Origin of the sequence: Shewanella colwelliana ATCC 39565 (genome assembly GCF_000518705.1) — a bacterium.
In the GTDB taxonomy this organism is placed as follows: Bacteria; Pseudomonadota; Gammaproteobacteria; order Enterobacterales; family Shewanellaceae; genus Shewanella; species Shewanella colwelliana.
In genome coordinates this window covers 1-57,671 of the sequence record NZ_JAEC01000032.1, presented here as the reverse complement: position 1 = coordinate 57,671, position 57,671 = coordinate 1, and the positions used below count along the sequence as shown (strand labels likewise).

At 45.6% G+C, this 57,671-nt stretch carries 49 protein-coding genes; 22 read left to right on the top strand and 27 right to left on the bottom strand.

Features of this window, described 5'->3' with window-relative positions:
- Positions 1-378 precede the first annotated feature (378 nt).
- Positions 379-864 carry a VOC family protein gene (locus L876_RS0113765; protein WP_028764337.1) on the top strand — a complete coding sequence of 162 codons (486 nt, stop codon included), beginning with the start codon at positions 379-381 and terminating at the stop codon, positions 862-864.
- A gap of 363 nt (positions 865-1,227) precedes the next feature.
- Positions 1,228-1,677, top strand: a complete 450-nt coding sequence (locus L876_RS0113760) for a hypothetical protein (RefSeq protein WP_156029432.1) — start codon at positions 1,228-1,230, stop codon at positions 1,675-1,677.
- Positions 1,678-1,799: 122 nt separating this feature from the next.
- Here the strand turns inward: L876_RS0113760 and L876_RS0113755 are convergent, their stop codons facing one another.
- The 3 genes from L876_RS0113755 to L876_RS22535 form a co-directional block, all read right to left on the bottom strand.
- A complete protein-coding gene (locus L876_RS0113755) occupies positions 1,800-2,249 on the bottom strand; it encodes a dCMP deaminase family protein (RefSeq protein WP_028764335.1) in 450 nt (149 codons plus the stop codon).
- Positions 2,250-2,391: 142 nt separating this feature from the next.
- Complete coding sequence (locus tag L876_RS0113750; protein ID WP_028764334.1) at positions 2,392-2,940, bottom strand: DUF2726 domain-containing protein; 549 nt, start codon at positions 2,938-2,940, stop codon at positions 2,392-2,394.
- A 261-nt stretch (positions 2,941-3,201) separates the two neighbouring features.
- On the bottom strand, positions 3,202-3,360 hold the full coding sequence (locus L876_RS22535) for an alkyl sulfatase C-terminal domain-containing protein (protein ID WP_139151895.1): 159 nt from the start codon (positions 3,358-3,360) through the stop codon (positions 3,202-3,204).
- 273 nt (positions 3,361-3,633) lie between these two features.
- On the opposite strand from L876_RS22535, the gene L876_RS0113740 reads away from it, so the two are divergent.
- The gene (locus L876_RS0113740; protein WP_037428771.1) at positions 3,634-4,005 is read left to right on the top strand and encodes a TM2 domain-containing protein; all 372 of its coding nucleotides are present in this window, start codon (positions 3,634-3,636) and stop codon (positions 4,003-4,005) included.
- Here L876_RS0113740 and L876_RS0113735 read toward each other — a convergent pair.
- A complete protein-coding gene (locus L876_RS0113735) occupies positions 4,002-5,027 on the bottom strand; it encodes a substrate-binding domain-containing protein (protein ID WP_028764332.1) in 1,026 nt (341 codons plus the stop codon). The genes L876_RS0113740 and L876_RS0113735 overlap by 4 nt on opposite strands.
- 286 nt (positions 5,028-5,313) lie before the next feature.
- Here L876_RS0113735 and L876_RS0113730 point away from each other — a divergent pair, with 286 nt between their 5' ends.
- Positions 5,314-6,408, top strand: coding sequence for an ABC transporter substrate-binding protein (locus L876_RS0113730; RefSeq protein WP_028764331.1), 1,095 nt, complete (start codon positions 5,314-5,316; stop codon positions 6,406-6,408).
- 86 nt (positions 6,409-6,494) lie between these two features.
- On the opposite strand, the gene L876_RS0113725 is transcribed toward L876_RS0113730, so the two are convergent.
- Positions 6,495-7,430 carry a LysR family transcriptional regulator gene (locus tag L876_RS0113725; RefSeq protein WP_028764330.1) on the bottom strand — a complete coding sequence of 312 codons (936 nt, stop codon included), beginning with the start codon at positions 7,428-7,430 and terminating at the stop codon, positions 6,495-6,497.
- Positions 7,431-7,527: 97 nt separating this feature from the next.
- On the opposite strand from L876_RS0113725, the gene L876_RS0113720 reads away from it, so the two are divergent.
- The gene (locus tag L876_RS0113720; RefSeq protein WP_028764329.1) at positions 7,528-8,592 is read left to right on the top strand and encodes an HlyD family secretion protein; all 1,065 of its coding nucleotides are present in this window, start codon (positions 7,528-7,530) and stop codon (positions 8,590-8,592) included.
- A 31-nt stretch (positions 8,593-8,623) separates the two neighbouring features.
- On the top strand, positions 8,624-10,219 hold the full coding sequence (locus L876_RS0113715) for a DHA2 family efflux MFS transporter permease subunit (RefSeq protein ID WP_028764328.1): 1,596 nt from the start codon (positions 8,624-8,626) through the stop codon (positions 10,217-10,219).
- A 60-nt stretch (positions 10,220-10,279) separates the two neighbouring features.
- On the opposite strand, the gene L876_RS0113710 is transcribed toward L876_RS0113715, so the two are convergent.
- Together L876_RS0113710 and L876_RS0113705 are read right to left on the bottom strand one after the other, a co-directional pair.
- A complete protein-coding gene (locus L876_RS0113710; protein WP_028764327.1) occupies positions 10,280-10,525 on the bottom strand; it encodes a DUF3297 family protein in 246 nt (81 codons plus the stop codon).
- A 143-nt stretch (positions 10,526-10,668) separates the two neighbouring features.
- Positions 10,669-11,331: a glutathione S-transferase gene (locus L876_RS0113705; RefSeq protein WP_028764326.1), complete on the bottom strand. Its 663-nt coding sequence runs from the start codon at positions 11,329-11,331 to the stop codon at positions 10,669-10,671.
- Between the two features lie 127 nt (positions 11,332-11,458).
- Here L876_RS0113705 and L876_RS0113700 point away from each other — a divergent pair, with 127 nt between their 5' ends.
- Positions 11,459-13,762 carry a peptidase U32 family protein gene (locus tag L876_RS0113700; RefSeq protein ID WP_028764325.1) on the top strand — a complete coding sequence of 768 codons (2,304 nt, stop codon included), beginning with the start codon at positions 11,459-11,461 and terminating at the stop codon, positions 13,760-13,762.
- A 213-nt stretch (positions 13,763-13,975) separates the two neighbouring features.
- On the opposite strand, the gene L876_RS0113695 is transcribed toward L876_RS0113700, so the two are convergent.
- The 3 genes from L876_RS0113695 to L876_RS0113685 form a co-directional block, all read right to left on the bottom strand.
- The gene (locus L876_RS0113695; RefSeq protein ID WP_028764324.1) at positions 13,976-14,500 is read right to left on the bottom strand and encodes a hypothetical protein; all 525 of its coding nucleotides are present in this window, start codon (positions 14,498-14,500) and stop codon (positions 13,976-13,978) included.
- A gap of 49 nt (positions 14,501-14,549) precedes the next feature.
- Positions 14,550-14,945 carry a hypothetical protein gene (locus L876_RS0113690; RefSeq protein WP_028764323.1) on the bottom strand — a complete coding sequence of 132 codons (396 nt, stop codon included), beginning with the start codon at positions 14,943-14,945 and terminating at the stop codon, positions 14,550-14,552.
- A gap of 217 nt (positions 14,946-15,162) precedes the next feature.
- On the bottom strand, positions 15,163-16,248 hold the full coding sequence (locus L876_RS0113685; RefSeq protein ID WP_028764322.1) for a DUF3083 family protein: 1,086 nt from the start codon (positions 16,246-16,248) through the stop codon (positions 15,163-15,165).
- Positions 16,249-16,545: 297 nt separating this feature from the next.
- Here L876_RS0113685 and L876_RS0113680 point away from each other — a divergent pair, with 297 nt between their 5' ends.
- Positions 16,546-16,935: a ribosome recycling factor family protein gene (locus L876_RS0113680; protein WP_028764321.1), complete on the top strand. Its 390-nt coding sequence runs from the start codon at positions 16,546-16,548 to the stop codon at positions 16,933-16,935.
- Positions 16,936-17,074: 139 nt separating this feature from the next.
- Here the strand turns inward: L876_RS0113680 and L876_RS0113675 are convergent, their stop codons facing one another.
- Positions 17,075-17,725 carry a LysE family translocator gene (locus tag L876_RS0113675; protein ID WP_028764320.1) on the bottom strand — a complete coding sequence of 217 codons (651 nt, stop codon included), beginning with the start codon at positions 17,723-17,725 and terminating at the stop codon, positions 17,075-17,077.
- Between the two features lie 387 nt (positions 17,726-18,112).
- Positions 18,113-19,003, bottom strand: a complete 891-nt coding sequence (locus L876_RS21800) for a substrate-binding periplasmic protein (RefSeq protein ID WP_051413138.1) — start codon at positions 19,001-19,003, stop codon at positions 18,113-18,115.
- Positions 19,004-19,376: 373 nt separating this feature from the next.
- On the opposite strand from L876_RS21800, the gene L876_RS0113660 reads away from it, so the two are divergent.
- The 3 genes from L876_RS0113660 to L876_RS0113650 all read left to right on the top strand — a co-directional run bounded on the left by L876_RS0113660 (position 19,377) and on the right by L876_RS0113650 (position 23,824).
- On the top strand, positions 19,377-19,610 hold the full coding sequence (locus tag L876_RS0113660; RefSeq protein WP_028764319.1) for a hypothetical protein: 234 nt from the start codon (positions 19,377-19,379) through the stop codon (positions 19,608-19,610).
- Between the two features lie 197 nt (positions 19,611-19,807).
- Entirely contained in the window at positions 19,808-21,370 is a 1,563-nt protein-coding gene (locus tag L876_RS0113655) for a sensor domain-containing diguanylate cyclase (protein ID WP_037428761.1), read from the top strand.
- A 267-nt stretch (positions 21,371-21,637) separates the two neighbouring features.
- Entirely contained in the window at positions 21,638-23,824 is a 2,187-nt protein-coding gene (locus L876_RS0113650; protein ID WP_028764317.1) for an OsmC domain/YcaO domain-containing protein, read from the top strand.
- Positions 23,825-23,939: 115 nt separating this feature from the next.
- Here the strand turns inward: L876_RS0113650 and L876_RS0113645 are convergent, their stop codons facing one another.
- Entirely contained in the window at positions 23,940-24,554 is a 615-nt protein-coding gene (locus tag L876_RS0113645) for a DsbA family protein (protein WP_028764316.1), read from the bottom strand.
- A 207-nt stretch (positions 24,555-24,761) separates the two neighbouring features.
- Between L876_RS0113645 and L876_RS0113640 the strand changes: the two genes are divergently transcribed.
- Together L876_RS0113640 and L876_RS0113635 are read left to right on the top strand one after the other, a co-directional pair.
- Positions 24,762-25,010, top strand: coding sequence for a hypothetical protein (locus tag L876_RS0113640; RefSeq protein ID WP_028764315.1), 249 nt, complete (start codon positions 24,762-24,764; stop codon positions 25,008-25,010).
- A gap of 29 nt (positions 25,011-25,039) precedes the next feature.
- Positions 25,040-25,522: a cupin domain-containing protein gene (locus L876_RS0113635; RefSeq protein ID WP_028764314.1), complete on the top strand. Its 483-nt coding sequence runs from the start codon at positions 25,040-25,042 to the stop codon at positions 25,520-25,522.
- 113 nt (positions 25,523-25,635) lie between these two features.
- Here L876_RS0113635 and yghU read toward each other — a convergent pair whose 3' ends face one another.
- Both yghU and L876_RS0113625 read right to left on the bottom strand, forming a co-directional pair.
- Positions 25,636-26,493: a glutathione-dependent disulfide-bond oxidoreductase gene (gene yghU, locus L876_RS0113630; protein WP_028764313.1), complete on the bottom strand. Its 858-nt coding sequence runs from the start codon at positions 26,491-26,493 to the stop codon at positions 25,636-25,638.
- Positions 26,494-26,686: 193 nt separating this feature from the next.
- The gene (locus L876_RS0113625) at positions 26,687-28,756 is read right to left on the bottom strand and encodes a M13 family metallopeptidase (protein ID WP_028764312.1); all 2,070 of its coding nucleotides are present in this window, start codon (positions 28,754-28,756) and stop codon (positions 26,687-26,689) included.
- A gap of 595 nt (positions 28,757-29,351) precedes the next feature.
- Between L876_RS0113625 and ptsP the strand changes: the two genes are divergently transcribed.
- Complete coding sequence (ptsP, locus tag L876_RS21795) at positions 29,352-31,940, top strand: phosphoenolpyruvate--protein phosphotransferase (RefSeq protein WP_051413137.1); 2,589 nt, start codon at positions 29,352-29,354, stop codon at positions 31,938-31,940.
- A gap of 37 nt (positions 31,941-31,977) precedes the next feature.
- The gene (gene ptsG, locus L876_RS21790) at positions 31,978-33,726 is read left to right on the top strand and encodes a PTS glucose transporter subunit IIBC (protein ID WP_051413136.1); all 1,749 of its coding nucleotides are present in this window, start codon (positions 31,978-31,980) and stop codon (positions 33,724-33,726) included.
- Between the two features lie 81 nt (positions 33,727-33,807).
- On the opposite strand, the gene L876_RS0113610 is transcribed toward ptsG, so the two are convergent.
- The 6 genes from L876_RS0113610 to L876_RS0113575 form a co-directional block, all read right to left on the bottom strand.
- Positions 33,808-34,464, bottom strand: coding sequence for a nitroreductase family protein (locus L876_RS0113610; RefSeq protein WP_028764311.1), 657 nt, complete (start codon positions 34,462-34,464; stop codon positions 33,808-33,810).
- Between the two features lie 55 nt (positions 34,465-34,519).
- The gene (locus L876_RS0113605) at positions 34,520-34,810 is read right to left on the bottom strand and encodes a putative quinol monooxygenase (RefSeq protein WP_028764310.1); all 291 of its coding nucleotides are present in this window, start codon (positions 34,808-34,810) and stop codon (positions 34,520-34,522) included.
- A 252-nt stretch (positions 34,811-35,062) separates the two neighbouring features.
- A complete protein-coding gene (locus tag L876_RS0113595; protein WP_028764309.1) occupies positions 35,063-35,368 on the bottom strand; it encodes a DUF1840 domain-containing protein in 306 nt (101 codons plus the stop codon).
- Positions 35,369-35,511: 143 nt separating this feature from the next.
- Positions 35,512-36,408 (bottom strand): prohibitin family protein, encoded by an 897-nt coding sequence (locus tag L876_RS0113585; RefSeq protein WP_028764308.1) that lies wholly within the window; start codon positions 36,406-36,408, stop codon positions 35,512-35,514.
- A gap of 135 nt (positions 36,409-36,543) precedes the next feature.
- Positions 36,544-36,783: an HP1242/YdcH family protein gene (locus L876_RS0113580; protein ID WP_028764307.1), complete on the bottom strand. Its 240-nt coding sequence runs from the start codon at positions 36,781-36,783 to the stop codon at positions 36,544-36,546.
- A gap of 219 nt (positions 36,784-37,002) precedes the next feature.
- Complete coding sequence (locus tag L876_RS0113575; protein WP_028764306.1) at positions 37,003-38,067, bottom strand: PepSY-associated TM helix domain-containing protein; 1,065 nt, start codon at positions 38,065-38,067, stop codon at positions 37,003-37,005.
- Positions 38,068-38,533: 466 nt separating this feature from the next.
- Here L876_RS0113575 and L876_RS23195 point away from each other — a divergent pair, with 466 nt between their 5' ends.
- Positions 38,534-38,656 (top strand): hypothetical protein, encoded by a 123-nt coding sequence (locus tag L876_RS23195; protein ID WP_259651027.1) that lies wholly within the window; start codon positions 38,534-38,536, stop codon positions 38,654-38,656.
- 155 nt (positions 38,657-38,811) lie between these two features.
- On the opposite strand, the gene L876_RS0113565 is transcribed toward L876_RS23195, so the two are convergent.
- From L876_RS0113565 to L876_RS21785, 3 genes are all read right to left on the bottom strand, one after another.
- Positions 38,812-40,482, bottom strand: coding sequence for an amidohydrolase (locus tag L876_RS0113565; RefSeq protein WP_028764305.1), 1,671 nt, complete (start codon positions 40,480-40,482; stop codon positions 38,812-38,814).
- Between the two features lie 158 nt (positions 40,483-40,640).
- Positions 40,641-41,504, bottom strand: coding sequence for a nuclear transport factor 2 family protein (locus L876_RS0113560; RefSeq protein WP_028764304.1), 864 nt, complete (start codon positions 41,502-41,504; stop codon positions 40,641-40,643).
- A gap of 62 nt (positions 41,505-41,566) precedes the next feature.
- Positions 41,567-42,472: a helix-turn-helix transcriptional regulator gene (locus L876_RS21785; RefSeq protein ID WP_051413135.1), complete on the bottom strand. Its 906-nt coding sequence runs from the start codon at positions 42,470-42,472 to the stop codon at positions 41,567-41,569.
- 182 nt (positions 42,473-42,654) lie between these two features.
- On the opposite strand from L876_RS21785, the gene L876_RS0113550 reads away from it, so the two are divergent.
- The 5 genes from L876_RS0113550 (at position 42,655) to L876_RS0113530 (ending at position 48,588) form a co-directional block, all read left to right on the top strand.
- The gene (locus L876_RS0113550) at positions 42,655-43,335 is read left to right on the top strand and encodes an energy-coupling factor ABC transporter permease (protein ID WP_028764303.1); all 681 of its coding nucleotides are present in this window, start codon (positions 42,655-42,657) and stop codon (positions 43,333-43,335) included.
- Between the two features lie 266 nt (positions 43,336-43,601).
- Positions 43,602-45,248 carry an endonuclease gene (locus L876_RS0113545; RefSeq protein ID WP_028764302.1) on the top strand — a complete coding sequence of 549 codons (1,647 nt, stop codon included), beginning with the start codon at positions 43,602-43,604 and terminating at the stop codon, positions 45,246-45,248.
- 320 nt (positions 45,249-45,568) lie between these two features.
- On the top strand, positions 45,569-46,066 hold the full coding sequence (locus L876_RS0113540; protein ID WP_028764301.1) for a VF530 family protein: 498 nt from the start codon (positions 45,569-45,571) through the stop codon (positions 46,064-46,066).
- A 269-nt stretch (positions 46,067-46,335) separates the two neighbouring features.
- Positions 46,336-47,601 carry a polysaccharide biosynthesis protein gene (locus L876_RS0113535; protein WP_028764300.1) on the top strand — a complete coding sequence of 422 codons (1,266 nt, stop codon included), beginning with the start codon at positions 46,336-46,338 and terminating at the stop codon, positions 47,599-47,601.
- Positions 47,602-47,706: 105 nt separating this feature from the next.
- Positions 47,707-48,588 (top strand): mechanosensitive ion channel family protein, encoded by an 882-nt coding sequence (locus L876_RS0113530; RefSeq protein WP_028764299.1) that lies wholly within the window; start codon positions 47,707-47,709, stop codon positions 48,586-48,588.
- A 454-nt stretch (positions 48,589-49,042) separates the two neighbouring features.
- Here the strand turns inward: L876_RS0113530 and glnD are convergent, their stop codons facing one another.
- The 3 genes from glnD to L876_RS0113515 all read right to left on the bottom strand — a co-directional run bounded on the left by glnD (position 49,043) and on the right by L876_RS0113515 (position 54,295).
- Positions 49,043-51,658 carry a [protein-PII] uridylyltransferase gene (gene glnD, locus L876_RS0113525; RefSeq protein WP_028764298.1) on the bottom strand — a complete coding sequence of 872 codons (2,616 nt, stop codon included), beginning with the start codon at positions 51,656-51,658 and terminating at the stop codon, positions 49,043-49,045.
- Positions 51,659-51,813: 155 nt separating this feature from the next.
- Positions 51,814-53,169, bottom strand: a complete 1,356-nt coding sequence (gene mgtE / locus L876_RS0113520; protein WP_028764297.1) for a magnesium transporter — start codon at positions 53,167-53,169, stop codon at positions 51,814-51,816.
- 208 nt (positions 53,170-53,377) lie between these two features.
- On the bottom strand, positions 53,378-54,295 hold the full coding sequence (locus L876_RS0113515; RefSeq protein WP_028764296.1) for a LysR family transcriptional regulator: 918 nt from the start codon (positions 54,293-54,295) through the stop codon (positions 53,378-53,380).
- 188 nt (positions 54,296-54,483) lie between these two features.
- Here L876_RS0113515 and L876_RS21780 point away from each other — a divergent pair, with 188 nt between their 5' ends.
- A complete protein-coding gene (locus L876_RS21780) occupies positions 54,484-56,577 on the top strand; it encodes an alkyl/aryl-sulfatase (RefSeq protein ID WP_051413134.1) in 2,094 nt (697 codons plus the stop codon).
- Positions 56,578-57,671: the final 1,094 nt, after the last annotated feature.

Below are 57,671 nucleotides of genomic sequence, written 5' to 3'. Positions count from 1 at the left end.
GTGTAGTGCCATAGAAGTAATCAGCAAATAATGGTGCTATGGTATTGATTGACTATGGGTGGCTTATTATCTTTTTTGTAACTCATTGAAAAATAAAGGTACTTTGTTTCCAACTAGATCTGTTGTGATCACTTATTATCTTTCAAGACTCAAAGGCTATTCACGGTTAGCTGATATTAGCTATATTTAGAATTATAATAACAAAACGTACTTATAATCATAATTATTGATAATTTTACGTAATCACTCTTGCTCCATATACTTCACTCATCGAAACGGCTGGTGAATTGAAGCGACCAACTCAGTCAAATGACGGGTTAGTTAAAGATGTCAGTCAAAACAAACGAGTTATCTCATCTCAGAGTGTGGAGCAATATTATGAAAATGAATCACGTAGGTATTATGGTTGGCGATATGGACACCGCGGTAGCGTTTTACACTAAAGCGTTAGGTCTTAACATAGTGATGGACAACACCAAAGTCATTGAAGAGCGCGAAACCGCGATTGGCAGAATGTGTATTGCCGTATTTGGCGAAGGCTTTAAAGGCTTTAATATTGCGCACCTGGTCACCACAGATGGCATAGGTGTTGAACTGTTTGAGATGAAACAACGTGCAGAGCGTCACGAAGTCGATTTCTCTCGTTTGGGGATCTTCCATTTCTGTTTGCAAACCGATGACTTTGAAGGGGCCATCGCGCGCACTGAGGAGTTTGGCGGTAAAGTGCGTATGGACATCATGCGTTACCACCCAGAAGATGATAGCAAGCAAGCGAAAATGGTTTACCTAGAAGACCCATTTGGTAACTTGTTTGAGCTTTATTCGCATACGTATCAGGAGACTTACGCTTCCGACTACGAGTAATTCATGGCTACTTAACCTCAGCAATACGGCATCTGCCGCTACTTTTCACTACTCATTGACAGCAGTCAACTACGCGGCGAAAAGCAGCGGCTTCTTTGTCTTACTATCGGCAGTAACGCCATGACGCTGCTTGGGGTTCTCGCCAGCGACTAATTATATTGGTTTGGCTAGTTATCTAAAGCATTAAGAAAGCGACCATCTGGTTGCTTTTTTGTTGGGCGCGACTAATTGGTTGTGGTTGCATCTGGGTTGGTTAGCCAGCAAAATCTAAAGTTATCGCCAGCGTCTACCATGGTTAACGTTTTACTAAAAAGGCTTACGCAGCGCTAACAGCAAATGCAAAAGGAACAGGAACAGACAATTATGCAGCAAGGGTTTCCTATTACCATCACGGCCGATAGCCAGTTTTCCAGTTCGCTTAAGCCATTGTTGGCCCAGCTTGAGATGTGGCTCAATTTTCAGGCCCTAAAAGCAGACTGGTACAGTAATGAAGATTTCATCTTGTCTTTCGACTTTATCTTGGTGAGATCGTTAGCAGAGAAAGCCGAGCATTTGACGAGCGCACCGGCGGACACTCAGGTGAAGAATGAAAAGGGTGAAGAAAGCGCTGCGGACGCTCTTGCAAAACGCTGGGTGGTAGAGCCAGGCTATGCCTACCAAAATGATAGCAGCAAGCTAACGACCACGGCTTTTATCGCAGTCGATGATTTGGTTCAAGGTGGCGTTGGTATAGAGCAGGGGATAAAGGCGAGACTAATAGCAGTGGTGAATGCTGTTGGCCAGCAGCACTGTCTTATCGCTTTATCTGAATAGTGGCTACTAAACCTCGATAGCGGTATGAGATCTTGTTTTCATTATCTTTCCTTAGATTAACGTGGGCTAAATCCATTAGCCCAGTTCATGAGTTATTTGTTTCGATAAGGTGGTGAGCAGATCTATTCTGCTGGTGCTGCGTCGACCTGCATCCAATCGACGGTGACGCCAGCTTGTTCAAACATATCTTGGCTAACTTTAATCTTATCGCCCCAGCGCGATAAAAAGTCTTCGCTAGGCTGTGGGCTGTGGACAGCGCGCAAACCAGTTTGAATGATTTTGGCGGCGCAGTTAGGGCAGGGGAAGTGAGTCACCCAGATCTCGCAGCTACTGAGGTCGCGTTTGGCATGGAGAATGGCATTCTCTTCGGCGTGCAAGGTCTTAAGTAGTTTCATCTCACGATTATCGGTTTCAGCACTATCAGAGATACCATGTGGATAGCCGTTAAAACCTAAAGAGACGATGCGATTGTTCTCAGTGATCACTGCACCCACTTGGGTGGAGGGATCTTTACTCCAAGATGCGACGAGCTCTGCCATCTGTAAAAAACGTATCGCCCATTTTGTCATCATGTCGTTGGCGCTCCTATGCGGTATTTATCACTTCATCTAGGCGCTATTCTCTATGGAGAACAGTGAGAAAGCAACCTCGAAATAGCATGGGGTAGTGATTGCTTTTGCCTGCCAGAGGTTGAATTCTCAATTCGTGCTTACGTTAAATAGTGGCCTGATTAATATGTTGTGAGGCCTTAGTCGCAACAAGCGGCTTTAAGCTGGTGTGGATGCTGCTGCGCACCTTATCGATATGGTAACTGCGCTGGGCGCTAAAGCGTATCAGTGGTAGCTCGGCAGTGAGGCAGGCGTCGGTGATCAGTTGGTCGCGTTGCTGCCTGTTAGCGCGTTGATGGCTGTTGTCGTCAAGTTCAATCGCGGCCACTACGTTCAGGCTCTCTTTGTCACACAGCAGGTAGTCAAAATGTTTGGCGGATATTCTATTAAAGGCTCCCTGCCAGTGTTGGCGGCTCATGCCTTTTTGGGGCGTGATCACATCTGCGATACGCACTTTGCCAAATACGCGATACTGGTCACCAATCGCTTGGTCTAGCACCCCAAGAAACGAGCGTTCGGCAGGCGAAAATAGCGCCTTGTGCTTGCGATAAGTGTAGCTGTTGTCATTGCTGGGGCTGATTAGTCGGGCGATAAATGGAACAATAAGCATAATCGCCAAACCAAGGGCGATTAATATCAATTGAACTAAATCCATATTGCATCCTTGCGATGAGGTAATGTGTATTGGCTGTAGCATCCTTTGCTAGTGCCAACAAGAATAGGCCGAGTTTGGCTATTTTTCAATAGCTAGAATTTTAAGCTTCTGTAAGGGGGACTGATGTGGGGTACGATGGATAACAGTATGACGCTGGGGCAAAAAATACCACTGATGGTAATCAGTGGTATTGTTCATTTTAGACTTTGTGCCGAGCTTAGCATTTCCGGAAACCGCAAATTGTGGTGTGTGGCTTTCGAGTTACTTGGCTGTGTCTGGCAAGGTGCCAGGTAGTAGCTCAAATGCCATGGTGAAGGTCACTAATGAACTCATTAGATCGTTAATCACCTGGCTGTCGCCCTCCATTTTCACTTTGCCCGCTTTAATTTTGTCATCAAAGCTGTGCGCACCCATCATCACATCATTAAGCTCACTTTAATTAAGTCAATTACAATATAGTGGGTCGCTGGGTAAAGCACGCTAAATTTATTCATAACGACTATGGTTCTGTGAGGTGAGCGATTTAGTAGACATACAGGGTCTTCGATTTTGGGCCTTTTATTTTATTAATGTGAACTACACACCTATATTTCAGCGAACACTTGTACGCATAATGTGTGGCCTAATATTTATCAAAAGTCTCAAGCAGCTTTTGATTAGTGGTTTTATTTGTGTATGACACAGGAGTTTGTAATGCCGCAGAATCACGCCCCATTTTCGCAGTATATAGACGTGCAATGTTCGCAGTGCGCTCAGAGGATCGGTTTTAATGTGGCGATCTGCCCCCAATGCCATGCGGGCCAAGGATTAGAAGCGCTTGCTGGCATCGACCCTAACGTGCACATTAAAAACCAAACCCTCACAATTTGGTTTGGCTTGTTATTTGGGGTGTTCGGCTTACATCAATTCTATTTAGGCCATTATGTAAAGGGCAGTATGTACTTGGTATTTTGTTGGACATTAGTGCCGATGATTGTTGGTTGGGTTGATGCGGCGCGCACCTTGAGCATGAGCTCGTTTAAGTTTAACCAGCGCTATAGCCGCCGTGTGGCTCTGGTCAACTAATCACTGATAGGCACTTTTGGGGAGCTTTTGCCACAGGTGGCATAGTTTTCTGGGGTGCAAAGTTTCATTGGTGTGTAGATGACTGGGTCATAGGCTTGCTGCGTGACGATTTTATGTAGGGTAAGAATAGCTTGTCTACCCATTTCATACGGGTTTTGCCCCACGTTGATATGGGCGAGACGGTCTTTTAGTAGGGTTAATTGGTGTGGAGCGGCATCAGAGATCACGACCACCACCTCGTTATTATCAAGTTTGGCTTGGTAGGGGGCAATCATTTTACGGTAGAGGTCTGCGTCGTTTTGTGGCCATCCTCCTACAGCAACAAAAGAATTCGCTTTGGTTGGTTTACCTCTCATTACCGATTCCATTTGCTTAACGGCCTGAGTTAACTGGTCAAAATTGGAAAATGGTTCTCTTACTTCAGTCCAACCATTGTCGTTGTTAAGTTGTTCACCAGGCGGTGCGTCGTAGGTTTTCGCTGAGAGTTCTGAGCGTATACCCATGATTCTTAAATTTAAATTGGGTGAGTCAGGTCTACCTGTTTGAATGATCAATGTACCACCATTGGGCCTCAATGTTTTTAGCTGTACACCCAGGGCCTTGCCAAACTCAAAGTTGTCGGTACCTATGTAGGCTAAACGAAGATGTTCATGTTTGGCTTGGGTGAGGGCATCAAAATCAGAATCATAGGTAACGATAGGTATGCCCGCTTGTTGCGCTTTCTTGAGCGAGTTCTCTGCTAAAAATTTTGATTGGGTGACAGCCACTGCGATACCATCAATACCTTCACTGATAAGCTGTTCGATGATTTGATCTTGGGTTCTGACGCTCGCAATTTCTGGGCCGCGATAGATGCATTGTACCCCTTCTATTTGAGCTGCTGCGTCTTGGCAGCCTTTGTTACTTTGGATAAAAAATGCGCCGTGAAATTTTGGCACAACCGCAAACCTAAGTGTTTTTGCACTCACGGAAAACGTAGTAAATAAGCTAAATGCGATAAGTATGATGAGTGTTCTTGTCACACGTCTCTCCTAAAAAAGTAACCCCATTTTTGAGTCACACTTTGAGAACAATGTTGCAACACTAAGGTAGCAAAGTCACTAGATTAAAGATACGCGCGTTCTCCCATTTCTCGTAACACATCGCCCGTCATTTACAGTGAGGCTAAGGATGTTACTGCGGCTATATTGTAGGTCATGAAGATAAGGTTAGGTACTATTGCGTATGATTATTCCGGGCGTTAGTTGCAATATGAGCAATTAAGTTTCAACTATACTCAAGCGACGTGATGGTTTTGGCTAATTCTCGATGATATCCAGCAAAAAGGTTGTCAGTTATTTGTTTCTTTTTTACTTAGTTTGCTTGCCAGTTGAAGGCGGGATTGAGCTTAGGTTGTTGACCTGGGAAGGCTATGCGCCAGCAGCACAGGTAGAGCGTTTTAAGGCATTGATAAAAGAAAAATACGATGAAGATTTAGAGTTTAAAATCTCCTATGTCTCTTCATCGGAGGAGTATTTCTATCAGTTAAGAAGAAAGCGAGTGGATATCCTGACACCCAGTCATAACATCATCAAGGATGATCGATTTAATTTGATTGAGAAAGGACTGTTGTTGGCTATAAACCTTGATAACATTCCTAATTACTTCAAGCTATTACCATCATTGCAGTGGGCTGATTATTGCACCGTTGACGCAAACGTTTACTCGGTGGCATTGGCTCATGGTCCCTATGGGCTGGCTTATAATGTAGATAAAGTTCAACCCGCACCAACCTCATGGAATGTGCTGTGGGATGAACAGATGAAACAGCAATACTCTCTCAGCTCAGATTACTACGAGGTCAATGTTTATATTACGGCGTTGGCGTTGGGCTTTGATCCGCAAGATATTGCTAACATAGACAAACTGCGTAGTGAGGAGGTATTGAATAAGTTAACCGCACTAATTAAGAATGCCAGCGGCTTGTGGGAAGGTGTAGACAAGCCCGAAGACCTTGAGGATAACAAGTTGGCGGCTGCTTGGGGGTTCTCATTCCCTGGACTAAAAAAGCAGGGGCAGCACTGGAAGATAGCTCAACCTAAAGAGGGCACCACCGGTTGGGTTGATGGTCATGCTTTGAGTTATACACTTGAAGGTAAACCGCGGCTAAAACGTATTGCTGAAGAGTGGATTAATTTCACTATAGGGGAGCAATTTCAGTGGCAAGCAATTGTAAACGGCATAGGGAGTGAGCCTGTTAACCTTTATATTAGCGAAAATTTGAGTGCAGAGCAGCGAGCAGGTTTACCCAACTTCGAACAGCAATTTATTACCGATAATCGGATTTTATGGCCGATCTTGAGTCGACGTCAGCGCAATGTGATTGAGCAGCTATGGGAGAAGGCATTAGAAAGGGCGAAGTGACCGCTTTTATGGCAATCTCCATTTTGCTGTGTTTGCTTCACAACGAGTCGCTCTATGAAGCGCTGAATTATATGTAGACTCATCGTTTACTCAGCTGGAGGGCTCACAAAGTCAGGCACTTGCAGCACACGGTCTTGCCAGCGCTTAAATACGGCCGCGTATAAAAACTCAATGAACACCCGGTATTTACGGGGCAGATAAGCGCGCTGTGGAAAACTCACAGTGACCTTGGTTTGCAGCATTGGGTAATCTTCTAATACGGGTATTAAGAGTTTTTTTTCTAACGCTTCTTGGGCAATAAGGCTGGGCACAGCGGTGATACCTAACCCTTCAATAGCGGCTTCTCGCGCTAAAGTGACATTGTTTACCGTGAGTTGTGCTTTGGGCTCCATCGCCACCCACTGCTTACCATCAAAGATTTTCCAGCTACCATCGATATGTGCCGATTGCAGCTTAATCGCGGTATGTTGGGCAAGGTCTTGCGGTACCGTTGGGGTGCCATGTTTAGCCAAGTATGTTGGGCTAGCCATCAATGCTTTATGGGCATTGACTATTTCGTATTGCTGTAGCCTCGCGTCATTGCTTTCAGTGATTTGAAAAAGTATATCAATCCCTTCCTCTATGACATCCACTTTACGGTTGGTCAGCTCGGCGTCGATAGTGATGTCGGGATAAGCCGCTAAGAATTGCGCAAAAATACGGCCCAAAAATAACTGGCCCAGTTCAATGGGGCAGACAATTTTTAGGTTGCCTTTGATGATCTCCTGATTGGCACTGAGCTGGTCTTCTGCGTTTTGTAAGTCGACCAAAATTTTACTGATCCGGTTGTAATAGCTCGACCCCGCCTCGGTAAGCTTTAGTGCTCTCGTGGTGCGAAACAGCAATTGCGCTCCGGCATCCGCTTCCAGTTCGGCGACCTTTCTACTGACGGTTGCTTTGGTGATGCCCAGTGCTTTGGCGGCACCTGTAAAGCTACCTTGTTCAACCACTTGCGCGAAAATTTGTACCTGATTGAGATCCATGATTGTTACACCTGTGAAACAGTTGGTTGAATTTTAGCTATCTAATAAACCTGGTGAGACAGTAGTACAATAGGTTTAACAAATCTAGGAGTCAAATATGTCCAAAAGTAAAATGGTGTTTGTTGTCCCTGTACTGTTCGCTGCGGTGATTGGAATGGGCTATTACTGGTGGACGCTAGTCAGGTTTACCGAATCGACTGACAACGCCTATGTTGAAAACGACATCTCTAATATTAGCGTCAAAGTGCCGGGGTATGTGGTGTTGGCTAATGTGAGCGATAATCAACATGTTGAGGCTGGACAGTTATTAGCGCAGCTTGAAGATAGTCAATTCGTGGCGAAAGTGAGCCAGAGTGAAGCAATATTGGCAAGCGCTAAGGCGAACTTGCAAACCTTAGCCGCTAAGGTCGATCTGCAGCAAGCGCTAATAAGCCAAGCACGCTCTGGCGTAGTAGCCGCGGTTTCTGACAGGGTTCGAGCACAACAGCAGTTGAGCCGAGCACAAAAGCTGAAAGCCAGTAACTATAGTTCTCAAGATGATGTCGATGAGTTGCAAGCTGGGTTTGACTCAGCTAATGCGCATTTAGATGAAGCTAAAGCGCAGTTAGTCGCTAAGGAGCGTGAATTAGCGGTGTTTAATGCGCAACTGACACAAGCCGACTCTGACGTAGATCAAGCCACAGCAAGCCTGACATTGGCCAACATTCAACTTAACGATACCAGGGTCACCGCGCCTTTTTCTGGCATCATAGGTAAGCGTGGTGCAAAGGTTGGACAGTATGTGCAACCAGGCCAAGCGTTATACAGTTTGGTTCCGGATGGGGCTGTGTGGATCACCGCGAACTTTAAAGAGACGCAGATCCAGCATATGCAGCCTGGCCAGCCGGTGCAGGTTAGTCTCGATGCGTTTCCCGACCAAACCTTTACAGGTGTTATCGATAGTCTGTCACCGGCTTCCGGCTCCAAATTTAGTTTATTGCCGGCTGAAAATGCCACCGGAAACTTTACTAAAATTGTACAACGTATTCCGGTACGTATTCGTTTGCCGCTGAAAGAGCAAGGCGCTGATGCCGCAAGAGTTGTCCCCGGATTAAGTGCGGTGGTGGATGTTGATACTTCTGTGGCTGAAGTGTCGACCTTGACGGCTAACTTGAGTCGCTAGGATGAGCACTCTTAGCAGTACCAATAACTCAATGGGAAACGCATCGGCACTTGATGCTGGAAGTCGAGACGTTACTTCGCAAGTGGTTAAACCGCAAGGGTTCGAGCGGGGCAGTCGCCGAGCTTGGATTGCGGTGTTTGGTGGCCTAATTGGTGCCTTTATGGCGATTCTGGATATTCAGATCACCAATGCGTCGATGAAAGAGATCCAAGGCAGCCTCGGGGCCACATTAGAAGAGGGCAGTTGGATAGCAACCGCTTATTTAGTGGCTGAGATGATAGCGATTCCACTATCTGGCTGGTTAAGCACAGGGTTATCGACACGTCGTTACCTATTGTGGACAACCTCTGCCTTTATTATTGCCTCGGTGCTGTGTTCATTGTCTTGGAACCTTGAGTCGATGATCGCCTTCAGGGCTCTGCAAGGCTTCTTTGGCGGCGCGTTAATTCCTTTAGCTTTTCGACTGATCCTAGAGTTCTTACCCGATGATAAGCGTGCCATTGGTATGGCGCTGTTTGGGGTCACAGCCACCTTTGCCCCCTCAATTGGCCCAACATTGGGTGGTTGGTTAACCGAGCAATTTAGCTGGCATTATCTGTTTTACATTAATGTGCCACCAGGTCTGTTGGTGATGGCAATGCTGGCCTACGGGTTAGAGAAAAAGCCAGTTTTGTGGGACAAGCTTAAAAATGTAGATCTGGCGGGTATTGTCACCATGGCACTAGGGATGGGGTGTTTAGAGGTGGTGCTTGAGGAGGGCAATCGTAAGGATTGGTTTGGTTCAGACTTGATTCGTCATTTAGCCATTATCGCTGCCGTGAATATTGCACTATTTATTTGGATAGAGCTGCGCCATCGAACCCCACTGGTCAACTTGCGACTGCTTGGGCAACGCGACTTTGCTATTTCCACTTTGGCCTATTTTCTATTGGGTATGGGCTTGTTTGGCGCGATTTACATGATCCCACTTTATCTGTCGCAGATACATAATTACAACCCGTTAGAAATTGGGGAGGTGATCATGTGGATGGGTTTTCCCCAACTCTTAGTCTTGCCATTTGTTCCCAAGCTGATGAAGCATTTCGATGGGCGCTATCTGGCCGCGTTTGGCTTTTCGATGTTCGCGCTTAGTTATTACATGAATAGTCATATGACCGCAGATTTTGCTGGCCAGCAGATGATTGCTTCGCAAATTATAAGGGCCTTGGGGCAGCCGTTTATTTTAGTGCCCATTGGCATACTAGCGACCATGCATATTAAAGCGGAAGAGAATGCCTCTGCCTCGACCGTGTTGAACGTGATGCGAAATCTTGGTGGCGCTTGTGGTATTGCACTGGTGGCAACACTGACCGATAACTTAGCGCGTACCCATCTGGCACGTTTAAAGGAGTCTATTCCTGCGGTGAGTAGTTATGCCCAAGATTACTTGGCGCAAAGTGCCAGTATGCTGCAGTCTGCGGGATCTGACCCCATTACTGCCAATGCTCAGGCACAAGCCTTATTGGGACAAACGATGACGCAGCAAGCCTATATTCAAGCCTACAACGATGTGTTTTTGATTATGGGCGGGCTATTGCTGATCGCTGTGGTGGCTGTGCTGTCGATTCGTAAGCCTAAGTCTGGGTAAAAACGCATTAAAAAGGCGAACACATAGGTTCGCCTTTTTAGACTTTAAGGACCATTTGTCTTAACGGTAAAACGCTTCAACGGTGCCTTTAACGGTCAAGAGTAGTGGTTGTCCACGACGGTCTAAGGATTTTGAAGGGACTTTGACCCAACCTTCACTGATGCAATACTCTTCCACATCAAAACGTTCTTTGCCATTAACGCGAATACCAATGTCGTGTTCAAAAATGGCAGCCACATGATGTGGGCTACGTGGATTAACTGAAAGGCGATCCGGTAAGGCTGGTTGTGATGTTGTGTCGTTCATGCTCGTTGTCTGTAGTGAATAAAGCGTGCGTCATTGTAGGTAATACTGCGCTGAGGCTCAAGAAATTAACGTGGCTAGCTCAGCAAAAGTTAGCCTTATAGAGACGGCACCAAGTTTGAGGCATAAACGATCGTTATATCATTTCACCCACCAAACAGAAGATCGCTACGATTAGGTAGCCACAATTGATGCTTTGTCATTACTTTACTGAACATCTTACTTTGCAAGTAGCGGTTAAGCCATTGGCGAACATGGGGATAAGGAGCTTGCAGATACCATTGGCGCTCGACGCGGGCAAATTGGCGGATAAATGGTAGCAAGGCGATGTCGGCAAGGCTCTCTCTATCGGCCAACAGGTATTGATGCGCCGTTAATAATTGCTCCAGTTGAGCGATATAGACTTCACAAGCTTGGCGACATTCGATGATATTCGTTTCGCTGTAGCGTTTAGCACATTTATAGTTTTCTAAGTAGCGCTTGAACTCATTATCAAATCGATAGATTAAGGTTTGCATGCTCGCTAGCATCTCATCATCACCCGAGCACAACAGATCGTCGGGATCGCTCATGCTAAGCGCCCACAACATCACTTCAAAGCTCTCTTCTATCACAGTGCCATTTGGGGTGACCAATACGGGGACTGTGCCTTTAGGTGATACGACTAACATCTCGGTGGGTTTGTCTTTTAATACGATGTCACGCAACAGTACTGGCTGCTGAGATTTATAAATTGCGATTCTAGCACGCATGGCAAAGGGGCAGTTTCTTAGGGAATAGATGATAGGTAAATTATTATTTTTATTCATTTTATAGACTATTCCTAGGTGACTTATTTACGAGTTTGCTAATGTTTAATCTACTTTAGCGATATTAATAGGCAAAATATACGGGTACCATTCCCGCTTTAATGTTTACAGAGACCTGCTTACCGTGATGAAACCCAAGATTGAATTATTAGCGCCGGGTGGCGACATTGATGCTATTAAAGCCGCCATTATTGCAGGTGCAGACGCCGTGTATTGTGGTTTGGATACCTTTAATGCCCGCAATCGCGCCGCTAATATTTCATTCGATCAACTTGTGGGGATCATCAGACTTGCCCATCAATATGATTGTCGAATTTTCTTAACCCTCAATATTGTCATCTTAGAGCAAGAGTTTAAAACCATATTTAAACTTTTAAATAAGTTGGTTAATACCACGCTAGATGGTGTGATTGTACAAGATCTGGGCTTACTGTATGTATTGCGTAACTATTTTCCGACCCTTGATATTCATGCATCGACGCAGCTAACAACTCACAATGCGGGGCAAATTCCATTTTTGAAAGCACTGGGTGCCAGCCGGGTAAACCTGTCGCGAGAGCTTAATTTGCGGGAGATCACGGCATTAGCCAAAGTGGGGCAGGAGCATGACACCTTATTAGAGGTGTTTGTGCATGGATCATTATGTGTCGCATTTTCGGGTCTTTGCTATTCAACGTCGGCCAGTGCAGGTAACTCTGGTAATCGTGGGCGTTGCAGCCAAGCGTGCCGCGAAGAGTATGAAACGACCGAGTCAGGGCATAATTTTCCATTAAATATCAAAGATAACTCTGCATTTTTCGACTTACCCGCATTGATTGATGCTGGGGTCTACTCCTTTAAAGTGGAAGGCCGTATTAAAGGGGCTAGCTATGTTCATACTGTGATTGATAGCTTTCGTAAGCAGATTGATGGTTATGTTGAAACTGGCGAGCTCACCCAAGATGGTGAGCGCTTATATAAGGTATTTAACCGCGATTTTACTAATGCGTTTTTGCGTGGTGATTTAAACCAGTCGATGTTTATCGATAATCCCCGTGATAATTCTAAAAATCATTTGGTTGATAGGCTCAAAGCCGAAAAAGGCGAGTCGATCTCTGTGGTACAGATCCACGATGCTAAGCAGCAATTGCAGTTAGACAAACAGGAAATCAATGCCTCAGTGGATGAAAAAATTGCCCACTTGAGTATCGATAAAATAAAGCTTCGTTTGTGCTTTGCCAGTGAACAAGGTGAGCCGCTACGTTTAACCGTGACAACCGAGCAAAGTGATAGTCTTGTGGCTGGAGACGAAGCCAGTACTAGAACGGTAACCAAGTGCTTTAGTTCCACAAGCCTGATGCGACCGAGTGAAGAGTTAAGTGTTGATAAGGAAGCGATTGAAAAACGCTTTAAAAACATCAATAACGCCAACTATGAATTGATGGAGCTTGATACTGAGCAGCTAACCAATGGCTTAAGTATTCCATATCGCGAAATTACTACGCTTAAAAATGCGCTGCTTGCTTATTTGAACCATGATGTTGCTGTGATTGCTGAAGTGCCATTACCTAAGCTTGAACACTCCCCTAAGCCTGCGGGACAAGCGATAGAGCTGTCACTACTGATATGTGATGAGGAGGATGTCGCCCTGGCGGATGTGACTGATGGTGATATCTACTTTAAGCTACCCGATGCCTATAAGCGTGGCTGTACTAAGTATGTCGATTTCTTGTTGCAAAACCCTAGGTTAATTCCTTGGTTCCCGCCAGTGCTAATTGGCAAGGACTTTGACGTTGCGCTAAATATTTTGCAGCAAGTAAAGCCAAAGCTGATTGTTACTAATAACACAGGTATTGCCTACCATGCACAGCAACTGGGCATAAAATGGCTTGCTGGACCATTCTTAAATACCACTAACTCCTTTGCGTTACTGGCACTCAAGCAAGGATTTGAATGCGGTGGCGCCTTTATTTCGAATGAGATAAATAGGCAGCAAATTAAGCAGATAGCAAGGCCTGATAACTTTAAAATGCTCTATAGCATCTATCACCCGATTTTATTGATGGCCAGTCGTCAGTGTTTCTTTCAGCAGAGCGTGGGGTGTGAAAAACCTCGTATCGATAATGGCTGTATGTTGTCGTGCGATAAGTCGACCAGCATTAAAAACCTCAAAGGCGATTCGTTTGCTATCGATAAGCAAAAAGCGGGTTACCCAAGCATTTATAACCAAGATCAGTTTTTAAATACGGACATTATTGATGATCTAGGTGAGATGTTTGATGGCTTTATGATTGATTTGACTAATATTGGTGCGGGTGACAGACAGTCACCAGACAAAGTTGAGTTAATTAAGCAGTTCGACGCCCTGCTTAATGGCAACCGTGAAGCCAGCGTTATGCTGGAGCGATTAGTGCCAGAGTCGACCTCGTTGCAATACCAAAACGGCCTGTAAACTGCTGTAACGCCATAGTTAACCACTGAGGCGTTGCTGACAATCAGTTATGGTTGTCAGCAATTTCGCTACCATTGAGACTATTTTATTGGTGCAACACTTCAAGTTGTTTGTTAAAGAATGTTATATCTTTGCTTAAGTCATATTGTTTGACGGCACTTGCACATAGTGACGCGTTTTATCGCACTCTTTTTGATAACCTTCAATTTACATCTATTGGCTAACTGGGCGTGTTGATCGCTTTTTTATGTTGGCTAACTTCAGCGCAATGTCATTAAGCATCGATATTTCGATTTCATAGCCAAAATCGTTCGATTCCACACTACTTTGCTGGGCCGGAGTTGTTTCATCAATTAGCTTCTGCAGTATGTTAAGTACAGTCTGGAGTTGCAGAATATGTTGGCTGCGCCAGCTCCACATTGGCGACTCTTGAATCAAAATCATGCGAGAGTCTCTACTGTGTAGGCGTTGTAATAATTCAACCAAGATGCTGATTGAGTAGGGTTTACCCAAAGGGAGATGGTTTGATAATGCGAGTAACCAGCTGTCGGGCTGCTCAGCTATGGAAAGAAAAAACCTTTGCCACTGGCCTGTCTGTTCAATCTGGTCGAGTAGCTCGGCAGGGGCGCAGCCAAAGTCATATGTCGCTGTGCTTTGCACTTGTAGGTGTCCATAGCCATCGCTGTGGTAAATCTCCTCTTCGAATTGATGTGCTAGTAGTTGATTGATGGCATCCATTTGATGTTTTCCTTAATCATGAGGGGCACTTTGGGCGCAGCGAATCCATTTAGTGTTTTTGAATTATCATCTTATATTCAGCGTAAGGATAGCCAAAAACTTCGATGCTAAAGAAGGTTTGCCTCGCTTCAATTTCAATCACCTGAAATGTTTTGTCTGCAGTTGGTAATACCTTTAATCCCTCACCTGAAATGGTAAAACCTGGTTGCTCCACTGGTTCAATTAAAGATACTGAAAATTGATCACCAGCAAAACCGAGGACATTAATATAGGTTTGATGTTCGCCGCCAATCTTACCTTTTAACTGACATGTTTGGTTATTGCGTTGAAACTCGAGATAGTTAAAGTCACGACTGGCTTCTTGTTGTGTGTGAATAACGTTGCCATGGCAAGTAGGGTCAAACACAACCACAGGGGATGCGTTGACCATTGTCATTGGTAACATTGAGCAAGCCAGTGCACTGGCGAGAGTGATGCAAAATGAGTTGTGCATGAGTCATTTTTTTCTGTGATAAAAGCACATTGCTTAAGGTGACGGATGGCGCTGTTTTAAGCGGTAAAAACCAAATTATCCCCGTCACATATTTATACTCACCAATACAAGAAAACGCCCTGCTTTGTCAGGGCGTTTCGGATTGCAGCACTAAGCTGTCTGTATCGACTTAGTTGTTTGTATTGTTATGGCTATGGTAGCTAATATGCTGATGGAACCTAACAATTAGGCTTTCTCGTGTTTTATCGAATGCGAGTGCCGATGTGAAACCCTTGAGGGCATCTTCTACTTGATTCATAAAGCGGCCAAAGCCTGCATCTTTACAATCTTTTTTGCCTGCGACTATGGTAAAGCTGACCATCTCGACTAAGTGCTTACCATCCCAATGGCTGACAAATTGTTGTTCTTCTAGGTTAGGGTCAAACCCCAGCATTTGTACCTCATCCGTACCTTCAACTTGATCGTATTTACTGTTACGTACAAGCGGTGTTAAGCCGTTAGCCACCATAGCAATGCGTTTGAGCTGCTTCGCCGACGCGGCTTGGACAAAGGCATCTTCCAGCTTTTGATACAGGGGAGTGAAGTCGGTGGTGTGCTCGGGCAGTATTGCCTGCTTGAGGGTGCGGCTTAATGGAAGTTTAACCGTGACATAGCAGATTGAACCATGGTCTTCTGGGATCGGGCAGTTTCTTGCTTTATACCTGCGACCGATAGCGCGTAGCTTATAGCCATAGGTTTCTTTGTTGCCTTTTGCTTTAGCAAATAGATCATAAGAGAGGTGTTGATGATCGCGAATTTTGATCGTCAGCTCGGTTTCTGGCAGCTGTGGTACGAGTTTGGCAACGAAGTCTTGTACCTTAGTGTGGAAGCTAGCCGAATTACTGCGGATCTCATCACCTGTCGCCAAGAACACGATGCGGATTTTGCGAGCACGATAATCATCCTGACTATGTAGGGTTTGTGCCTCATGGTACTCAGGATTGTAGAAAAAGATGATCTGCTCAGCCGTGGGGAAACAGTAGGCTTCAGTATGGAAACGAACAACGGGGAGTTTGTCGTTAGTGATCACATGGATGTTACGAACATCTTCTTGATCTGCAAGATTAAAAATCTCACGGCTGAGTGTCTTATAACAGGTTTTGTAGTCTGGGTAATGAGCCAGTAACGCGTCAGTTACTTTTATTTCCGCCGTGATGTATTGGTTACTGCGAACGTCCTTGGGTATGTACACTTTTTGCTGATGGCTAAGGGACATAAATACTCCTTGAGATAAGTTAACCATTTGTAGCCTAGTGCAGATGATAGCGATTAATTCTGACAGAAATGCTGCGATAGAACACACTTTAGTACCTGCTAGTTACATAATACCGTTTGAATATGAGTTATTGCTTAAAATGGCAGGTGCTAATGCCAGTTAATAAAGAGATAAAACAGTCATAGCGTATAAAATTGCAGCTTAGTTTGAGCGGGATTCTTCACTTGTTTTTTTAGCTTCTGACTGAAAAAATGGCGGCTACGATTTTTAACCCTTAGCCTCAGAGTTGGCCTAGCAATGAATGAAGCGATTACCGTACCGCTGCCCTCGCTTATCCATCGCATCGGTCGGGAGCAGGTTAAGCAAGCTCAAATCATGGCACTGCAAAATTACTGCACCCTTAAGCGTGTACGTCGCTCTAGGCATTGGCAGCTTGTGGGCGGAGCTGTTGATGTTCAATCTTTTGCTGCGCAGTTGCAGAGGGCGCACAATGCAGACATGGGTTACCTAGTGAGAAAGTTAACGGCCGCGTTATTGCAGCATGCAGATAAGCTTGAACCCTTAGCCGCTAAGCTTGCTCGCCTTATTGAGCGCTATCCTAATATTACGTTGGCAGAACTTATGGATGTGACTCAATGTACGCTAGCACAAGCCAGGGAAGCACGTTTTAATGCCGAGGCTTGGTAGTCGGTGTTTTTAAATATGTTTGCTACCTAGGTGTTGGGCACGATTTACATCAGGATAAGCATGCGATCTGCAGATAAATAGTTTTAAAATCTGGCGTTTAGCAACTAAGGCAATACGGCTACCTTAGTTGCTAATTAACTTAGAGTTTTGTGCTGGCCAGCTTTATACCGAAACCAAGAAATATTCCACCAGTGAGGTATCTAATGGCCTTTGCCGCTTTAACGTGATTAAGCAAGGCTTTAAACTTCTGCGCCAGCATAATAACCACTAAAAACCAGCTTGAAACCACAACTGATTGAATCCCACCTAACAGTAAACTGTCGCTCACAACCGACTCTACTGACACAAATTGTGGAAAAATAGATAGGTAAAAAAGGATGATTTTGGGATTAAGCATATTCGTTAAAAAGCCCTTTGTGAAATGGCTTAATAACGAGGAATATCTCTTATCTGTTTGTTCAGTTTCTCGGTTATCGGTGGGTAACATCGCTATAGCCTGAGTGGTTAAGCCTGCTCTGATACTGCTTATCCCTAAATAGGTCAGATAGGCCATCCCGACATATTTGAGCATTAAAAATGCCCAGCTTGATTGGCTTAGTATAAGGCTTAACCCTTGAGCTGAAATAAAGGCATGCACCATAAAACCACTGCTGACACCTAATATATTACTGAAGGCCAAGGTACGACTACGGGTGAGCGCCGTAAATAGCACCAAAAGCGCGTTAGGGCCGGGGACAATAGCGATTAAAAATACAATTCCTGCAAACACAATAAGTGTGTCAATGTTCATAATGAATCCTCGAGAAGCTCTCATGACCTTCTCTAAAAAAATGCACAGATAGTCAAGCTGTAGCGAGTGCATGGCACTATCGTTACAGAGTCTTGTCTTTAAACTTGTGGATTAGCTATCGATTAGCTAAATAAGCTGAATTAGCCCTGAGGTGGGCAGCGGTTAGCTCGAATACAAGTCGTGCATGACGTCATTATGATTCCTTTAAAAACGAAGTCTTTAGTCTGGCATTGCACAATATATCGGCAATGCTTGTTTTGCAAACATAAATATTAGTCTTTTAGCTGGCAGGATATGGAATACATTGCCTGCTGCAGCTTAAGGGCTGTTGGACAAGCTCTTTAAGAGGACGATTAATCCCGCACACAGGTTAACCCATAAGCGATACTATCGACTGAGTGTGCTGTGACTGCTCAAGTTCATTGCACCATTGGTGTCATCGACTTTCTGGGAGGCGCTAGGCAAGGTCCGCGTATTGGCGACCGAAACGTGCTGCCATTTTTGAACCACTCGTGCAAATGCCCCACGTGTTGATAAGTTCAAAATTGACTGGTTAACCTCTTTTAATAGGCCAGAGTGAGTGGTTTTCTTACTCACCATAAAGTGGATATGATTGCTGTCGACAATCAGCGGTAGAGGCGTGATGGAGAGTCCCGCCGATTGGGCGGCAATATAGGGCAGTGATATCGCATCGCCAATCAGAACATCACCTCTTCCATAGGCTAACATCTGCACCGATTGCTTACTATTGGGGCTAATAATCAATAGTTCTTGGCGAAGTAATTCAGGTTTCGTGGCTAAATAGTCTTGTCCATACCAGCCATAGCCAGGCGCTAATAGTTTTAGTTTTTTACTGAAAATGTCCTGCCATTGTTCAATGGTGACATGAGAGGCTTGTTCGGCTCTAACAAATAGCCTCACCTCTTCATTGCGATAAGTGTCGGAGAAGTCGGCGTAAAGGGTTCTGTCTTGGGTGTAACTGGCACCCATCATCATGTCTAGTGTCCCTGTTTTCATCATTTGATGCGCTCGTTTGACTGGCATCCGGATAAATTCGAGTTCGCAGCCGAGGTCCTTTGCAACTAGGGTTAACATGTCTACATCTAGGCCAACAACCTTGCCAACATTGTCCAGCCAGGCGTACGGTGGCCAATCATTAAAGCCGACTTTAATGGTGTTGGCGCACCGAGAATCAGGTACTTGCCCGTATAGAAAAAAGGAGGGTAAGCAGAAAGCGGCGGCGAGTATAACTATTTTTTTTATTGTGATAACGATCATTGACCACTCTCATGTTGATATTGCTAACAGAGTTAAATGCTCAGTTTTTCAAGCTCAGTTTATCTTAGTTTTAAGTTATAGATGCCATACGGCACCTTTTTAATCCTAGCTTGATATCGCTTGCTCCGCCAGCCATTGGAGACTCGTGTGCGCTATGCCGATTAGCCTTGATTTGGCCGTGTATTTAAGGGGGGCGGGTGGGGATTTAGTTATTGGGTTTTCAATCAGCATGCAGGGCCTGGTTAAGCTGGCGCTATTAGATTTGCATGCTTAGGCTGTTTATTGGATAGGTTCAACTTGATCTTAGTCATCGCGCTAGCGCGTTAAAAACGTCACTATACTCTTTTGGGGCTGGTAATATTAGGGCGGATAAATGACCGATGAAACACTGATTTTACTGCTAAAGATCAGTATTGGTATTGGTCTGTGCTTTATCGCCCTTGGTATTTACCTGCACAATTTCAGTGATGCTATCGAATCGCTGGGGGTCACAGGTATTATTATTAGCGCCGTGTGTGTGGCGGTGGGTATGGCACTGTCATTGCCGACTAAGATGTACTTAACCTTTATTTTGGTTAAACGAGAATCGGATAAAAGCCAAAACTAAGGTATGCCGAAAACGGGTTGGGCATTGAGCTTAATCAGGTTAATCGATGGTGTAACTTGCGCATCATTACATTTCTATCTAACTATTACAGAGATAGCTAGCGTTAGTGAGTCGGTATAGAAGGACTCATCTATGAGAGCGCTCGTTTAAAGCAATCGGCTTATTGGGGAAGTGTTGATGAAGGTTGGGTGGGGATCATGGGGAGTATAGACAATGTGGCTGCGGGCGTGAGTTATGCTAAATATAAACGAGGGGTTATCTACTCAGGGCTGCTATTGCTGTTTTTGTTAATGGTGATTGGTATTACTTACGTTGTATCGATGCAGAGTATCTCTCATGAAAGAGAAAACATGCAATACACAGAGTTGGCCATTATTGAAAATAGTCTAGTGTCAGAATTGAGTATTGTGGGTGCAGATTTAACTTACTACGCACACAGTAACATAGCAGCCTCAGCATTAGCTGGCAGTGAACGGGCTAAAGATTATCTTACCTCCTTAATGTTTCAAATTAGCCTGCTGTACAAGCATTATGATCAGATACGTTTGTTTAACGCCAAAGGCGATGAGGTCATCCGCATTGCACAAAATCGTGATGGCATGTTGCAATTAGCGCCAGCAGACCAGCTGCAAAATAAATATGATCGATATTACTTTCAAGACCTTTTGCGACTGACACCTAAACAGACCTACACCTCAGCATTTGATCTCAACGTAGAACATGGCGAAGTGGAACAGCCTTTTAAACCCACTATCAGATTTGCAACCCCGATCCATTCAGCTCAAGGCGAGTTTATAGGGGCTGGGCTGATCAACTATAACGGTCAAGATCTGCTAGATATCATCGACTCATTAAACGTCCACGATAATGACAAAGCCTATTTGATCAATCGTGATGGCTACTATTTGAAGGGGGACAGGCCTGAAGATGAGTGGCGGTTTATGTTCCCCGACAAGGCGCAAGTGCGCTTTGCTGAAGACTATCCCATTGTTTGGAGAAGGATGCAGCAAGCTGATCGCGGTAAAGTTGAAACCGACAGGGGAGAATTTTATTTTAGTCTGTTTCAGTTATCGCCCAATTCTACTTTTAAGACTGCCAATGGTGAGAGTGCTTATCTGGTCATGTTTGTTCCAGATACGACTATTCGCGAAGGGTACAAGACCCTAAATAGCGGTGTTGTCTTAGCCTTTTTGTTGCTTGTGCCCATGTTTATCTTTTTAGCCTATAAGTTGGCGAGCTCTCAAGTGGAACAAGACCGCTTGTTTAAACAACTGCACTTTGATGCGCGGCACGATGCGCTTACTGGGCTTTATAATCGTCAGGCTATTGTTGACTACTTGGGTAAAAATATCAGCAGTTGTCGCCGCCGCAAAGCAAAGCTGGCTGTCAGTTTTATTGATGTTAACTTGCTTAAAAAAACCAATGATCAGTATGGCCACGACGCGGGCGATGAGTTGATTAAAGGGGTGGCGACCGTGATTAACATGTCTATTCGTGAATGTGATTTCGCAGCCCGCATTGGTGGAGATGAGTTTTTAATAGTGTTTGTTGATTGCGATGTAGCCAATGCCAACCGAGTGATGGAGCGTATTCAGGCTGCCTATACCGTGCTTGGCCTGAGTCAAACTGGTCATCAGTGGAGCATGAGTTACGGCTGTACCCAACTGCATAATAAAACCGATGATGTAGACAGTATTATCGAAAGAGCAGATAAATTAATGTATGAACATAAGGTCGCACAAAGAAGTGAAGCCCTCTAATTATTGAATCTGTGTCGCTAATTTTGGTGGGGACTTGGGTCGTCTCTACCAATCTCGGCTCACTTCCTGCCTAGTTACAGCTTTTTGTCATTTGTTGCCCTAAATCATACTGTATACGTTAGTAGGTGCTAGCGGTTTTAACGCGGCTTATTGCCGTTTTCGTTAATTAACCCAAGACTAATGAGTCAAAAACACCGATAATTCCCCCATTAAGTTTTTTGGCTTCGGCCATGCGCGGTGTTCGCGACAAAGTGGAAATCATATTCAATGGAAATCAAAGTTAACTTTCTCGACAACCTCAGACTCGAAGCCAAGTTTGACGACTTTACCGTCACAGCTGATCAGCCTATCCGTTATAAAGGTGATGGCTCGGCACCGAGTCCTTTTGACTACTTCTTAGCTTCGTCAGCTCTTTGCGCCGCTTACTTTATCAAGGTGTATTGCAAAGCGCGTGATATCCCCACAGAAAATATCAGGCTGTCGCAAAATAACATCGTAGATCCTGAAGATCGTTATAACCAGATTTTCCAAATCCAAGTGGAGCTACCAGAAGATATTTCAGCTAAAGATCGTGAAGGGATCTTACGGTCAATCGATCGTTGTACCGTTAAAAAAGTGGTGCAAACGGGGCCAGAGTTTAAAATCGAGACGGTTGAAAACCTCGATGCCGACGCCAATGCCATGCTGATGGGTCAGCCTGAGGGTGACGCGAGCACCTACATTTTAGGTAAAGATCTGCCGCTTGAGCAGACTATCTCAAATATGACTGGTATTTTGGCTGATCTTGGGATGAAGATTGAGATCTCATCATGGCGTAATATCGTGCCAAATGTGTGGTCACTGCATATCCGTGATGCGGCATCGCCAATGTGCTTCACCAATGGTAAAGGGGCGACCAAAGAGAGCGCACTGTGCTCGGCATTAGGTGAGTTTATTGAGCGCCTCAACTGTAACTTTTTCTATAATGACCAGTTCTTTGGTTTAGATATCGCTAATAGCGATTTCGTGCATTACCCCAATGAGAAGTGGTTTGCGCTCACCGATGATGACGCGCTGCCAGCAGGTTTGCTCGATGACTATTGTTTAGATATCTACAATCCAGATGATGAACTGTGTGGTTCGCATCTTGTCGATACCAACTCAGGTAACATTGACCGCGGGATCTGCACCATTCCTTATAAGCGTCGCTCCGATGGTGAAACGGTTTATTTCCCGTCGAACTTAATTGAAAACCTGTTTTTGAGTAATGGCATGAGTGCGGGGAACAACCTGCAAGAAGCCGAGGTGCAGTGTTTATCTGAGATCTTTGAGCGTGCCGTTAAGCGTGAAATCATAGAGCAAGAAATTGTACTGCCCGATGTCCCTATGCAAGTGCTTGAGAAATACCCAAGTATTTTGGCGGGCATCAAAGGGCTTGAGGAGCAAGGCTTCCCAGTTGTGGTAAAAGATGCCTCTTTGGGCGGTCAATTCCCTGTGATGTGCGTGACCTTGATGAATCCTAAAACCGGTGGTGTGTTTGCTTCATTTGGCGCACATCCAAGTTTTGAAGTGGCATTAGAGCGCAGCCTGACAGAGCTGTTACAAGGGCGCAGTTTTGAAGGGCTAAATGATGTGCCTAAGCCGACCTTTAATAGCATGGCGGTCAGTGAGCCTGAGAATTTTGTCGAGCACTTTATCGATTCAACTGGGGTGATCTCTTGGCGTTTCTTTAGCAGTAAGCATGACTTTGAGTTCTGCGAGTGGGATTTTTCTGGCACCAACGAAGAGGAAGCCAAGGGACTATTTGGCATCTTAGAGACCTTAGGTAAAGAGGTTTATGTTGCTGAGTTCGATCAGCTTGGCGCCTCGGCTTGTCGTATTTTAGTGCCTGACTATTCAGAGGTTTATCCCGTTGAAGATCTGATTTGGGATAACACTAACAAGGCGCTCGATTACCGCGAAGATATCTTAGACCTGCACGCTTTGAGTGATGATGAACTGGTTGATCTGGTTAATCGTTTCGAAGAGAGCCAGCTCGACAACTACACCGATATCCGGACCCTTATTGGTATCGTATTTGATGAAAACACGGTTTGGGGCCAGCTAACCATTATTGAGTTAAAGATTTTGATCTTCCTTGCGTTAGGTGCTCATGAAGAGGCGATGGAGCTGGTTGGCGACTTCTTGCAGTTTAACGACAATACCGTTGAGCGTGGCTTGTTTTATCAAGCCGTCAACGCGGTATTGGAAGTGACTTTAGATGAAGAGTTAGAACTTGAACACTTTATTCATAACTTCAAGCGCATGTTTGGTGAAACCGTGATGGAAAATGCTGTTGGCTCTGTCACTGGCGAGATTCGATTCTCAGGGCTGACTAAAACCAGTATGCAGCTTGAGGGTATTGAGCCGCACCTAAGATTGATTGAAAGCTACAAGAAGCTTCACCAAGCTCGCAAGCTTAAAGCGGGTCTGTAGGTCTCCAGCTCATAAGCGAAAAGGCGATAAACGAAAAGCTTATCAATGAAAATGCGAACCTTAAGGTTCGCTTTTTTTTGCTCAATTGGGGGAAGGGAGCTAATCGAACTCTCGCTTACTTAAATTCAATGGCTTCTCGCACCTGCTGAATAGAGGTGTCGGCGTTTTGGTAGTCAACAATGATTGGGGTGATGCCAGTGGGAGTGTGCACAAACAAAGAGGGGAAGCTATTGCCACCGATGGATCGCGTAAAATGGATCTCAGCTAATAGGGCTTGTTGTGTTGTTTCACTCAGTAAGTCGATGCAGAACCTAGCCTTATCTAGCCCCAAGTTATTCGCTAAATCAATTAATACCACATTGTCACTCGGGTTACGGGCCTGCAGGTAATAGGCCTCTTGGATGGCGGTTAGCATCTGTGGTTCAGCTTGTTGAGCCCGAGCGGCGAGTATGGCACGACAGGCGGGGTAGGTTGAACGCCTGGGGGTATTGATTGTCCAAAACTCATGATTGAACTTTGTGCCCAGCTGGCTTTCTATTCTGTGCCAATGCGCGGCGATCTGTTGCTGCATCGCGGCAGGCATAGGTTGGTCGCTATCTGGCGCGAGCCCGCCAAGCAAGTAAACTATCTCTACTTCACCTGATAATGCTCGCTCGATTTTTTCCCAGGCGGGTTTGAATCCCCAGCACCAAGAACACATGGGATCGTAAACATAATACAACTTATTCATATCAGGCGGTTTCTCCTAGGTCGTAGCACTAGACTATCATGGCTCAGTAGCATTGAATTGATAACAACTTTGTTGTCGAGATGCTAGCCCAAATAACCTTAGACGACTTTTAGGGTTCAAATTGGTGGCGTTGAGCGGTAAAGTACCCGTCATGATAATGCCGCGACAGCGTCGTAGGCAAAGATGGCTAATAGTGAGTATCTAAAGATGAATGATGAACAGAATGTGATTGATAGCTTAGCAGCCTTAGAGTGCCTTTTATTGTCAGTGGAAAATGGTGGCTTAGGCCTAAAAGGGGTTGAAGGGGTTGGTATGGCGACCAACAATGCCGATGGTCGTCACTTTGTTGCCGTGTTTGATAATAATCATAAGTTGCTTCATGCGCGTTGGATCACTGATGAAGTGTTCGAAACAGGTAAAGATATGGTGCGCAATGGCGTTAAGCCAAAGCATTAACTAACTAAAACTCACACAGAGTATTTTTTATGCAAAATGCAGATGAATTCATTCAACATTTACAGCTAGAGCAGCATGTAGAAGGGGGGTACTATTGCTCATCTTATCGTTCTGCACAGCAGTTTGATGACGCTCGCCAACTCTGGACCAGTATCTATTTTCTATTACGTGATGGGGAGGTGTCTAACTTTCATCGCCTAACTGCGGATGAAATGTGGTATTTCCACGCGGGTCAGTCGCTGACTATTTATATGATTGATGAGCAAGGAGAGTTGACCACAGCTAAATTGGGGCTCGATTTTGCTTCCGGTGAGCGTCCGCAATTTTTGGTACCTAAGGGGGCTATTTTTGGCTCTGCAATGAATCAGCCGGGATTCTCTTTGGTAGGTTGTATGGTCTCACCTGGTTTTACTTTCGATGATTTTGAATTGTTTGGCCAAGAAACACTGTTAGCGATGTACCCGCAACATCAACAGGTTATTGAGCGTCTGAGTCGTAAAATAAAGAGTTAACGCGACGGTTAATCGAGCTGTTAGCAACAAGAGAAAGGGACGCTTAATGCTCCCTTTCTCATCTTATGCATCTGGAGATAACCCGTTTTCGCTCAGTAATCTAGGCCTGGTGACTAAGGCTGCTTGCTGAGTACCTTGTCAATATCAGCAGCGCTATGACGCTCAGCGAGCTGTTCCCAGTCTTCGCCAAATGAGCGGTTAACGATACGGCCACGTTGAACGCCCTTACGTTGCTCAACCATTTTTGCCCAGCGCATCACATTGGTATAGGTGTCGACTTGTAAAAACTCGGCCGCATCATACAAATTACCTAACACTAGGTTGCCATACCAAGGCCAAATCGCCATATCGGCAATAGTGTATTCATCGCCAGCAATATATTGATTATTAGCAAGTTGCTTATCTAAAACGTCTAATTGGCGTTTAACTTCCATGGCGAAGCGATTAATTGGATATTCTTGTTTTACATCGGCATAGGCATAAAAATGCCCAAACCCACCGCCTAAGAATGGCGCTGAGCCTTGGGCCCAAAACAGCCAATTAAAGGTCTGAGTACGAGCATAACCGCTCTTGGGTAAAAACTGCTCAAATTTTTCTGCAAGGTGAACGAGTATTGAAGCTGACTCAAAGACATTAACCGCTTGCTTCCCTGTTTTATCGACTAAAGCGGGTATTTTGGAGTTTGGATTTACGCCAACAAAGCCTGATGAAAACTGATCTGACTCACCAATGTTAATGAGATAAGCATCATACTCGGCTTCTTGTATGCCTAGCGCTAATAGCTCTTCTAGCATAATGGTGACCTTCTGACCATTTGGCGTGCCTAGCGAATAGAGTTGAAAATCATGTTCACCAACAGGTAAGGCCCTATCGAACCTCGCTCCCGACTCAGGGCTATTAATGTTTGCCCATTTATTGCCGCCACTTGTGTCATTGACCCACACTTTCGCTGGAGTATATTCATTCGTCATTGTAATTCCTTATCGTTTGCGCCGTACCTGAGATTAACTTAATACTGATATCGGGGCATTTTTCTCGGTTAACACCCTGCCCAATATAACTCTTTGCTATGTATTGGTCTGACAGAGCATAAGAGAGCGAGAAAAAATGCCAGTCAAGAGACTGGCATGTTAGCGGACGAGTAAAATCTACGTATGTTGACGATTACCAAATACGTACACGCTCATCTTCTGCAAGGTAGAGTTTGTCGCCTGGTTTTACATCAAAGGCCTTATACCAAGCATCGTGGTTACGTGGTGCTTGAGCACGGTAGCGCCCCGGTGCATGAGTGCCACCACGCAGTTGATTTAGCATGCTCTGTTCGGTGCGTTTTTCTTTCCACACTTGCGCCCAAGCAAGGAAGAAACGCTGATCGCCGGTTAAACCATCGATCACAGGAGCTTCTTTGCCGTTAAGGCTAAGCTGATAAGCGTGGTACGCCATGGCTAGACCACCCACATCACCGATGTTTTCGCCGAGGCTGTTGCGGCCATTGACGAAGTTGCCCGGGATAGGCTCATACTGACTATATTGCTCTGCTAAGCGATCGGCTTTGGCATCAAAGGCGGCACGGTCTTCATCAGTCCACCAGTTACGCTGAATACCGTTGGCATCAGACTTAGAGCCTTGATCGTCAAAACCATGGCCCATTTCGTGACCAATCACAGCACCAATACCGCCGTAGTTCACTGCTGGATCGGCGTTAGGATCAAAGAATGGAGGTTGTAAAATAGCGGCTGGGAAAACAATCTCGTTAAATGAACTGTTGTAGTAAGCATTCACTCGTTGTGGTGTCATGCCCCAGCGATTGCGGTCCGTCTTTTGTAACTCTTTGGCCACACTATCGGCTCTAAAGTACTGTCTGAGGTTTAGAATGTTGCCCACTAAATCTGTTTTTGTCAGTTTTAGGCCATCAAACTCTTGCCATACATCTGGGTAACCGATTTTAGGATTGAAGGCTTTGAGCTTTGCATGAGCATTGACCTTAGTTTCATCACCCATCCAATCAAGGCCATCAATACGTTGACCTAACGCGGTGCGCAGATTCTCTACCAGTTCAGCCATCTGCTGTTTGGATGACTCTGGGAAGTAGCGCTTCACATAGACTTTACCAATGGCAAAACCTAAAGACTGGGTACCTGACATTTGGGCGACAGCGCGTTTCCAGCGTGGACGTGGCTCTTGTTGACCACTTAAGGTTTTGCCAAAGAAGTCAAAGCTGGCTGCGTAGATATCTTCAGATAGTAGCTCGGCGTTGTTTGTGAGGGTATGGAAGATTAGGTAGTCTTGCCATACGTTAAGGTCTTCCTTGTTCACTAGCTCGATCATCGCTTTGATTGGATCGGGTTGCGAAATATTTAGCTGTGGGACTTGGTAACCCGTTTGGGAAAAATAGAGATCCCAATTGAACCCAGGGTATTCTTTAGCTAAATCTTCACGCTTGATTTGGTTTAGGGTCAAGTCGCGGTTACGGCGTTTCTCTCTTGGCCATTGACCCGCTGCCATTTTGGTTTCCAGCGCTAAAATAGCGTTAGCACTCTTGGCTGCTTCTTTTACGCCAGCAAACTCAAGCATCTTAGCGATATGAGCGACGTAGGCTTCACGGATCTTAACAAAGCGCTCGCTATCTTCGAGGTAATAAGAGCGATCAGGCAAACCTAGGCCACCGGCTCCTACAGACATCTCATATTCGTTAGGGTTAAGGCGATTAAACCACATACCACCGCCAATCGGCGAGCTGCCACCCACTAACCAAGATTGCCCAAACTTCTTGGTTAAATCATCGGTCGACTTGATAGCCGCAATATCATCTAAGGTGCTTTGAATTGGGCTGATCCCGAGCTTATTGATGGTCTCGGTATCCATATAAGCATGATAAAAGTCAGCGATAAGTTGCTCTTCGCTATTAAGGTCGGTGCGGCTAGCAATGTCGTCGATGATCTCTTTGACCTGTTTTTCACTGCGCTCTGCTAACCCTGTAAAGGCGCCGTAACGGGTTTTATCAGCAGGCATGACATAGTGATCATACCAATTGCCGCTGGCATACATGAAGAAGTCATCACCAGGTTTAACCTCTAAATTACGGGCGGTTAAATCGACACCGAAACTGCCGAGTTCTGCTTTGGTGGCTGGAGCGCTGGTTTCAGCGACGGCTTGAGTGTTGTTGACATCAGATGTGCCACAGGCACTGAGGAAAGTGGTTGCCAGAGCAATGGCGATTAAGGACTTTTTCATTGTTATATTGATTTCCTTGCTAGTGGAGAGGTGCTGTTAATTAAACAGCTCTATCTTGTAAGACTACTGATAAAAGTCAACCTTAGAATTGTTAGCAAATTTTGGTTCATTAATACGGTATGGCGGCGGCCAGCAATAGCTCAGGACACTTGCGGCATGAGTCAACGGTTATTGATGACTGACCAACTGCCGCATCATGGTGACTGAGGCGATGAGATTTTAATCTGCTTAAAGTAATTAACCATAGTGTTAACATTTTTGTAAGCGCTTACAAATTGTCTTGCCTATTCTTATTGGTGCGATTAATCTGGTTTTGATAACAAGTAGAATGACTGCATTCGATTGCAACTTGTGAGCGCTACAATATGTTTGCTAAGTTGAGAGATTGTTAACGCAGTATCTACTCTGCATAAGATGTCTGCGGTTTTATAGAAGAGAGTATCTGTGTTTAATGGGATAATTTGACGTTGCAGTAACGTTTCCCCCTCCCTCTTTTTGCAGAACTTAGTTGGCGACGACAGCTGGCTACATTTAATTATTTACACCTGACGCAGAAACCAAACAATGAGGTTTTGGCGTTATATTTGGAGTGGCAATGAATAATAATACTTCCACCATGATCCAACTCTTATCACCTTTTAATGGGGTGAGCTGTTCTTTAGAGCAGGTGCCTGATGCCGCTTTTGCTCAAAAGTTGGTGGGTGACGGTTTTGCAATTGATCCAACCTCAAACGTTTTACATGCCCCATGTGATGCCAAAATCACTCAAGTTCATCCCTCTCAACATGCTGTCACATTAACTACAGAAGCAGGCGTTGAGATTCTGCTTCATATTGGGGTCGATACTGTAAAGCTAAAGGGGGAGGGGTTTAACGCATTGGTGAAGGTTGGCGATACTGTTGCCGCCAAAACCCCCTTGGTGGAAGTTGATTTAGACAAAGTTGCCTGCGGTGTTAAAAGCTTACGCACCGTTGTGCTACTGACAGACAGAGAGCGTATTGTTAGCTTAACGCCAACAACTGCTAAGCGATTAGCGGTTGGTGATCTACTGTTCAGTGCTGAGCTTGCTCAAGCGGGGGCTGCGGTGGTGAAGTCTAGCGACATGCTTCAGTCTGCGTCGATAAAGGTGATTAATCCAACGGGGATCCATGCTCGCCCTGCCGCGGCAATTGTTGGAGCACTAAAACCATTTAGCTGTGACGTCATGCTAGAAAAAGCGGGTGAGCAGGTTAATGCCCGAAGTGTCGTGGCCTTAATGGGGTTAGATATCGCCTTTGGTGACCAAGTGGTCATATTGGCAAAAGGCCCTGATCAGCAAGCGGCTATTGATGCATTAAGTGCGGCGATTGCCTCAGGTCTAGGAGAAGAGGGGGCCAATGAAGCGGCCAGCGACACGGCGGGCAAGGCGTTCGATCCGTTTGCTGAACCTTCACTGCTGCTGCAAACGAGTCAAGATCCGCGCCAATTAGTCGGAGTTGAAGCGTCTCCCGGTCAAGCGAAAGGGCGTTTATATGTGATCAACGCCGAAGTGCCTAAATTCGATACCTTCGCAAGTGACCCAACAGCCCAGCAGCAGAAACTGGATCACGCCATCAAGATAGCCGATGCAACACTGATTGAGCTAGTCGATGAATTACGCGGTAAAGCGATGGGCCAAAAAGCAGATATTTTTGTGGCTCACCAAGAGTTACTGGCCGATCCCGACCTCTATGAAAAGTGCTTAGTTGAGTTACAACAAGGTAAATCTGCTCCCTATGCCTGGGACAAATCGGTTTGCCGTCAGGCTGACAAGTTAGCGGCGATGGGCAACCAATTGCTGGCTGGCCGCGCTGCGGATTTGGTTGATGTTGGCAATCGAGTGTCGCGAATTTTAGCTGGGCTACCGCAAGATACGATTCCAGAAGCATTACCCGAAAACACGATTATCGTTGCCAAAGATTTAGCCCCATCAGAAACCGCCAAGTTGAATCCTGCTCAGGTGCTGGGTATCTGCACCACCTTAGGTGGGGCGTCTAGCCATAGTGCGATTTTGGCTAGAGCCATGGGGATTGCAGCCATGGCTGGGGTGGAAGCTAAGGTGATGGAGTTACATGGCACCCAAGTGTTACTCGACACTGCAAAAGGGTATCTGCTGCTGGAGCCGACAGATTCAGAGCTGGCTGAACTCAGCCAGCAACAAGCGGCAAACGAGCAGCTCAAGGCGTTAGCCTTTGCGGATAAAGATAATACAGCAGTGACAACAGACGGCGTGCAAGTCGAAGTGGCGGGTAATATTGCTAAGGTTGCCGAAGCTGAAAAGCTGGTGGCGATGGGCGGTGAAGCCGTTGGCTTATTGCGTTCAGAGTTTCTCTATCAAGAACAAACCTCGGCGCCCTCTGAGGCGGAGCAAGAACAAGCGTATCGTCAGGTGCTGACCACCTTAGGAGAGCGTCCACTGGTGGTGAGAACATTAGATGTTGGCGGTGATAAGCCCTTGTCATATTTACCACTGCCTAAGGAAGATAACCCGTTTCTTGGCGAGCGCGGTATCCGTGTTGGGCTCGATAAACCCGCTGTGTTACGACAGCAGCTCCGCGCGCTACTGAAAGCGGCGAGTGCCGGGCGACTGCGCATTATGTTCCCTATGGTCGCTTCACTGTTTGAGCTGAAATTAGCCAAACAGGTGCTGCAAGAAGAAGCCGAAAAATTGGCTATCGATACCAGTGGCATCGAGGTTGGTATCATGATTGAGGTTCCTTCTGCGGCAGTGATGGCGGATCTATTGGCTGAGCATGTGGATTTCTTCTCTATTGGTACCAATGACTTAACCCAATACACCTTAGCGATTGATCGTGGTCATCCTAAGCTTGCAGCCATTGCCGATGGTTTACATCCCGCAGTGCTGCGCCTTATCGATATCACAGCCAAAGCCGCTCATGCTAAAGGCAAATGGGTTGGCGTTTGTGGCGGATTAGCAGGTGAAAAAGATGCAGTGCCTATTCTTGTCGGACTTGGTATCGATGAGTTGTCGGTGAGTGTCCCCTCTATACCAGAGGTTAAGCATCAAGTACGTAGCTTAAGTCAGCAAGCATGTCAGAAAGTGGCTGCCGACGCGATGGCCTGTGCTGATGCAAAGGCGGTGCGTGAATTGATGCATGCCCCTAACACGTTAATCGCCGTCACTGGCGGTGTGGCCTCGGCGTAAACGCTTAGCAGCTTATTAAAATAAAAAGGTGTCTACTATGACAACAACTACAATCAGTGCAGCTAAACCGAAAAAGGCCGTGATGGCAGGGGCTTTTTCCGTACTACAAAAAATAGGCAAATCGGTGATGTTGCCCGTGTCAATGTTACCCGTGGCCGGTATTTTACTCGGCGTGGGCAGTGCAGGCTTTAGTGTTGTGCCTGACATCGTTAACACCTTGATGGTGCAAGCGGGCGAGGCGATCTTTGGCAATATGGGGCTGCTATTTGCTATCGGTATCGCACTTGGTTTTGCGAAAAACGATGGTGTCGCTGCGATGGCTGCATTAGTGGGTTATGCCATTATGACAAAAACCATCGGCGTGATGTCTCCAGGTACCGATGTAGGGGTGTTAGGTGGCATGATCGCGGGTGCGATCGCCGCTTACTCTTTTAATCGTTTTTTCAAGATTCAGCTCCCGGCGTACCTTGGCTTCTTCTCTGGCAAGCGAAGCGTACCGATTATTACCGGTTTTGGCGCTATATTCACCGGCGTTATCTTGTCGTTTATTTGGCCACCCATTGGCCACCTCATCGAGACATTTTCACACTGGGCGGCCAATCAAAACCCAACTTTAGCCTTTGGTATTTACGGTGTGGTGGAGCGCTCACTTATTCCTGCTGGTTTGCATCATGTGTGGAACGTGCCTTTCTTTTTTGAGGCGGGCAGTTGTGTTGACAGTACAGGCAAAGCTGCTAATGGTGTGTTGACCTGTTATTTGCAAGCGGATGAGGCAAGTCGTGCTGCGGGGAATGGCTTTGGCCAGCTTGCTGGGGGCTATCTGTTTAAGATGTTTGGTTTACCTGCCGCGGCAATGGCCATTTGGCACACTGCACGCCCAGAGAACCGTGTGATGGTTGGTGGCATTATGATCTCGGCCGCTTTGACCTCATTCCTAACGGGGATCACAGAGCCGATTGAGTTTGCGTTTATGTTTGTTGCGCCGCTGCTGTATGTGGTGCATGCCTTCATGGCTGGTTTGGCTTATGTGTTAACTAATATGCTAGGCGTGGTACATGGCACTTCATTCTCCCACGGATTGATAGACTTTCTTGTGTTATCAGGTAAGTCTGAAAATATCGGTCTGTTGGTGATGCTCGGTCTGGCCTATGGGGTACTTTATTATGTGGTGTTCCGCTTTTTGATCACTAAGTTTGATCTGAAAACACCAGGCCGTACCGATTCAGAAGCTGAACTGGTTGGCGGTGAGGGTACTGAGCGTGCGCGTAATTTTATCGAGGCTTTTGGTGGTCCGCAAAACCTAGTTAATGTGGACTCATGCATCACCCGTTTACGTATGGATGTTGTGGATGCCAACCAAGTAGACCATGCTCGCTTAAAACAGTTGGGCGCTAGCGGCGTGCTAGTGTCTGGCCATGCAGTGCAGGCGATTGTGGGAACCATAGCTGAAGTCACCCGGACCGAGATTGACGAGATGTTGGCGTCTGGCGGTTTTGTTGCTCAAGAGGCTGTAACTGAGCCCCCCGTGGTAGCTGCTGCGACGACTGTTGATACGGTGCAAGCTACCCAGTTAAAGGCGTTGCTGACGGGGCTGATCTCATGTCGCACTATTGCCGATAACCGCTTGCGAGTCGAAGTGAGTGACAGCAGTTTGCTAGACGCTAAGGCTCTGCAAGCACTAGGTGTGCAGGAGGTCTTGGTGCTAAACGATAAATTAGTTCATCTACTGTTTGTTGGTAATACCCAGAGGTTGGCGCAAGCGTTGAATGATACACCCAGCGAATAAGCTGAAGGTCTGTTGACAAAAAAGCGCTTATTGCGATGGCAATAAGCGCTTTTTTAATGGTCAGAATATGTCTAATTAAGACTATAGAATCGTGAACACAGATTCGGCGGCTAAGCGGGATTTAGGCAGGTTAGCATTGTAGTCTTCGTCGGTGTGATGGTAGCCAATCGCTAGCCCTACTTCACAGATAAAACCATCCAGTTCCGTTTTGAATATCTCGCCGATCAGCTCGCTATCGACGCCTTCCATTGTGGTGGAATCTATGCCTAGTCTTGCTAAGGTATGTAAGGTATTACCTAAAGCTAAGTAGGTTTGCGATTTTGTCCAAGCCGCCGTGTTACCGTGTTCATCAGTGTTGAGCTCGGCGAAGGCAAATCCACCAAATGCTTGCTCTCTTTCCTCTGGCTTAGTACGGCCATCCTCAATGCCTTTATCCACGACTTTTGCGTAATCATTGCGGGTGTAATTGGGATTGTGAGCAAACAAAATAATGTGCGATGCAGACTTTACATGAGGCTGATTAAACTGGAATTTGTTGGCAAAGGTATCATGCATGCGCTGTTTTGCCTCGTCACTTTCAATGACGATAAACTTCCAAGGTTGAGAGTTAATGGATGATGCCGACAGACGCATTGCCTCATAAATGACATCAAGATCGGCTTGTGGAATGCGTTTTGATGCATCATATCTTTTGGTGGTATAGCGGTTTGCCAAGTCAGCAATAATTGGGTGAGTCATAATAAGATCCATTAATCAGGTTAAACGGTTTGTTCGGTAACAATCGACTAAAAAATTAGGCGACTTGTGTCATTTCATTCAGGGTGAACTGGTCAACAGAGCCTTCGGTTGCCGCAATATATTCGGCAATATGGCTGCTGGCCAAGTGTGCTTGTAAGTGTTCGGTTGATGTCCAGTTTTCATAGAACACAAAGTGTGCTGGATTTTGATTATCTTGATGAAGGTCATAGTTGATGCAACCCTCTTCAGCACGTGTGACAGCGATGAGCTTAAGCAATTGCGCTTTGACTAACTCGACTTTGTCTGGTTTGGCGATGATATTTGCAACGATGGTAAGCTGTGCCATGGTGCGCTCTCTTGCGTCAGTTAAATGGGGTTACGCTGTGGATGGAGCGATAATAGACCTAATAGCTAAAGATAAAAACAGTGAAAATAACGAATTATTATCAATAAAAAATTGATAATAGGCGGGTTCGAGTCAAAGTTGGTAAGAGTATAGCGCTGATGGCTTTCAGTGACGCTATCCAGGAGGGGAAGACATTGCGCTGTGACGGGCGTCTGCGAATATCAGTTCGCGATAAGGTAATACTTCTAAATGTTATTCCCACATCACATTGACGTTGGCATCGATAGCCGACTGAAGTAGCGCTATCACTGGTAAGGCTCGACTACGCAAGCTGACATCATGCTCGTCATCGTTATCATCATCTATGGTGGTGTCAGTTGTCATGTTGGTTTTATCGTCGACTGCGATCATTAGTTTTTGCAGTGCTGCGGGTAGCTCTTCTGGGCGAAATGCACCAGGCACGGTGCCGCTGTGTCCCATGATGTTGAGTAGGTGGGTAGCAATATGACCAAACAGGGTGATCTCTGAATAGTACTTGGTTTTAAAGGTGACCAGCATGGAGACTCCTTGGTATAGGAAGAGAGAGTGGCTGTTGAAGAAGCTATTTCAGTATGAGCACATCGATGGTGGAGTGCCAGCCTACAAGTTGGAAATTAAGGAAAAAGATGGGGGCAAGATGCCCCCAATGGAGTCAAATACGTTTATTTAGACTCTTCTATCTGGCGTATATCCATAATTGGCATAACACCTTCGCCCATCATTGTCGTTGGTAGTTTGCCGTCCCACGCCTGTGCTTCAGTTAGCTTAACGATAAGCGGGTTGTTTTTCAGTGCTTTGGCCTTGGCTTCAATTGCCTGTGCTTCAGCCATCCCCTTTAGCAGAATCGATTGTGCTTCAGCTTCGGCAACTTTCAAAATCCCCTTCGCTTTGGCATCTGCCGTGTTTACCGCTCTGAGTGCTTCAAGGCGTTGGCGCTCAAGTTTATGTTCTTCGGCTGCGGCAAGGTTTTTTTCGGTTTGTTTGATCTCAATCGAATTGATATATTTTTGCGGCAGAATGATGTTTTCTATCTGTATGTTATCGACGATAACGGGAAACCCTGCCATCTCTTCGGCTAAGCGACGTTCAATCCCTTGAATTGCACTGGCTCTGTCTTGGATCAGTTGTTCAGCCTCAAATTGTGGAATAGTGTCTTTGGTGGCTGAGCGGAAACGCGGGTCGAGAATACGTTGCTCAAACTGGGTGAGTCCGCCATAGCGTTTGAATAGGTCTAACGCCGCTTCTTTATTGACCGTCCAGTTGACTGAAACTTCGATGGTGACAGGCATCTGTTCCTTGGTGCTCGACGCCATTTTTTCAGCATTTTTACGAGTACGGACTTCGATCATCTCTACCGTTTCAATGAACGGGATCTTAAAGTGCAATCCTGGGTTCTGCTGATCTTTAGCTTCGCCAAAACGTTTGACAACACCAACATGGCCTTCAATGACGATGAAGTAGGAGTTGAATACGGCGATGATTAGCAAGATAATTGGTAACGTTTTAAAGAGGTTGGACAATTTTAACCATTGGCCTATTTTGGTAGTTTGTTGCAGCATTTGAGTATCCTTTCTAGTTATGCGTAGCAAAGATACCAGTTTGTTACCTTTTTCGAAACATTTGTTGCAGTATGGAAGGGGTTGAGCTTTCTATTGGCTCACCCCTGCTGATTTTGAATTTTAGGTGATGCGCAACTATTCACTTTTTAAACGTTGAAATAGTGAGTCTTTTAGTTCTGCTCTATCATGTTTTAGTAGATGCATGGCCTCATCATCAATGGGGGCACCGTTGAGCTCGAGTTCTCGGATCTCTTTGTCCAATGCATTGTAGCGGCTGGCGTCTTTTAGAAAGGCGGGGTCGTTTTGAGACAATTTAACAATGACGGTTTGATACTCAGGGAACTCATTAATAAGAGAGTGATCTTCTCCTAGCATAGTAACTCCTTGTAATTAGACAGTTAAAAAAACAGTATTGTTACCACCTAAGTAAAGCTAACCCAATGACGAATTACAAGCGTTTAATCCAGCTTTATGGATGAAAGTTGAAGTGGATCAATTGTTTTATTTGTTCATAAAGTCAACAGCCGGTTTAAGTAGGGTTGATGGGCGAAATAGCAGCGCCAGCTGCTATTTTGTGGATGAAGAGCTCCTCGGCTATGATGCTTTGGATTTGCGCTTAAATGTGCGTCGATAAAAGGTCACTGCGCTAAAGGCGAGTATCAATGAGCCGATAGCAGCCACAGATGTGATCAACAGTAGATAGCTAAATGGCATGTTGAGCGCATCATGTAATGGTCGTATAAAAGCGGCAATCCTGCCCGATAGAGGACGCTCACTGTGTTTCAGCGCAGATTCTATTTGCCCCTGCTCATAATTAATGCTGAGCCGATCGGCATCGCGTAACCACACTCCTTCATGGCTATCAAAACGCACGCTATAAACTAATGTCTTCGCAGGTGCTTGTTCCTTGTTTCTGACCATAGGTTTACTTACTGCGACCAATAGAGAGTCTGGCCAGTATGCTTGTGCGGTAACAAGTTGGCTATGCCAATCGCTGGGTTGGCTAAGCGGGTAGCTAATCGCCGCTTGTGGTTGTTTTAGTGCGCCAGTCCATAGGCCTTTGTAAGTAATTAAAAAACCGCTTAAGCAAAGAATAATGAGCGGCACAGAGATAAATAGCCCGAGTTGAATGTGACTTTTTAACAAGCTGCTAGAGCGTGTGTTTTTAGGAAAGGACTGTTTGAGTCGAAATCCTTTGCGCACACGCCACCACAAGTAGAGACCGATTAAGGTGATGACACCGCCAAGTAGTGAGGCCCACGCATTAAGGTATTTGCCAAAGTCTGCCAGTAACAAGTTTCTATGTAACCAAAAGAGGGTGCTGTAGAAGGGGATGTCTGACGATAAGTTTACCGATAGCTCGTTTAGCTCATTATCAAATGCAATGGACTTTCCTCTTGTTGCCACTTGGATGAAAGGAGTGTGCTCAGTAGGGAAGCGCACTGTATTCATTTCAGGATAACGTGCAAATAGGGTTTCAGTGGCCTCGGCTTTCTGTTCGATAGACAGTGGCTGAAATTGCTGACCATGATCGTTTAGGCGCTTGAACATATCGACACAACCTAAATACACTCCAGTTGTAAGCGCGATTAGCATAACGATGCTAACAAAAAAGCCTATCCAATTATGGAACCACTTTAAAGCGGGGACTAAGTTCATGTTTATCTTCTTAATTGAGGTATCGGCCTTGCCGTTACGTTGGTGGTGAAATGGTTTATGGTACGTGCAGTGATAGTCAATGATGACTTTTCGAGAATGATAATTAATATCATTTGAGGGTTCAATTAAAGAAGTGTAAAGAGCGCTGGTTAAGTGAGCAAACGATGAGATTTGCGATCGGGTGAAAAATTCTATGCAGTAAGCTTGGAAGCATAGGTGCTGGCTGAGGAATGTTGATTTGGCATTGAATTTATTGGACTTCGACTAGATAGACCCTGACGGTCTAGGCAGAGGTAAAGTGAGCTTAATTGGGTCTAATGGGTTTGCCTATTGGTGTTATGATGATTAATGAAACACCTAGTAGTAAGTCAATTCGTTTACGTTAGGACATCAAACGCTCGTTAAAATGACTAAGCTTCGATTGGTTAGCCCAAGCTGAGGTGCCCAGTAAACACTGGAGCAGAAAATGAGTAAAGAGCATAGACAAGGCCGAGAAGGTAAAAAGCAACCTTTGAAGACTGCGAAAGAAAAACGCAATGAAAAGCACGCCAAGAAAGTGACCAAGGGGTTGCTTGATAATATTAAATAACCCCTCAGTGCACTACGGAAGTGGTTAAAGTCTGCCAACGTGGCGTTCTTAATTTAACCCTCCAGCCTACGGCAACATTTTGCATCAGAGGCTACGGTGCTTTGTCATATCTGATAACTTACCCGCACTTGTCTAACCTAGTGGCAAGCGCGGGATTACTTAGGTTTATCTTGTTTGGCGTCGAAAACCTTCACCCCGTTTACCCAAGTCTCAGCGACGGATGTCTGCCATAAGGTGTGTGCATCGTCATTAAAGGGATCTTGGTCTACCAAGATAAAGTCTGCTTTCATCCCAGCTGCGAGTGCACCGATCATATTTTCTTGATGCGCGGCGTATGCGGCAGCCCCAGTAAAGCTATGCAGGGCTTCAACCATGGTCATTTTTTCATTAGGGTACCAACCCATTTGGGGGAGGTTAGTGTGATCTTGGCGAGTTACGGATGCATGTAAACCAAAAAATGGATTAGCGGACTCAATGGGAAAATCAGAGCCAGCGGCGATCACCGCATCGGCATCGAGTAATTTACGCCACGCATAGGCGCCCTTTATGCGCTGGGGACCGACCCTATCTTCGGCCATGTTCTTATCACTGGTGGCATGAGTGGCTTGCATGGAGGCGATAACGCCGAGTTGTGCAAAGCGCGGAATATCGGCCAAGCGCAACACTTGTGCATGTTCAACCCTGTGCCTTAAAGCCTGAGTATTGGTTTGTTTAATCAAGGCTTGATATCGATCTAACACCATTTTGTTAGCGCGATCGCCAATAGCGTGGGTGTTTACTTGGAAGCCCGCTTCCATGGCACTACGCATATAGTCGGTGAGCTGTTGCTCACTATGGAGCAGCAAGCCTTGGTGGCCATGAAGATCAGAATAGTCTTCAATTAACGCGGCGCCGCGACTGCCCAGCGCTCCGTCAGCAGAGATTTTAATGCTACTAAAATCCAGTTTTCCTGATGGGTGATGATAAGGCCCTTTAGCCATGAGAGTATCGAAATGACTATCGCCAGCAGCCACCATGCCATACACCCGTATAAGCATCTCACCGCTGTCGGCTAGCCGTTTATAGGCGCTGATGGTGTCAAATCCCACCCCTGCATCATGCACACTGGTTAAGCCCAGGCGTGCTAAATCTGTCATGGCTGCTTTCAGTACGGTTTCTTGCTCGGCGATAGTGAGTGCAGGAATTGCCCGTTCAATCAACGCCATTGCATTATCAATAAAAACACCACTTGGCTGGCCTGCTGCGTCACGGACGATCTCTCCACCACTGGGCGCTAGAGTCTTATCTGTGATACCAGCAAGCTTCATCGCTGCACTGTTTGCCCAGCCAGCATGACCATCGACACGTCTAAGCCACACAGGGCTGTCGCCAAATGCCTTATCTAACGATGCTGACGTTGGGAAGCTTTTGCTCTGCCAAAGTACCTGATTCCACCCTCGGCCTTGAATCCATGTCAGCTGTGGGTTTTGCTGACGAAATGCCTTAATACGTGTAATGGCTTCAGCTTCTGAGCGACTGCCCTTTAAATCAACCCTGACTAGATTGAGGCCCCAGCCGAGTACATGTCCGTGTGCGTCAATTAATCCAGGCAATAGAGTTTGCCCAGCGCCATCAATAATACGTGTCCCTGCGGCGACTGCAGGCGATGAGTCTAGGTAGATTTTATCGATATTTTGATCAGTAAATTGAATTGCCTTAAAGCGACTGAGGTGTCCTTGGTTAACGCTATAGCCGTTTACATTTTTGATTAAAGTTGTGTCGGCTGTAACGGTCGCGGTGGATAACAAGCAGGATACGAGTAACCAGTGGCGTGGCGTAATCTTCATGTAATCAGTGTCTTACTATTCTATTTGTTGGATATTTATACTAGCAGCTTAGTATGGATTGGCCAAATAGGTGATAGCGATCTTTACAAAAAATAGAGGAAAAGCCGACTCACTTTATTGGCATAGTCGGCTTGTTAAAAAAGTAAGAGGATGTGGAATTACAAGTTACCGAATTTACCGTTGCTGTTCTTCCATTGCTCTTTTGGAATGATGGTTTCCATTACATCCCAATGCTCGGCTATTTTTCCGTTTTCAACACGGAAAAGGTCGTAGTAAGCCGTTGGTTCATCGCCAAATCTACCTTCACTTATCGAAAGGACAAAGTTACCTTCTCCAAGCACTGTATGGTTCTTGTCATATTTCATGGTGATCCCTTGCTCAGCCATAACTTCTATCGCATGAGTCAGGCCAGATAATCCATCGGCGATTACGCTATTGTGCTGGACATAGTTGTCGCCATCGAAAAATTCAGCCATTTTGTGATAGTCACCTTTAACCAAAACTGTCTCTACAAAGTTAGCAATTAAGGCTTTGTTGACTTCTGTTTTATGACGGTCGTTAATTTCAGTTATACCGTCAGTTTGAGAGTGTCCACTAGGGTTTAATTGCGCAGAACGTACGGTAAGGTTATCCCAGTGTTCAACGATTTTACCTTGCTCGAAACGAAATAGATCGAAACCAATTTTGGGACCAAAGAAGCTATATTCAGTATGGGTAAATACATAATCTCCATCTTCAAAGGCGCGCACCACATTCACTTTAGCGCTGCCTTTCGGTAGTGCTTGTAGTAGCTCACCAAATCCAGCAAGCCCGTCGGCAACGGCAAGGTTGTGCTGGACATATTGATTGGCGTTAATGTAGCCCACAGCTTGTTGATCACCTGTTTCAATAGAGGTCAGTAGGGCTATGGTCTTATCTTTGTTTGAAATACTCATTGTTGACTCCGGTTGTGCCTGTACACCCGCACTGGCATTTAGTAAGGCTGCGCTGGCAAATAGCGTGGCGATTAATCTGGTTTTCATCGTGAATTCCCTGTGATTTGAATGTGGAGTCATTGTAGGGAAATAGCTTAGGGTGAAGCAGGTTAAAGCGAGCGTTGAAATGGTAAATGTCGAACACTTAGGGTCTTTTTGAATTGATTAGGAGTCATTAAAGTGTGCTTTTTAAAATATTTAATAAAGTTGGTTGCTTCATCAAAGCCAAGATAGTCAGCCAACTGTTGTACTTGTTGGTTATCAATCGATAGACGTCGTTTAGCTTCTAAAATAATGAAAGCATCAATGAGTTGTTTTGCACTGCGATTAGTGGCCATCTTACAAATTTTATTAAGGGTTTTGTAGCTTGTACCAATACGACGAGCAAACTCATTTGCATCGCGAGTGAGCGTGTAATGCTGTGTCAGATCCAGCATAAAGCGATCGAAGCATTTTATGTGTGACGGGGACATATGATGGTGATAAATATCGGGTCTCGTTTCACTTATTTTGGTTAGTAGCGCGGCAAATAGTACCTGTAAATAACCAATGTTGGGGGATGACTCATATTCAGTACTGATTAGCTGGCTAAGGTTTATTAGCGCATTAGATTGATTAATAGTAAGTTTAAAGCTCTGGCGGTATGAGGATACCAGATGTGTTGGGGCAAAGATTTTTGTGTCAATGGTACTGGCGACTTTTGCGAGGTATTCATCGGTGAAAATGATTAGCTTTCCCTGAGGTTTGTTTACTTCATCAAAGGCTTGGATCTGCCCGGTATTGACCAGTACCACGCTGTTTTTTTCAACGGGAATGGTATTAAAGTCGACAAAGTGTTCGCCATTGCCAGAGGTAAATATAATTAGGTTGTGAAAGGTAACCCTGTGAGGTTGATAAAGCTGGTTTAAACTTCCCATTGTGGCTTTGCTGTAAAGCGATGACAGTGGGATGATTTCAAAGCCGACCTCAGGAAGTTGAGTTTCTCTAAAATGTACATTTGGGATTGTCTCTCGCATGACGCTAAACCTTGGTTGAGGACGGCGTTTTAAGTATACCCAAATAAACGGTAAATGTAGTCCTGTAGATGCCGCCGCAGCTACAAGGTCCTGAAGCGGTGAGCTGAATCATGTGCATTGGCTGCGTGGTGAATAGCGGTGTTGAAGAGTAGATGTGGGGCATAAATGTGAGGTAGCCAGTAATGAGCGACTTTTTGCTGCAACGTATCAGTGAGATCAATTGGCAACTTAGTCTAACGCAAGCGTTGGCCATTGCAGCCTTGTTGGTGTGGCTGTGGGCAATTTGGCCTGGTGAAGATATTCAACGCTTAGGTAAAGATAAGCCGTTACAAACTCGCTTATTGTTGAGCGCCTTCACTGTGAATACCCTGTGGCTGATAAATGCCAGTATTACCCCGGGGATCCATGTGCACTTTTTAGGGCTGGTGACCTTGATGCTGATGTTTGGTTGGCGGTTAGCTACAGTAGCAGCTTTGCTCCCTGTGCTGTTTTTTACCACGTTTATGTTTAAATCCCCTTTCGATGTTGGTCTCTATGGCTTAATCGCTATCGCATTGCCTCTGTTTCTCTGTTTCGTGGTTTATAGCCAAGTGTTTAAATATCTACCGCACCATCTTTTTGTCTATATTTTTTGTGGTGGCTTTATTAATGCCTTTTTGTCGATCATCTTTCATATGAGCGCTTGGTCCATCTGGCTATGGTTGAGTACAGACTATAACTGGAACTACTTGCTAGACAACTACCTACTGTTGATCCCATTATTGGGTTTTCCTGAGGCCTTGCTCAATGGTATGGCGGTGACTTTGCTGGTGGTGTATCGCCCTGATTGGTTATATGACTATTCAGATAAACGCTACTTTTGAATGGCCGATTACCGCCGAGCCTTAGGTGTGCAAACACCTAAAATTGGCTATCTACTCTCACCCACAAACAAATGCAATGCTTGCCATCGGTTTATATTAAATTTACGCAATGGTTATCGAAAAGATAAATTAAATGTATCAAAATGTAACAACTCTTGGTTACTATGCCTCCCAAGTGCTCCTCATAATCCATCTAAATGGATGAGAAGTGCGGGGTCAGTTCATTTATGTACTGAATCAAATAATAAAAAATAAGAGCGATATCATTGATGGATATATTTAAATTAACAACCGCAGCACTGCTGACCGGTTTGGCGTTGAATGCCAATGCCAATTTACTGATTAGTGAAGTGCTATATGACGCACCCAATAATGACAGCGTTGAAGAGTTTATCGAACTGTTTAATGGCGGGTGTACCAGCATAGACTTAAGCCAATACCAGCTCAGTGACAACGGTAGTAGCTTGCCATTGCAAGGGACTATTGCACCAGGCGCTTATTTTACCGTTGCGGCTAATCAAGCGGGATTTACCAGCTTGTTTGGCTCTGCGCCTGATCTATCACCAATGCCATTAACCTTAGGTAACTCTGGGGATTATGTACGCCTAAACAAGGGCGCAGAAGAGGTCGATCTTGTTGCTTGGGAAGGTGGAGTTTCAGGCTGGTCACTTAATGTGCGCAATGTTTCATTGCAGCGCACTAGCATTATCAACACTAAATCAGCACTTGATTGGAGTGCCAGTGACAATGCAGGCTCACCAGGTACGGGTGATTTAAGCGTTGACTGCGGCACGGGTGGTGGCGGAACCGGTGTTAGCGATAACGAACTGGGCAATGGTCAACCAAAGAGTAACTTGAGTGCCAATCGAGGAGAGACACTTAAGTATTTTGTCGACCTCCCTCAAGGTGCCACCAATGTGAATGTCGTAATGAGCGGCGGCACAGGCGATGCGGATCTTTATGTACGCCAAGGCAGCGAACCAACAACCAGCGTGTATGACTGCGCGCCGTATCTGTCAGGCAATAATGAAGAGTGTCCTATTACTCAACCTGTAGCAGGGCGTTACTACGCTAATATTGAGGCTTATGAAACGTTCACTGGTGTCTCTCTAGTAGTTAATTACACCGTTGTAACGGGTGGTGGTGAAGGTAATGGTTCTGGCTCTGGCGATGGCTCTGCTGGCGATAATGGTGACTATGTTTTCACTACCTATTATGCTGATGCTATTGGTAAATCGGGGACGGCGCTAAAGGCCAGTCTCAATCAGACCATTAAAGGGCATACACGTTTTAGCTATAGCCAAGTGTGGGATGGATTGGGCTATGCCGACGAAGACCCCAACAATAGCAATAATGTCATCTTGTTATACAGCGGACGCTCAGAGCCAAAAACTAACCGTGCTGGCATGAGTACTTCGTTAGATGCGTGGAATCGCGAACACGTTTGGGCCAAAAGTCATGGTTTTCCAAGTAGTGGTCAGCATGGCTATACCGATCTCCATCACCTGCGTCCAGCCGATGTGACGGTTAATAGTAGCCGTGGCAATAAAGACTTTGCCTTAGGTGGCAGTGAGATAACAGAGGCGATGGGTAATAGAACTGATGCAGATAGTTTTGAGCCTAAAGACGATGTTAAAGGCGATGTCGCACGTATGGTGTTCTATATGGATGTACGCTATGAAGGTAACGACAGCAGCGGTACGCCAGATCTGAGTGTTGTCAGTGGTGTCACCGGAAATGGTGAACCATTACTCGGCGATTTGTGTACCTTGTTGAGCTGGCATCTACAAGATCCGGTGAGCGACTGGGAACGTCGTCGCAACAATCGTATCTTTGAGTGGCAGAAAAACAGAAATCCGTTTATCGACAATAGCAGTTGGGCGGTTGATCTCTATGGTGCTGCTTGCCAATAGTGGTGAGTCATGGGCAAAGCCGTGACGCTTGAAAGCGCGGAGAGTGCCCGGAAGAGCTCAAAGTGAACGCAGCCTTTTGGCTGCGTTTTTTGTGCACCTGATGAGGAAATTACCTAAGGTGGCGAAATGGGCTGGGTGAAACTAGGGTTTTATTGTTATTATTAAGCCATCGTACATGCCTAGCGGCAGCGTGATTTATGGTTCACGAACCTGATTGGCACAACCTGCAAGGGTCTTGCTTAGCGTGAGTTGGTGTCACTGTACTTAACGCAACTTAATTTAATAAAGTAAACACCGCCTTGGCGGTAGTTGGAACTCCCATGATTGAACTGCAACAAAACAACCCACTTCACGGCTTAAAGTTAGAAACAATGGTGACAGAGCTAGTGGATTTTTACGATTGGAAAATTCTCTACGCAGCATTGCGTCTAGAGTGTTTCAATACCAATCCAACCATGGAAGCGTGTCTTAAGTTTCTGAAAAAAACTGAGTGGGCCAGAGAGCGAGTTGAAAGCTTCTACTTGTATCGATTTAAGCGTATGCCTAAGGGTAGTGCGGCGCAGTTTGAGTTAAAACCTCGAGAACGTGGCTTTGCCGACGGCATAGTGCCGCGTAAACCTCAAGAGTTGACCATTGAACTCATTGCTGAAATGCGTGCCAAAGCGACGGCCGATTACGAGGCGATGAAGAAAAACAACACACGCCCTAAGTACGGTAAAGACAAGCCACGAGCACAAGATGGCTATGCGCAAAACAAGCGTTCAGGCAGCAAGCGTCCAGCACCATCGCAAGACCCCAATAATCCCTGGGGAAAATAGATTAATGGATAATAAAAAGGCGAATGTTAATAAACATTCGCCTTTTTTCATTTTAGTGATGAAAGTTGCTGATTAAATAAACCTGCTTGCTGCCGTGCCTGTTTGGCATTGGGCGTATCTATTCCTTGGTGTTAAACCTTGTTTACACCATCATCGAGTTTCGTCGATTGTTTGCTTTCGTAAAGTGCGGTCACATTTTTGTTTTTGCTGGCTTGGTAGAATCTTAGCTTTGGCACTGAGCCGATTATTATCATATTTTTGAGGTCTTCATGGCAGTCACACCCATTGAGCGGGTAAAAAGCGCGTTTGTTGCAGGGATTTGGGCGACACTGGTCAGTATTTCTATTGGGTTTGGATTCAAAATTTGGTTGGCGCAGTGGGTGGTAAAAAGTGACTTGGCGCTTTATCACACCGTGGTGGATATTATCTCTATGTCATTAATTTTAATGACTGGTTTTCGCTCATCTATGGTGGTGAGCTATTCGCAAACCCAAAATGATAAAGATATTACTAATATTTTTCGCTACACGTTAATCGCAATGGTATTGCTGACATGGGGGATTGTGCTTCCCTATATTAAGCATGAGCTGCATTTAGATGTGGCCTATTTTCATTTGGTCGGCATCATTTTGGGGATGGGACTAAAGGTCTACTTTGCCAATCAAATCGCCATGTACCGTATGTATCATATTTCAAACAAGGTGACTTGGATGGAGCCGTTAGGGCAGGTCATCGCTTTCGGAGTCACTTTTTATCTTTTAAATCAAACAGCTATAGCATCACTCTTCTATAGCTTGATGTTGTCTTCATTAGCCGTCGCAGGGTACATGTTTGTCAATCGCCGCAAGGTTATTGCCACCACGCCATTAGCGTCGGTCAATATGACCCCAAGCCTTAAGAGTTTTGTTCAGAAAAGTATTACCTCAGCCCTTGAGGCTGGCGCTGGGTTGCTGATGATTTACATCACTGTATTGTTAACCATTGCTCACTTTAGTATTGACGAGTTGGGGGACTTTCAGGTGGTGGTGAGACCCATGATTGCTTATTTGACCTTGTTATTTGTATTCCCTATTTATCGTTTTGTTTTCCCCGAACTGGCTGTCTGCGTGAGGGAAAAACAAAACGAGCAGGTCGGGTTAATTAAGAGGTGGATATACAAAATTGCCATCTTGGTATCTATCAGTTTCTTTGTGCTGATGTTGTTTGCGGGGCAACAAGTGGTTGATTGGGTGTTTCCTCAAACTTACTCCAAGGCGGCACCCGTATTAATGCACTTTTCACTGTTTTTTGTATTTATGATGTTGAATGCCTATCAGCTGGCTTTTATCAAAGCTCATGGCTTGTTTGTCCAGAGCTTAGCGATCCGCCTTAGCGGTATTGTGGCCCTTGTTGCCAGTTACTATTTTTATACCCTGTTTACCGATAATGTCGTTGCCGTGGTGTTAGCCCTTGGCAGTGGTTACATGTTGATGTTTATTCTGTCTAGTTTTGTTGAGCGTAGGGTCGTGCGGCAACATCAAGGGCAATCGGTTTAATTCCCTGTGGCGATAAGCGAGGTGACCCGTTAAACAAACATAAACTACAGATTTTATTCAGACTGTTATACTCAATAGACATTAATGATGGTAATTGGGGTAGCAATGGACTGGCAGTTGATCAGTGACTCTATGTCATACGTGCTTTTTACTTATAGCGGGTCATCGATTACCGTATCGCAAGTGCTACAGGTACCTTTACTGCTGTTTTTAGCTTGGTTTGTGGTGACCCGAATCGGTAAGTTGATTCGACGCGCATTGTATAAAAGAAAGGTTGCGCCAGATGCGGTGCACCTGTTTTCACGTATCTACCTAGTGTTAGCCATTGCGATTTTGTTGGTCACCAGTCTTGAGATCCTTAATATCCCCCTTAAAGCTTTTGCCTTTGTTTCGGGTGCGGTGGCCATTGGGGTAGGTTTTGGCGCACAAAACATCATTAATAACTTCATCAGTGGCTGGATTTTGATGTGGGAGCGACCCATTCGCATTGGGGACTTTCTAGAGATAGGCGAAACCAAAGGCGTGGTTGAGAGCATTAATACTCGTTCGACCTTAATCCGCCGAAGCGACGGGGTGCATATGTTGGTGCCCAATAGTCAGTTGCTAGAAAACACAGTGACTAACTGGACACTAATAGACAATAACGCCCGCTCAACGGTCAGTGTGGGTGTGGCTTATGGCTCTGATGCGGTTTTGGTTGCCCGTTTGATTAAACAAGCACTGGATGAGCGCGACGACATTATAAAACAGCCTGAGCCAGTAGTGTTGTTTGCTGATTTTGGTGATAACGCACTTATGTTTGATGGCATTTTTTGGGTGTGCGCTAATTCAGAAGCCGACACACGTAAAATTCGTAGTGATATTCGCTTTAGGCTTTATCAGTTATTTAATGAGCATGACATCGTTATCGCCTTCCCACAAAGGGATATCCATATTGACGGGGCAATTAGCATAGAGCAACCCGCTCGAAATATGCCTGTAGATTAGCCATTGGTATAAATGAGCGAGCTTTATCTCTAATTTTCAGGTAAGTCAGCCCTAACTTATTCCCCATATTTTGACCACTGACTCTACAACTGAAATCAAATCGAAGGAACGGTAGATAACAAGTGTAAACGCGGCGGTCTTTGCCTGTATGGCCGCTCTTTGCGCTCTGACCCATAAGGATATGGGCAGTGCCTGAGCCATGTAGGGAGCATCACTGGCATATCATCGTGACATTTGTGAAGCTATTCGCATTAGATGCTGGCGCAGAACACACGGAGATGTACTTGCAGCGCGTTGCAGAATAGAGCCTTCTACAAGCTTGCCTATTCACCTACGCTGCACCTAACACCTAGCATCTAGCATCTATCACCTAACACCTAACACCTAACACCTAACACCTAACACCTAACACCTAACACCTAACATCTATCACCTAGCATCTAGCATCTAGCATCTATGCAATAGGGTGTTGCTCTTTAATCGTGTCGACGAAAAAGGATTTCAGCGCTTGTTTACTTTTATCGTCAAGTGGTTGCCCATCTCTATCTGAGACTAAGAAGACGTTGTCGACCTGTTCTCCTACCGTGGTAATTCTGGCTGAGTGAATGTTGAGATCAAATTGCCTAAAGCCTTGGCAGAAGTGGCTCATAAATTTGGGGTTGTCTAGCGCTGTTACGCTAATCAGGGTTCTATCTTTCTTTCGAGAATGCAAAAACTCCACTTTGGGCTCACAGATAAATGAGCCTATCTGATTATTTTTGCGCTGCTTCGGAATGCATTTGTTTTCAAATAGCACCTGTCTTAACTTCTGTTTAATGCGCCCACGTCGGCTGGCTGTTGAGATGGGCTGGTGGTCATAATCGAGGATCTTTAATGACTCCACGACATAACCGTCTTTGGTCTTGGAGATGTTGGCTTGCTGCACTGAGATCTGTAGTGAGGCGAGTGTGTTAAATAGTGTGACAAATAATCCGGGTTTATCTTTCATATAGACAAACAGATCACTAGAGCCCTTGGTGTAGCTTTCGTCGATAAGTATCAGCTCATCTTGCGTACCATGTTCAATAAGTGCCTGTGAGTAATGGGCTATCTCTTGTGGCTTTGCACTACTGAAAAACGATAGCGGCAAGCGTTTCCACAACTGCTTTATCGCATCTTGGGCAGTGGTGTCATTACTGTTACCGAGTAACTCTAGCGCTTCGTTCTTATGCTCTCTGACAATGGCGCGTTGCTCTAACACATTCTCTAAACCGTTACGCAGCGCATGCCTGATGGACATATAAAGGTCTCTTAGGAGAGTTGCCTTCCAGTTGGTCCAAAGATCGTCGTTGGTGGCTTTGATATCGGCAACGGTAAGGCAGTACAGTGCGTCTAACCTGGCCTTAGTACCTATGGTTTTAGCAAGGTTTTTGACTTCCGATGGGTCGTAAATATCGAGACGTTGAGAGGAGAGTGACAGGAGTAGATGGTTTTCGACGAGCCAAGCGATAACCTTGGCCTGAGAAGGTTTTAGGTCATGAAATTTGGCAAACTGCAGCGCATCGACTGCGCCAAGCTCGCTATGATCTCCGCCTCGTCCTTTTGCAAGATCGTGGAAAAGCGCGGCAAATAGTAACGTCTCTTTATTTTCCAGCGCGCTAAAAATTGCGCTGGGTAGCGTTAGCGTTTCATCATCACTTTTACTATTTAGCGCATAGAGGTTTTTCAGCAGTTTATGTGTGTGCTCATCCACCGGGTAGGCATGGTATAGGTCAAACTGCATCTGCCCAACAATCTCCCGCCACTGGGGAAGGTATGAGGCCAAAATACCGTGCTTGTGCATTAAGGAGAGGGCTAACCCCATTCCTTCAGGGTGTTTAAATAGAGCGACAAATCCTTTGCGACATTGCTGAAAGTCCTGCAGATCGCCGAGCAAGCGCCGTCTGACCTGACGAATTAGTCTAAGTGTTTGCGGCGCGATAGCATCAATCTCAGATGCATGCTCTGCAATATGGCAAAACAGCGCGATAAGTTGGTTGCGGTCAACAAATACGTCATCGTGGCGGGCGTAGATTAATCGGCCTTTGATTTCGAAATGTTCATTCAATATCTGGCATGGCTTTTCGGGTTGCGACAGAATTTCATGGTCAAAATACTGCAACAACATCTGATTAAGTTCGCTTATTCGTCGCATGGCGCGATAGAGTTGGCGCATCATCTTTTCGATAGCCAGATTACTGTTGTCACCGAAGCCCATGAGCCTGGCTACATCGCTTTGCAATGCTATAAGTAAGCGGTTTTCGGCCCGCTGTGCCGCTGTGTGTAGAGCCCAGCGTGTTCGCCAGATAAAATGTTGCGACTCTAATAACTCTGCATACTCGTCGGCGGTGAAAAAGCCGAAACGACGCAGTGCGGCCATGTCTGCTGCGGCAAAATATTTACGTGCCACCCAGATCAAGGTCTGTATGTCTCGCATTCCGCCGGGGCTGTTTTTGAGATTAGGTTCGAGACTGAACGCGCTGCCTCTGGCTTTCATATGGCGCTGGGTTTGTTCGTCCACCTTGGCACGGAAAAATCCTTCACCGCTCCATATCTTATCTTCGTAAAGTGTGTCTAATACCTGTTCTGCGTGTGCGCTAGGGCCTGCAAGGTGGCGTATCTCTAGTAGTGAAGTGGCGATGGTAATATCTTCGGCGCAGGCTGCGCTGATCTCATCTAAGCCGCGCACACTGTGACCCAGCTCTAATCCAATATCCCATAACTGGGTAAAGAAATGACCTATTTGAGCGGCATCGTGATTACTTAGAGGCTTATCGAATATAAGACAGAGATCGATATCTGAATGGGGGTGTAGCGTTTGGCGACCATAACCACCGATGGCATTGAGCGAGATACTATTGTCGAGGTCCGTATGCTGCCAGAGGTGGAGAAGTAAGGAGTCAAAAAACTGGGATCGCATTTTGACAAGTTCATCGATAGCAACATGGGTAAAGTTGTCATTGAGGTAATTGTCTGCATCTTGAATTATCTGTTTATATTCGGGGATGCTCATGGCGGAATGTAATTGCGGCGATATATCAGAGTCTGACATGCTTCTCCTGTGGTGATTTGTATTAGGCTCAATATTGGCGCTAGCGTAGTGGACTTTCATCATCACACTATTTTAGCGCCCCTATACAATGGGTTTACTATGGTTAATTAGGGTAGAGGATCCGCCTTAGAATTACAAACTGGGCCCTCGCGAGTTTATAAAATGATGAGTGTAGCTAAGCTTAGGAAGGCAAAAAAGCCCACGACATCTGTGACTGTGGTTAACACCACGCCGCCAGCGAGAGCGGGGTCTATGCCCATTTTTTTTAATAGTGGCGGTATCGTTGTACCAGCTAATACACCGGTGACGAGCACAATGATCATTGCAGCACCAAAGACCATTCCCAATTGCCAGTCGCCAAACCATTGAAAGGCGATAATACCAACCACTGCCGCCCACAACATGCCGTTTAGCGCCCCGATACTGAACTCATGGCCGATGAGTTTGGCTATGTTTTTATTGTTAATTTGGTTGAGGGCTAAACCGCGCGTGACCAAGGTGAGAGTTTGGCTGCCTGCAACACCGCCCATACTGGCGACCACCGGCATTAACACTGCAAGCGCGACGATTTTTTCGATAGAGGTTTCAAATAAGCCAATCACCCATGCCGCCAGAAATGCGGTCATTAAGTTAATGCCTAGCCAGATTGCTCGGCGGCCAGAACTTTTGAGTATGGGGGCAAACATATCGGGATGACTATTAAGGCCTGCCCGTGAAAACACCTCTTTGTCTGCTTCATCTTGGATAACGTCGATAACATCATCGACCGTGATTCGGCCAATGAGTTTATGCTGGTCGTCGACCACGGGAGCTGAGAGCAAGTCTTTATCTTTAAATGCCTGCGCCACATTATGGGCTGAGTTCAGCGGCGTAAAGCTAGTGACCTCTGTTGACATAACGTCACGAACACTAATGCTCAAATCGTTGGAGATGATTTGGCTTAATGGCACCACCCCTAATAGTACATTGTTACGATCGACCACCATCAGACTGTCTAAATGATCGGGCAGGGCACCTTCTCGTTGGCGCAGCCTGCGCATATACCTCAGCGCAGCCTTTAGTGATACATCTGCGCGTACCGCCGTAATGTCCACGTCCATGAGGCCGCCAGCGCTGTCATCGGGGTAATGTTTGACCAAGTCATAACGCTCTCGCCGCTGGGCATCCATCGCTTGCACCATGGCAGAGATAACTGTGATGGGTAAGTCGCTGTCGATGTCAGCTAACTCATCCATCTGCACGGCGCTAAGGCTGGCGGTTAACTCTGCCTCATCGGTGTGGGCGATAAGGCTTCTTCGTAGGTCTTGATGTAGCTCAAGTAGGACTTTGGCGCGTAAGCGCGTAGGGACATAATGCCAAAGCGTTAATCGGTCTTTTTGTGTCAGCGATTCCATTAGGCGAGCAATTTCTGCCGCCGAGGTATTTACCAGTAATTTTTGTAGTGCTTGTTCATCATTTTCATCCAAGGCGATATCAATGGAATTAATGAGGTGTTGAAATTTGATTGTCATAGAAACCCCAATACATGAGAGGTGTTACTTCACCGAGGCAGAGACTAAGCAGATAATACTTGGCTTATCTCTGCAATAAAAAAATCACCCAATGGTGCGATGTAACATAGGTAATACGTGTCTTTGAGGCGATACAAGGTAGCATATCGCCATATAACTAAATGAGAACTTGTTACTTATTAGCATAACAGCCTTTGGGTATTGAACGTCAAATTAGGTGTTCTGAGCCGTTATTGAAGATGCTTTTGATGGTGTCTCTTAACCATGTATGGGCAGGATTGTGTTTCTGCCTTCGATGCCAAATCAGTGACAGTTGAATAGGCTTAAAGCGTAGCGGCATCTTAATGACTTGCAGATTAAAAGCCTGTTGGTATTTCATTGCAAGGCTTTTGCTGCAGGCCCCCACGCAATCACTTTGTGCCACCAGTCCTATTAGCGACAGTAACGAGTGGCACTCGGCAACCACAGTTCTTTGCGCAACGCTTTCTTGCGCATAAAAATCCACGGCAGAGAGATTAGCGCGAGTCAGCTTTAAGGTGACATGCTGCTCATCATAGTATTGCTCAGTCGTTATTCTTGTGGATATCCGTGGATGACCTTTACGGCAGATAAGCACTATCTCTTCGTTGACTAAGGGCTCACAAATCAGAGAGCTATCTCTGTTCTCTATGGTATCGATAGCCAAGTCGGCCTGTTGAGAGTTGAGCGCTTCGTTAATGTGCTCCTCAGTTGAGTGATCTTCTTTAAAGCGGATCAGTGGATAGCCTTGCTGCTGCAGCTTCATTGCATGTGGATGCAGCTGATTAGTGATGGACTCAAAGGCTAATACAGTAAAGACCTGCTTACTCCGCTTGCTGTCAAATGCTTGCAGATTATCAATTACGCTGTCCATGATATCCATGGCGGGGCTTAACTGTTTCATTAGCTGGTGGGCAAAGTGGGTGGCAATAATACCGCGTCCATGGCGGACAAAAAGATCTTGGCCACAACGTTCACTTAAGCGCTTTATTGAACCACTGACCGCTGCTTGTGTGACGTTAAGTTGCTCGGCCGCCAACGTGATGGATTGATGATGGTATACCTGCATAAACACACTAAAGAGGTTAAGGTCCAGCTTGTCGGTCATAAAATTGCCTTCTATAGGGGGTTTTGTTGCGGTCAATCGTGCTTAATTCATAAGTATAGCTTAAGTGTTAACCATAGTTACCTTTGTTTATCTAAATTGTGGTTTGGTTATTATTACTGCAATTCAAAGGTGGCAGCCAGTGCTGGCACCTTAGCTAAAGTTCATTACTACTTTGAAGGTGATTTCGCATGAAAAAGACCATCCTTGCAACTCTCGTTCTATCAACCTTTACCTATAGTGCCTCTGTCAGTGCACACAGTCATGGCGCTGGTCAAGATGAACATGCGCTTACAACATCGTTTATGTACCAAGGCAAGCCAGCGAGTGAGGCGACTAAAGCTTACAACAGCGAGTTTGCTAAAGGACTCAAGTTTGACGATACCAAGTCGTTTCAGGAAGGCCGCGCTAACCTTATTGCGCCACTTGACGCTGAAACGGCCGCACTGCTTGCCGATGCTTACGAGTTCATTGGTGAAGAAACCCCAGAGACCATTAACCCGTCGCTCTATCGCCAGGCACAGATGAACAATGAAGCCTACGGTTTGTATCAGGTTAACGACAAAATCTTCCAGATCCGTGGCACAGATTTGGCCAACATGAGCCTAGTGCGTAGTGATAATGGGTGGATTGTATTTGACCCCCTGACCACGCGAGAGTCGGCTAAAGCTTCTTTGCTATTTGCCCTTAAGCACTTGCCATTTGGTAACGACGACCCTGTGGTCGCGATGATCTACTCTCACTCCCATGCGGATCATTTTGGCGGCTCTCGCGGCATACAAGATCTGTTTCCTGAGGTGAAGGTTTACGGCTCTGCCGATATCACTAAAGAGATGGTCGATGAAAACGTGCTAGCGGGTAACGCCATGTCGCGCCGTACTTCTTACCAATATGGTGCCACTATGGTGCCGTCTGAAACTACGATTGTCGATGCGGCATTATCTAATGGTATTGCCAAAGGTGAGGTCACTTATGTGTTGCCAGATTATGAAACAAACCATAATGGTAAGTTTGAGACTGTCATCATCGACGGCTTAGAGGTGGTATTCATGGACGCCTCAGGTACCGAAGCGGTATCGGAAGCTGTGGCATATATCCCAAGTATGAAAACCATTTGGGCCGCAGAAGTCACTTATAAGGGCATGCATAACGTCTATACCCTGCGTGGCGCTAAGGTACGTGATGCACTGAAATGGTCTAAAGAGATCAACAACATGCTACAACATTGGGGCGGCGAAGCAGAGTTTCTGTTCTCAGCTCATAGCTCGCCAGTTTGGAGTAACAGTGATATCACCGATTTTTTAAAGCTTCAACGTGATAATTACGGTTTCGTGCATAATCAATCGTTGCGCTTAGCCAACAATGGCGTAGTACTGCAAGATATCGGTTGGGAAATAGAGAAAGTCTTACCCCAATCGATAAAAGATGCTTGGCACACTAATGGTTATCACGGCACTTACTCACATAATGCGCGCGCCGTATACAACATGTATTTGGGGTTCTTTGACATGAACCCCGCCAATCTAAACCCATTACCAACGAAAGCCGAAGCGGCTAAGTTTGTGGAGTACATGGGCGGAGACAAAGCAATTTTAAAGCGTGCAACAGCCGATTTTGCTAAGGGAGAGTATCACTTTGTTGCAACAGCATTGAACAAAGTGGTGGTGAATAACCCAAGTAATAACGATGCGCGTAACCTGCTTGCCGATACTTATGAGCAGTTAGGTTATCAGTCGGAAGGGGCTGGCTGGCGTAATGTCTACCTTTCTGGGGCGCAAGAGCTACGTATTGGTCGCCAAGCTGGCGCGCTAAAGTCCGCTTCTGCCGATGTGATTGCCGAGATGCCTGTGGGGTCATTGCTGGATTTCTTAGCGATAAAAGTGGACTCGATTAAGGCGCAAGATTATCACTTTGAGATTAACTTAGTGCTGCCAGATACCAAAGAGGTGTATGTGGTTGAATTGGCTAATGGCAATTTGAGTAACGCTAAGATTGATGCAGAGAAAGCGGGGACTACGGCCACTTTCCGTATCAAGCAGTCTGACATCGTCAAACTTAATCTTCAGCAGACGACAGTAAAAGAGTTGCTTGAAACGCAAGCGGCCACAATTGAAGGTGATGCGTCATTCCTTGAGACACTAGCCAAGGTCTTAACAGAGTTTGACCCTGCATTTGAAATTGTTCCGCTACCATCAGACAAGGTGATTGAGGCCAACCGTGCTATTTATATGCAAGATGTGCCAAAGCCTGTGCGCAATGACCGTCATCACGGCCATGACCACTAGTGTTTTAGTTGATTAACTCGCCGATAGAAAAACCGCTCAATGAGCGGTTTTTTTATCCGATGAATTTGGTGTCAGGCGCTAACGAGGTTTTCATTATAATGCAGTATCTCGCTGGCTTAGCAGGCAGTAGTTGGCCTTAGAATGAAGGTTTGGCATTTTTTATGTTTACTTGAGTTACGTTTGCTTGATTAACATCTGACGATATGTTCATTTATTAAATGCGTTGAAGGTCGCTCCTTTATCGCCATCTAATGCCTGCCCAGCGAGGGATGTGCAGATACTTCTGCTCCACGGTGAGTGAAGCGTAGCTTCGAGCCCATGAACGAGAGACAGGGATTGTCGAACTGGCTTTTAGATAGGGATATTGTTGTGAGCACTTCCATGTGGGCTCTGCGAAATCATCTGACTTACATGGAAGTAGGGAATGCCGAAAAATGTCGGGAACATTTTTGTCCATGATTTCGAAGGCCAAAACCGTGCTTACACTGGGTTATTGACTCTCTTCGATTTGATGGTATTTGTGTGAATGAAAAGATAAAAGCTAACGTGATTTTGCCCCAAAACTTGTTAGCCTTCGAATGAAGGCTGGTTACATTTTCTCTTTTGGTTCATTGTTATTGGGGTGTGTGCCTGAAGGTCATACCTTTATCGCCATCTAACGCCTGCCCGGCGAGGGATGTGCAGATACGCCTGTGAGACGCCGTGAATAAGTCCCTTTAGGCTCTGCCGAAACATCCCTGTTTCGGAAGCTCACCGGCGTATCTACACTCGGTATCTCAACGTCTCTTCGATTTGGCGGATGTCGAAAGGGGGGAGTAAAAAACTGACTTGATTTTGCCCCAAAGTTTGGTGGCCTTGGAATGAAGGTTTGGCATTTTTTGGATTAGCCTTAGTTGCGTTTGGCTGGGGAGGGGATTGGTTAAGTGAGCTTGAGGGTCGTACCTTCATAGTAATCAATCACCTGCGGTGAGCTTGTGTGCAAGCACTCTTTTGGTACGCTGTGAATATGTCCCTATACGCTCCACGGTGGTATCTGAAGTGAATGGATTCACAAATGCCGCGATGACATGGATGTCAAAGAGCGGCCATGCCAT

What these genes read in the sequence shown, in the direction of transcription:
- L876_RS0113765 (WP_028764337.1), top strand. Translation starts at nt 379, where the DNA reads ATGAAAATGAATCACGTAGGTATTATGGTTGGCGATATGGACACCGCG.
- L876_RS0113760 (WP_156029432.1), top strand. Translation starts at nt 1,228, where the DNA reads ATGCAGCAAGGGTTTCCTATTACCATCACGGCCGATAGCCAGTTTTCC.
- L876_RS0113755 (WP_028764335.1), bottom strand. Translation starts at nt 2,249, where the DNA reads ATGATGACAAAATGGGCGATACGTTTTTTACAGATGGCAGAGCTCGTC.
- L876_RS0113750 (WP_028764334.1), bottom strand. Translation starts at nt 2,940, where the DNA reads ATGGATTTAGTTCAATTGATATTAATCGCCCTTGGTTTGGCGATTATG.
- L876_RS0113740 (WP_037428771.1), top strand. Translation starts at nt 3,634, where the DNA reads ATGCCGCAGAATCACGCCCCATTTTCGCAGTATATAGACGTGCAATGT.
- L876_RS0113730 (WP_028764331.1), top strand. Translation starts at nt 5,314, where the DNA reads ATGATATCCAGCAAAAAGGTTGTCAGTTATTTGTTTCTTTTTTACTTA.
- L876_RS0113725 (WP_028764330.1), bottom strand. Translation starts at nt 7,430, where the DNA reads ATGGATCTCAATCAGGTACAAATTTTCGCGCAAGTGGTTGAACAAGGT.
- L876_RS0113720 (WP_028764329.1), top strand. Translation starts at nt 7,528, where the DNA reads ATGTCCAAAAGTAAAATGGTGTTTGTTGTCCCTGTACTGTTCGCTGCG.
- L876_RS0113715 (WP_028764328.1), top strand. Translation starts at nt 8,624, where the DNA reads ATGGGAAACGCATCGGCACTTGATGCTGGAAGTCGAGACGTTACTTCG.
- L876_RS0113710 (WP_028764327.1), bottom strand. Translation starts at nt 10,525, where the DNA reads ATGAACGACACAACATCACAACCAGCCTTACCGGATCGCCTTTCAGTT.
- L876_RS0113705 (WP_028764326.1), bottom strand. Translation starts at nt 11,331, where the DNA reads ATGAATAAAAATAATAATTTACCTATCATCTATTCCCTAAGAAACTGC.
- L876_RS0113700 (WP_028764325.1), top strand. Translation starts at nt 11,459, where the DNA reads ATGAAACCCAAGATTGAATTATTAGCGCCGGGTGGCGACATTGATGCT.
- L876_RS0113695 (WP_028764324.1), bottom strand. Translation starts at nt 14,500, where the DNA reads ATGGATGCCATCAATCAACTACTAGCACATCAATTCGAAGAGGAGATT.
- L876_RS0113690 (WP_028764323.1), bottom strand. Translation starts at nt 14,945, where the DNA reads ATGTTACCAATGACAATGGTCAACGCATCCCCTGTGGTTGTGTTTGAC.
- L876_RS0113685 (WP_028764322.1), bottom strand. Translation starts at nt 16,248, where the DNA reads ATGTCCCTTAGCCATCAGCAAAAAGTGTACATACCCAAGGACGTTCGC.
- L876_RS0113680 (WP_028764321.1), top strand. Translation starts at nt 16,546, where the DNA reads ATGAATGAAGCGATTACCGTACCGCTGCCCTCGCTTATCCATCGCATC.
- L876_RS0113675 (WP_028764320.1), bottom strand. Translation starts at nt 17,725, where the DNA reads ATGAACATTGACACACTTATTGTGTTTGCAGGAATTGTATTTTTAATC.
- L876_RS21800 (WP_051413138.1), bottom strand. Translation starts at nt 19,003, where the DNA reads ATGATCGTTATCACAATAAAAAAAATAGTTATACTCGCCGCCGCTTTC.
- L876_RS0113660 (WP_028764319.1), top strand. Translation starts at nt 19,377, where the DNA reads ATGACCGATGAAACACTGATTTTACTGCTAAAGATCAGTATTGGTATT.
- L876_RS0113655 (WP_037428761.1), top strand. Translation starts at nt 19,808, where the DNA reads ATGGGGAGTATAGACAATGTGGCTGCGGGCGTGAGTTATGCTAAATAT.
- L876_RS0113650 (WP_028764317.1), top strand. Translation starts at nt 21,638, where the DNA reads ATGGAAATCAAAGTTAACTTTCTCGACAACCTCAGACTCGAAGCCAAG.
- L876_RS0113645 (WP_028764316.1), bottom strand. Translation starts at nt 24,554, where the DNA reads ATGAATAAGTTGTATTATGTTTACGATCCCATGTGTTCTTGGTGCTGG.
- L876_RS0113640 (WP_028764315.1), top strand. Translation starts at nt 24,762, where the DNA reads ATGAATGATGAACAGAATGTGATTGATAGCTTAGCAGCCTTAGAGTGC.
- L876_RS0113635 (WP_028764314.1), top strand. Translation starts at nt 25,040, where the DNA reads ATGCAAAATGCAGATGAATTCATTCAACATTTACAGCTAGAGCAGCAT.
- yghU (WP_028764313.1), bottom strand. Translation starts at nt 26,493, where the DNA reads ATGACGAATGAATATACTCCAGCGAAAGTGTGGGTCAATGACACAAGT.
- L876_RS0113625 (WP_028764312.1), bottom strand. Translation starts at nt 28,756, where the DNA reads ATGAAAAAGTCCTTAATCGCCATTGCTCTGGCAACCACTTTCCTCAGT.
- ptsP (WP_051413137.1), top strand. Translation starts at nt 29,352, where the DNA reads ATGAATAATAATACTTCCACCATGATCCAACTCTTATCACCTTTTAAT.
- ptsG (WP_051413136.1), top strand. Translation starts at nt 31,978, where the DNA reads ATGACAACAACTACAATCAGTGCAGCTAAACCGAAAAAGGCCGTGATG.
- L876_RS0113610 (WP_028764311.1), bottom strand. Translation starts at nt 34,464, where the DNA reads ATGACTCACCCAATTATTGCTGACTTGGCAAACCGCTATACCACCAAA.
- L876_RS0113605 (WP_028764310.1), bottom strand. Translation starts at nt 34,810, where the DNA reads ATGGCACAGCTTACCATCGTTGCAAATATCATCGCCAAACCAGACAAA.
- L876_RS0113595 (WP_028764309.1), bottom strand. Translation starts at nt 35,368, where the DNA reads ATGCTGGTCACCTTTAAAACCAAGTACTATTCAGAGATCACCCTGTTT.
- L876_RS0113585 (WP_028764308.1), bottom strand. Translation starts at nt 36,408, where the DNA reads ATGCTGCAACAAACTACCAAAATAGGCCAATGGTTAAAATTGTCCAAC.
- L876_RS0113580 (WP_028764307.1), bottom strand. Translation starts at nt 36,783, where the DNA reads ATGCTAGGAGAAGATCACTCTCTTATTAATGAGTTCCCTGAGTATCAA.
- L876_RS0113575 (WP_028764306.1), bottom strand. Translation starts at nt 38,067, where the DNA reads ATGAACTTAGTCCCCGCTTTAAAGTGGTTCCATAATTGGATAGGCTTT.
- L876_RS23195 (WP_259651027.1), top strand. Translation starts at nt 38,534, where the DNA reads ATGAGTAAAGAGCATAGACAAGGCCGAGAAGGTAAAAAGCAACCTTTG.
- L876_RS0113565 (WP_028764305.1), bottom strand. Translation starts at nt 40,482, where the DNA reads ATGAAGATTACGCCACGCCACTGGTTACTCGTATCCTGCTTGTTATCC.
- L876_RS0113560 (WP_028764304.1), bottom strand. Translation starts at nt 41,504, where the DNA reads ATGAAAACCAGATTAATCGCCACGCTATTTGCCAGCGCAGCCTTACTA.
- L876_RS21785 (WP_051413135.1), bottom strand. Translation starts at nt 42,472, where the DNA reads ATGCGAGAGACAATCCCAAATGTACATTTTAGAGAAACTCAACTTCCT.
- L876_RS0113550 (WP_028764303.1), top strand. Translation starts at nt 42,655, where the DNA reads ATGAGCGACTTTTTGCTGCAACGTATCAGTGAGATCAATTGGCAACTT.
- L876_RS0113540 (WP_028764301.1), top strand. Translation starts at nt 45,569, where the DNA reads ATGATTGAACTGCAACAAAACAACCCACTTCACGGCTTAAAGTTAGAA.
- L876_RS0113535 (WP_028764300.1), top strand. Translation starts at nt 46,336, where the DNA reads ATGGCAGTCACACCCATTGAGCGGGTAAAAAGCGCGTTTGTTGCAGGG.
- L876_RS0113530 (WP_028764299.1), top strand. Translation starts at nt 47,707, where the DNA reads ATGGACTGGCAGTTGATCAGTGACTCTATGTCATACGTGCTTTTTACT.
- glnD (WP_028764298.1), bottom strand. Translation starts at nt 51,658, where the DNA reads ATGTCAGACTCTGATATATCGCCGCAATTACATTCCGCCATGAGCATC.
- mgtE (WP_028764297.1), bottom strand. Translation starts at nt 53,169, where the DNA reads ATGACAATCAAATTTCAACACCTCATTAATTCCATTGATATCGCCTTG.
- L876_RS0113515 (WP_028764296.1), bottom strand. Translation starts at nt 54,295, where the DNA reads ATGACCGACAAGCTGGACCTTAACCTCTTTAGTGTGTTTATGCAGGTA.
- L876_RS21780 (WP_051413134.1), top strand. Translation starts at nt 54,484, where the DNA reads ATGAAAAAGACCATCCTTGCAACTCTCGTTCTATCAACCTTTACCTAT.